Source organism: Mesorhizobium sp. WSM4313 (assembly GCF_002294725.1).
GTDB lineage: Bacteria > Pseudomonadota > Alphaproteobacteria > Rhizobiales > Rhizobiaceae > Mesorhizobium.
Genome location: NZ_NSFT01000013.1, coordinates 1 through 56243, shown reverse-complemented (window position 1 = coordinate 56243; position 56243 = coordinate 1). Strand labels below are relative to the sequence as shown.

General features: G+C 62.0%; 54 protein-coding genes and 1 pseudogene (1 of these 55 running past the window's edge). 37 read left to right on the top strand and 18 right to left on the bottom strand.

The window, feature by feature from the left end:
• The 7 genes from CK219_RS23900 to CK219_RS23870 form a co-directional block, all read left to right on the top strand.
• Nucleotides 1–27 carry the 3' end of a helix-turn-helix domain-containing protein gene (locus CK219_RS23900; protein WP_095769092.1) on the top strand. Its footprint begins 255 nt before the window's first position, so only the last 27 of its 282 coding nucleotides appear in the window; its start codon lies beyond the left edge, outside the window; the stop codon is at nt 25–27.
• A gap of 17 nt (nt 28–44) precedes the next feature.
• The gene (locus tag CK219_RS23895) at nt 45–1100 is read left to right on the top strand and encodes a replication initiator protein A (RefSeq protein ID WP_095769091.1); all 1056 of its coding nucleotides are present in this window, start codon (nt 45–47) and stop codon (nt 1098–1100) included.
• Nucleotides 1097–1588, top strand: a complete 492-nt coding sequence (locus CK219_RS23890) for a DUF2840 domain-containing protein (RefSeq protein ID WP_095769090.1) — start codon at nt 1097–1099, stop codon at nt 1586–1588. Before CK219_RS23895 ends, CK219_RS23890 begins: the two co-directional genes overlap by 4 nt.
• A complete protein-coding gene (locus CK219_RS23885; protein ID WP_095769089.1) occupies nt 1585–2130 on the top strand; it encodes a S26 family signal peptidase in 546 nt (181 codons plus the stop codon). The genes CK219_RS23890 and CK219_RS23885 overlap by 4 nt, the downstream gene beginning before the upstream one ends.
• A gap of 36 nt (nt 2131–2166) precedes the next feature.
• On the top strand, nt 2167–2496 hold the full coding sequence (locus tag CK219_RS23880; protein ID WP_095769088.1) for a DUF736 family protein: 330 nt from the start codon (nt 2167–2169) through the stop codon (nt 2494–2496).
• Between the two features lie 110 nt (nt 2497–2606).
• Entirely contained in the window at nt 2607–3269 is a 663-nt protein-coding gene (locus CK219_RS23875; protein WP_245340607.1) for a lytic transglycosylase domain-containing protein, read from the top strand.
• A 243-nt stretch (nt 3270–3512) separates the two neighbouring features.
• Complete coding sequence (locus CK219_RS23870) at nt 3513–5249, top strand: VirD2 family relaxase/mobilization nuclease (protein ID WP_095769163.1); 1737 nt, start codon at nt 3513–3515, stop codon at nt 5247–5249.
• A gap of 388 nt (nt 5250–5637) precedes the next feature.
• Here CK219_RS23870 and CK219_RS23865 read toward each other — a convergent pair whose 3' ends face one another.
• A complete protein-coding gene (locus CK219_RS23865; RefSeq protein ID WP_095769086.1) occupies nt 5638–6948 on the bottom strand; it encodes a type II toxin-antitoxin system HipA family toxin in 1311 nt (436 codons plus the stop codon).
• The gene (locus CK219_RS23860; protein WP_095769085.1) at nt 6948–7202 is read right to left on the bottom strand and encodes a helix-turn-helix transcriptional regulator; all 255 of its coding nucleotides are present in this window, start codon (nt 7200–7202) and stop codon (nt 6948–6950) included. Before CK219_RS23860 ends, CK219_RS23865 begins: the two co-directional genes overlap by 1 nt.
• 283 nt (nt 7203–7485) lie before the next feature.
• Between CK219_RS23860 and CK219_RS23855 the strand changes: the two genes are divergently transcribed.
• Together CK219_RS23855 and CK219_RS23850 are read left to right on the top strand one after the other, a co-directional pair.
• Nucleotides 7486–9471, top strand: coding sequence for a conjugal transfer protein TraG (locus CK219_RS23855; protein ID WP_095769084.1), 1986 nt, complete (start codon nt 7486–7488; stop codon nt 9469–9471).
• Between the two features lie 5 nt (nt 9472–9476).
• Complete coding sequence (locus tag CK219_RS23850) at nt 9477–9917, top strand: CopG family transcriptional regulator (RefSeq protein ID WP_095769162.1); 441 nt, start codon at nt 9477–9479, stop codon at nt 9915–9917.
• A gap of 91 nt (nt 9918–10008) precedes the next feature.
• On the opposite strand, the gene ehuB is transcribed toward CK219_RS23850, so the two are convergent.
• Entirely contained in the window at nt 10009–10881 is an 873-nt protein-coding gene (ehuB, locus tag CK219_RS23845) for an ectoine/hydroxyectoine ABC transporter substrate-binding protein EhuB (RefSeq protein ID WP_095769083.1), read from the bottom strand.
• 326 nt (nt 10882–11207) lie between these two features.
• Between ehuB and ligD the strand changes: the two genes are divergently transcribed.
• Together ligD and CK219_RS23835 are read left to right on the top strand one after the other, a co-directional pair.
• The gene (gene ligD / locus CK219_RS23840) at nt 11208–13034 is read left to right on the top strand and encodes a DNA ligase D (RefSeq protein ID WP_095769082.1); all 1827 of its coding nucleotides are present in this window, start codon (nt 11208–11210) and stop codon (nt 13032–13034) included.
• A 248-nt stretch (nt 13035–13282) separates the two neighbouring features.
• Nucleotides 13283–13720 carry a hypothetical protein gene (locus CK219_RS23835; protein WP_095769081.1) on the top strand — a complete coding sequence of 146 codons (438 nt, stop codon included), beginning with the start codon at nt 13283–13285 and terminating at the stop codon, nt 13718–13720.
• Nucleotides 13721–13798: 78 nt separating this feature from the next.
• On the opposite strand, the gene CK219_RS23830 is transcribed toward CK219_RS23835, so the two are convergent.
• Nucleotides 13799–14266, bottom strand: coding sequence for an Lrp/AsnC family transcriptional regulator (locus CK219_RS23830; RefSeq protein WP_041002492.1), 468 nt, complete (start codon nt 14264–14266; stop codon nt 13799–13801).
• A gap of 126 nt (nt 14267–14392) precedes the next feature.
• Here CK219_RS23830 and CK219_RS23825 point away from each other — a divergent pair, with 126 nt between their 5' ends.
• From CK219_RS23825 to CK219_RS23815, 3 genes are all read left to right on the top strand, one after another.
• Nucleotides 14393–16774, top strand: coding sequence for a hypothetical protein (locus tag CK219_RS23825; protein ID WP_095769080.1), 2382 nt, complete (start codon nt 14393–14395; stop codon nt 16772–16774).
• Between the two features lie 132 nt (nt 16775–16906).
• The gene (locus CK219_RS23820; protein WP_095769079.1) at nt 16907–17845 is read left to right on the top strand and encodes a kinase; all 939 of its coding nucleotides are present in this window, start codon (nt 16907–16909) and stop codon (nt 17843–17845) included.
• The gene (locus CK219_RS23815) at nt 17839–18912 is read left to right on the top strand and encodes a PLP-dependent cysteine synthase family protein (protein WP_095769078.1); all 1074 of its coding nucleotides are present in this window, start codon (nt 17839–17841) and stop codon (nt 18910–18912) included. Before CK219_RS23820 ends, CK219_RS23815 begins: the two co-directional genes overlap by 7 nt.
• Here the strand turns inward: CK219_RS23815 and CK219_RS32740 are convergent.
• Nucleotides 18907–19668 carry a pyridoxal-phosphate dependent enzyme gene (locus tag CK219_RS32740; protein WP_348628346.1) on the bottom strand — a complete coding sequence of 254 codons (762 nt, stop codon included), beginning with the start codon at nt 19666–19668 and terminating at the stop codon, nt 18907–18909. The two genes, CK219_RS23815 and CK219_RS32740, sit on opposite strands and share 6 nt — an antisense overlap.
• A gap of 38 nt (nt 19669–19706) precedes the next feature.
• Entirely contained in the window at nt 19707–20243 is a 537-nt protein-coding gene (locus CK219_RS32735) for a pyridoxal-phosphate dependent enzyme (protein ID WP_348628345.1), read from the bottom strand.
• A gap of 127 nt (nt 20244–20370) precedes the next feature.
• Between CK219_RS32735 and CK219_RS23805 the strand changes: the two genes are divergently transcribed.
• Together CK219_RS23805 and CK219_RS23800 are read left to right on the top strand one after the other, a co-directional pair.
• On the top strand, nt 20371–20637 hold the full coding sequence (locus CK219_RS23805; protein WP_095769077.1) for a helix-turn-helix transcriptional regulator: 267 nt from the start codon (nt 20371–20373) through the stop codon (nt 20635–20637).
• A 168-nt stretch (nt 20638–20805) separates the two neighbouring features.
• On the top strand, nt 20806–21534 hold the full coding sequence (locus CK219_RS23800; RefSeq protein WP_095769076.1) for a LuxR family transcriptional regulator: 729 nt from the start codon (nt 20806–20808) through the stop codon (nt 21532–21534).
• A 16-nt stretch (nt 21535–21550) separates the two neighbouring features.
• Here CK219_RS23800 and CK219_RS32330 read toward each other — a convergent pair whose 3' ends face one another.
• On the bottom strand, nt 21551–21841 hold the full coding sequence (locus CK219_RS32330) for a hypothetical protein (protein ID WP_245340591.1): 291 nt from the start codon (nt 21839–21841) through the stop codon (nt 21551–21553).
• Between CK219_RS32330 and CK219_RS23795 the strand changes: the two genes are divergently transcribed.
• From CK219_RS23795 to CK219_RS32325, 3 genes are all read left to right on the top strand, one after another.
• Nucleotides 21728–22216, top strand: a complete 489-nt coding sequence (locus CK219_RS23795; RefSeq protein ID WP_348628348.1) for an acyl-homoserine-lactone synthase — start codon at nt 21728–21730, stop codon at nt 22214–22216. The two genes, CK219_RS32330 and CK219_RS23795, sit on opposite strands and share 114 nt — an antisense overlap.
• Nucleotides 22217–22323: 107 nt before the next feature.
• Nucleotides 22324–23022, top strand: coding sequence for a response regulator transcription factor (locus tag CK219_RS23790; RefSeq protein WP_095769075.1), 699 nt, complete (start codon nt 22324–22326; stop codon nt 23020–23022).
• Between the two features lie 110 nt (nt 23023–23132).
• Nucleotides 23133–23348, top strand: coding sequence for a transposase (locus CK219_RS32325; protein WP_245340590.1), 216 nt, complete (start codon nt 23133–23135; stop codon nt 23346–23348).
• 474 nt (nt 23349–23822) lie between these two features.
• On the opposite strand, the gene CK219_RS23780 is transcribed toward CK219_RS32325, so the two are convergent.
• The 3 genes from CK219_RS23780 to CK219_RS23770 are packed head-to-tail and all read right to left on the bottom strand — an operon-like array spanning nt 23823 to nt 25904.
• On the bottom strand, nt 23823–24596 hold the full coding sequence (locus CK219_RS23780) for an amino acid ABC transporter ATP-binding protein (RefSeq protein WP_095769074.1): 774 nt from the start codon (nt 24594–24596) through the stop codon (nt 23823–23825).
• Nucleotides 24596–25255 carry an ectoine/hydroxyectoine ABC transporter permease subunit EhuD gene (ehuD, locus tag CK219_RS23775; RefSeq protein WP_095769073.1) on the bottom strand — a complete coding sequence of 220 codons (660 nt, stop codon included), beginning with the start codon at nt 25253–25255 and terminating at the stop codon, nt 24596–24598. The genes CK219_RS23780 and ehuD overlap by 1 nt, the downstream gene beginning before the upstream one ends.
• Entirely contained in the window at nt 25245–25904 is a 660-nt protein-coding gene (locus CK219_RS23770) for an amino acid ABC transporter permease (RefSeq protein WP_095769072.1), read from the bottom strand. Before CK219_RS23770 ends, ehuD begins: the two co-directional genes overlap by 11 nt.
• Nucleotides 25905–26324: 420 nt before the next feature.
• Between CK219_RS23770 and trbB the strand changes: the two genes are divergently transcribed.
• From trbB to CK219_RS23695, 14 genes are all read left to right on the top strand, one after another.
• A complete protein-coding gene (trbB, locus tag CK219_RS23765) occupies nt 26325–27308 on the top strand; it encodes a P-type conjugative transfer ATPase TrbB (protein ID WP_095769071.1) in 984 nt (327 codons plus the stop codon).
• Nucleotides 27305–27637 (top strand): TrbC/VirB2 family protein, encoded by a 333-nt coding sequence (locus CK219_RS23760; protein ID WP_095769070.1) that lies wholly within the window; start codon nt 27305–27307, stop codon nt 27635–27637. The genes trbB and CK219_RS23760 overlap by 4 nt, the downstream gene beginning before the upstream one ends.
• The gene (locus tag CK219_RS23755) at nt 27637–27918 is read left to right on the top strand and encodes a VirB3 family type IV secretion system protein (RefSeq protein ID WP_095769069.1); all 282 of its coding nucleotides are present in this window, start codon (nt 27637–27639) and stop codon (nt 27916–27918) included. The genes CK219_RS23760 and CK219_RS23755 overlap by 1 nt, the downstream gene beginning before the upstream one ends.
• Nucleotides 27919–27928: 10 nt before the next feature.
• Entirely contained in the window at nt 27929–30379 is a 2451-nt protein-coding gene (gene trbE / locus CK219_RS23750) for a conjugal transfer protein TrbE (RefSeq protein WP_095769068.1), read from the top strand.
• Nucleotides 30376–31128 carry a P-type conjugative transfer protein TrbJ gene (trbJ, locus tag CK219_RS23745; RefSeq protein WP_095769067.1) on the top strand — a complete coding sequence of 251 codons (753 nt, stop codon included), beginning with the start codon at nt 30376–30378 and terminating at the stop codon, nt 31126–31128. Before trbE ends, trbJ begins: the two co-directional genes overlap by 4 nt.
• Nucleotides 31129–31139: 11 nt before the next feature.
• Nucleotides 31140–31466 carry a putative entry exclusion protein TrbK-alt gene (trbK-alt, locus tag CK219_RS23740; RefSeq protein WP_095769066.1) on the top strand — a complete coding sequence of 109 codons (327 nt, stop codon included), beginning with the start codon at nt 31140–31142 and terminating at the stop codon, nt 31464–31466.
• 2 nt (nt 31467–31468) lie between these two features.
• Nucleotides 31469–32830 carry a P-type conjugative transfer protein TrbL gene (gene trbL, locus CK219_RS23735; RefSeq protein WP_095769065.1) on the top strand — a complete coding sequence of 454 codons (1362 nt, stop codon included), beginning with the start codon at nt 31469–31471 and terminating at the stop codon, nt 32828–32830.
• A gap of 3 nt (nt 32831–32833) precedes the next feature.
• The gene (trbF, locus tag CK219_RS23730) at nt 32834–33523 is read left to right on the top strand and encodes a conjugal transfer protein TrbF (protein ID WP_095769064.1); all 690 of its coding nucleotides are present in this window, start codon (nt 32834–32836) and stop codon (nt 33521–33523) included.
• Nucleotides 33520–34536 (top strand): P-type conjugative transfer protein TrbG, encoded by a 1017-nt coding sequence (gene trbG, locus CK219_RS23725; RefSeq protein ID WP_095769063.1) that lies wholly within the window; start codon nt 33520–33522, stop codon nt 34534–34536. Before trbF ends, trbG begins: the two co-directional genes overlap by 4 nt.
• Nucleotides 34533–35669 carry a TrbI/VirB10 family protein gene (locus CK219_RS23720; RefSeq protein WP_095769062.1) on the top strand — a complete coding sequence of 379 codons (1137 nt, stop codon included), beginning with the start codon at nt 34533–34535 and terminating at the stop codon, nt 35667–35669. The genes trbG and CK219_RS23720 overlap by 4 nt, the downstream gene beginning before the upstream one ends.
• Before the next feature lies 1 nt (nt 35670).
• Nucleotides 35671–35892 carry a DUF2274 domain-containing protein gene (locus tag CK219_RS23715; protein ID WP_095769061.1) on the top strand — a complete coding sequence of 74 codons (222 nt, stop codon included), beginning with the start codon at nt 35671–35673 and terminating at the stop codon, nt 35890–35892.
• 811 nt (nt 35893–36703) lie between these two features.
• The gene (locus tag CK219_RS23705; RefSeq protein ID WP_095769059.1) at nt 36704–37660 is read left to right on the top strand and encodes an AraC family transcriptional regulator; all 957 of its coding nucleotides are present in this window, start codon (nt 36704–36706) and stop codon (nt 37658–37660) included.
• 127 nt (nt 37661–37787) lie between these two features.
• Entirely contained in the window at nt 37788–38492 is a 705-nt protein-coding gene (locus CK219_RS23700) for a nitroreductase family protein (RefSeq protein ID WP_245340589.1), read from the top strand.
• Nucleotides 38493–38648: 156 nt separating this feature from the next.
• Nucleotides 38649–39566, top strand: coding sequence for an NADP-dependent oxidoreductase (locus tag CK219_RS23695; protein ID WP_095769058.1), 918 nt, complete (start codon nt 38649–38651; stop codon nt 39564–39566).
• 489 nt (nt 39567–40055) lie between these two features.
• Here the strand turns inward: CK219_RS23695 and CK219_RS23690 are convergent, their stop codons facing one another.
• The 3 genes from CK219_RS23690 to CK219_RS23680 form a co-directional block, all read right to left on the bottom strand.
• Nucleotides 40056–43358: a UvrD-helicase domain-containing protein gene (locus CK219_RS23690; RefSeq protein ID WP_095769057.1), complete on the bottom strand. Its 3303-nt coding sequence runs from the start codon at nt 43356–43358 to the stop codon at nt 40056–40058.
• Nucleotides 43358–45991 carry a PD-(D/E)XK nuclease family protein gene (locus CK219_RS23685; protein ID WP_095769056.1) on the bottom strand — a complete coding sequence of 878 codons (2634 nt, stop codon included), beginning with the start codon at nt 45989–45991 and terminating at the stop codon, nt 43358–43360. Before CK219_RS23685 ends, CK219_RS23690 begins: the two co-directional genes overlap by 1 nt.
• Nucleotides 45992–46257: 266 nt before the next feature.
• Entirely contained in the window at nt 46258–47232 is a 975-nt protein-coding gene (locus tag CK219_RS23680) for an AraC family transcriptional regulator (protein ID WP_348628344.1), read from the bottom strand.
• 15 nt (nt 47233–47247) lie between these two features.
• On the opposite strand from CK219_RS23680, the pseudogene CK219_RS23675 reads away from it, so the two are divergent.
• Nucleotides 47248–47985: pseudogene (locus tag CK219_RS23675) on the top strand (SDR family oxidoreductase); the annotation flags it as partial.
• 404 nt (nt 47986–48389) lie between these two features.
• On the opposite strand, the gene CK219_RS23665 reads toward CK219_RS23675, so the two are convergent.
• Entirely contained in the window at nt 48390–48605 is a 216-nt protein-coding gene (locus tag CK219_RS23665; RefSeq protein ID WP_095769052.1) for a hypothetical protein, read from the bottom strand.
• Nucleotides 48606–49914: 1309 nt separating this feature from the next.
• Here CK219_RS23665 and CK219_RS23660 point away from each other — a divergent pair.
• Nucleotides 49915–51087 carry an acyltransferase gene (locus CK219_RS23660; protein WP_095769160.1) on the top strand — a complete coding sequence of 391 codons (1173 nt, stop codon included), beginning with the start codon at nt 49915–49917 and terminating at the stop codon, nt 51085–51087.
• Nucleotides 51088–51141: 54 nt separating this feature from the next.
• On the opposite strand, the gene CK219_RS23655 is transcribed toward CK219_RS23660, so the two are convergent.
• From CK219_RS23655 to CK219_RS23645, 3 genes are all read right to left on the bottom strand, one after another.
• On the bottom strand, nt 51142–52239 hold the full coding sequence (locus tag CK219_RS23655; RefSeq protein ID WP_141245399.1) for an acyltransferase: 1098 nt from the start codon (nt 52237–52239) through the stop codon (nt 51142–51144).
• 178 nt (nt 52240–52417) lie between these two features.
• Nucleotides 52418–52735, bottom strand: coding sequence for a YMGG-like glycine zipper-containing protein (locus CK219_RS23650; protein WP_095769050.1), 318 nt, complete (start codon nt 52733–52735; stop codon nt 52418–52420).
• 175 nt (nt 52736–52910) lie between these two features.
• On the bottom strand, nt 52911–53096 hold the full coding sequence (locus CK219_RS23645) for a type II toxin-antitoxin system HicB family antitoxin (protein ID WP_245340605.1): 186 nt from the start codon (nt 53094–53096) through the stop codon (nt 52911–52913).
• Between the two features lie 138 nt (nt 53097–53234).
• Here CK219_RS23645 and CK219_RS23640 point away from each other — a divergent pair, with 138 nt between their 5' ends.
• Nucleotides 53235–54800 carry a recombinase family protein gene (locus tag CK219_RS23640; RefSeq protein WP_245340588.1) on the top strand — a complete coding sequence of 522 codons (1566 nt, stop codon included), beginning with the start codon at nt 53235–53237 and terminating at the stop codon, nt 54798–54800.
• A 2-nt stretch (nt 54801–54802) separates the two neighbouring features.
• The gene (locus CK219_RS23635; RefSeq protein WP_245340587.1) at nt 54803–55654 is read left to right on the top strand and encodes a plasmid partitioning protein RepB C-terminal domain-containing protein; all 852 of its coding nucleotides are present in this window, start codon (nt 54803–54805) and stop codon (nt 55652–55654) included.
• 50 nt (nt 55655–55704) lie between these two features.
• Here CK219_RS23635 and CK219_RS23630 read toward each other — a convergent pair.
• The coding region (locus tag CK219_RS23630) for an exodeoxyribonuclease III (RefSeq protein WP_095769047.1) at nt 55705–56243 on the bottom strand (539 nt) is incomplete at its 5' end.

Below are 56243 nucleotides of genomic sequence, written 5' to 3'. Positions count from 1 at the left end.
CCCTATGCCGGGCGCGAAAGGCGCTGAGCTCGCTGATCTCCCCAATGTCGGCACGACCACGCCCACCATTGGAGCGCGAACAGCTCGACCTGTTCCAGGCGCTGCCGGGCGTCGTCGCGCCACGCGATGCGCAGGACCTCATGGCCTATCCCTTCTTCTCCCTCGCCAAATCCAGGCGCATCGCGCCGATCGACTTTCGCGCCGGCGATGTGGCGATCCGTGTCGAAGCGATGCCCGATCACGGCATGGCGACGATCTGGGATGCCGATATCCTGATCTGGGCCGCGAGCCAGATCGTCAGCGCGCGGGACGCCGGATTGCGCACATCCCGCCTGATGGCCGCGACGCCATACGAAATGCTTTCCTTCATCGGCCGCGGTGTCTCGAAGCGAGACTACCTGCGCCTCAAGGCGGCGCTCGATCGCCTGCAGTCGACAAGCGTCGTCACCTCCATCCGCCAACCCGCGGAGGGCAGGCGCCATCGTTTCTCGTGGATCAATGAATGGCAGGAGCGCTGCGGTCGAAACGGCCGCCCGCTCGGCGTCGAATTGATCCTGCCGGATTGGTTCTATCGCGCCGTCATGGACGACGCCCTGATCCTAACTATCGACCGAGCCTATTTCGGGCTGACGGGCGGCCTGGAGCGCTGGCTCTATCGGCTGGTGCGCAAGCATGGCGGGCGCCAGCGCGCCGGCTGGCGTTTCGACATCAGCCATCTGCATCGTAAGTCCGGCAGCCTCTCGCCGCTCAAGCGCTTCGCCTTCGAGCTGCGTGACATCGTGCGGCGCCAACCGCTTCCCGGGTACCTTCTGTTCACGGAGGTGGACGCCAGCGGCCGTGTGCTGCTGGCTTTCGAACCCGCGCCGAGGCCTGTGGACAGCGTCGTGCCATCGGGAACCCGAACCATCGTGCCATCGGGAACCGCATCCTCGTGCTTTCGGGAACCGCGGTCGCGCCTAAGGGACGGGCTCGAAACGGGAAATCGCGCTCCTAACTTAGAGTCTAACTCCCAATCTAACAGTCTTGCGGAGAAGCCGCGGACTGGCGGCGGGGAGCAGAAGCGGAGGTGCGTTGGGCGGCGCGAGGGAGACGGCATATGACGCCGTCTCCTCAATCGACGGCGCGCGGCGGCCTCACCACGGTCGAACTGATCTGGATCGAGAAGCGGATCGAGCATCGCATCCGCTTCGGACGCCCTGCGCATGAAACGATCCTCGACAAGCGGCGCCGCGTCGTCGGATTTGCGCCCGGCAGTGTCTTTGCGTTCGTCCGCTGGGCGGCGAATGACTTTGGCACTGTCGTTTCGCGCATCGACATCGTGCGCGCCGTCTTGCCCGCTGAACCTTTTCAGACGCTGCCTTATATCCGGCCAGGCGCCGAGATCCTGCTCAAGATCGCAAGCTGGGACAAGGTTGAGCGGGTTCTCAAGCTGATCGATGCGATCGAGGCGATCGGCCTCGATCCGTTCGAGGCCGCCCCTGACTATTGGCGTCAGACGCACAACCGTCTGATTGCCGGCGGAACGCCTCGCGCCTATTCGCTCGAGCAGCACCGGGCGTTTCTGTTGCGTAAGCGGGCGACCTCATGAGCCGCGCCGCTTGCATGGCCGTGGCGCTGGTAGCCGTCGCCGCGACGATCGCTCCCGCTTTCGTGGACATGCCGCCGCTGCTGCTATGGAATGCATCGGCCAGCGCACCCCTCGGCCTCTATGCGATCCGGAAAATGGCCGTTCCGGCGGCTGGCGCGCTCGCCGTCGTCCAACCGCCAGAGACCGTCGCTCGATTCGCCGCCGAGCGCGGCTACCTTCCGCTTGGCGTGCCGATGCTGAAGCACATCAAGGGGCTTCCCGGACAGGACGTTTGTCGCGTCGGCCGCGCCATCATCGTCGACGGGACTGCAATGGGCACCGCGCGGGAGCGCGACCGCAAGGGACGCGCGCTGCCTGACTGGCAGGGCTGCCGCACCATCGCCGCCGCCGAAATCTTCGTCATGAACCGGGGTGTCCAGGACAGTCTCGACGGCCGTTACTTCGGCCCGTTCCCGGCGAGCTCGATCGTTGGACGCGCAATGCCGCTTTGGACCGACGAGAGGGGCGATGGCCACTACACCTGGCTCGCTCCCGCGAACTGAAATTCAGCACATCCAACAACAGCAAGGAGATAATCCATGGCCGAGATCGGCGTCTTCCAGGAAACAGAATCCGGTTACTCCGGACGCATTCGAACACTGCTGGTGGACGTCGAGCTGGTGCTTGTCCCGATCAGGACGTCCAACGGCAATGCGCCGGATTTTCGCATCCACATCGGCGATGGCAGCGGACCGGAGGTCGGCGCGGCCTGGAAGGAAACCGGGCAGACGGCTGGCGACTATCTGTCTTGTCGACTGGAGGATCCGCTGTTTGGTCGACGCGTTCGCGCCGGTCTCTTCCGATTGGATGACGGTTCCTGGTCGCTGCGCTGGATCCGGCCGAAATGGCGGCCGGAGGGTGCTCGATGAGTGGGCGACCGGCGCCGAAATATCCGCACGAAAGCCGCCCCGTCAGTTGGTTGCCTGGTCGGAGGCAAGCACGTCGGCTTGTCGCTGGCATGCTGATTTTTTGTCACTCGATGACGGAGGCCGTCGCACAGAGCGCCCCGGGGCCACGCATGCCTGCGGACGATCCATATGCCACCCATATCGCCGAGGCGTCGCATCGTTTTCGCATTCCTCAGCGCTGGATACGCGCGGTCATGCACCTCGAGAGCGCTCGCGACCCACGCGCAGTATCGCGAAAGGGTGCAGTGGGTCTGATGCAGATCATGCCCCAAACCTGGGCCGAGCTGCGCCTTCGTCATCAACTCGGCCGCGACCCCTTTGATCCGCACGACAACATCCTTGCCGGCACCGCCTATCTTCGCGAGCTCTATGATCGATACGGTTCACCGGGTTTTCTCGCCGCCTACAATGCGGGGCCGGAGCGCTACGAAGCGTCCTTGAGGGGCCGCCCGCTGCCGGCCGAAACCCGCGCTTATGTTGCGAAGCTTCGCCCTTTATCGGGCGGCGGTGATGCGCCCGGCACGCTCACCACCAGCCATGACAAGAACGTCACGTGGAAGGCCGCGCCGCTGTTCATAGTGCGGTCCAGGTCCCTGGCCGATTCCAGTCGTTCGTCCGGAGAACACGCTTCTGACGCGGTCTCATCGTCACCGTTGGCGCGCGAACTTTTCGTGGCCGGTCCGCAGCCGCGGCAACTGTTCACTGGGTCGGACCTACGGATACCGCAGCGATGACGAAGTGTCCGTCAGCTCGCGCGCCGGCCCCTCTTTGGACGTCGCAGGCTTTGAGGCGCATAGGCCACGGGGCAACAACCGAAGGATGGCAAGATAAAAGGGCGCACATTGTGCTGCGGTCGGTTGGTTGTATTTGCTGGGTATTTTGCCGCTTCCCGCACATTGCAGCGCCTCAGCGCAATGTGCTGGGAACAGGCAAATCATTGTATTTGCTGTATTTATGGCAAGGTGAGGGCGGGCGCCGTGTCTGATGAGCACGAGTTCCGCATCCGCCCGGGCCGCATTCGCTCGACGCGAGCCCAATCGTCGCGGCCCTTCATCGCCCAGGCGCTTGCGGCAGCGCAAAAGGCTGGCGGCGGCGTGTCGCGCGCAGGCCGGATAGAGACAGGCAGCCGCCGGCAGTTCGGACGCGGCAGGGCAGCGAGCCTTCAAGCCAATCGCTTCCTCACCGGCCGCTCCCGCCTAGCCACGATCAAGACCCGCGTGGTTCGCCATTCGAAACGTACCGCGCCGCTGGCGACCCACCTCAACTATCTGCGCCGCGAGGGGGTCACACGCGACGACGCGAGAGCCCGCATGTTCGGACCGGAGGTCGACGATGCGTCGACCACGGATTTCATAGATCGCTGCAAGGACGACCGGCATCATTTCCGCTTCATCGTCTCTCCCGAGGATGCCGCAGAGTTGGCCGACCTGAAATCCTTCACCCGTGATCTCATGGGTCGCATGCAGAAGGATCTCGGCACGTCACTCGACTGGATCGCGGTCGATCATTGGAACACCGACAATCCGCATGTCCACGTCATCCTGCGTGGCCGGGCCGACGACGGCCAGGACCTGGTGATCTCGCGCGACTACATCAGCCGCGGCATGCGCGATCGCGCCAGCGAGCTCGTCACGCAGGAGCTTGGCCCCCGCTCGGATCTTGAGATCCGCCGGCATGTCGAGCGCCAGGTCGAGGCCGAGCGGTGGACCGGGCTGGACCGCCAGTTGCTCCGCGACGCAGGCGAGGACGGCATCATCGATCTCGCGCCCCGTGCCGATCGCCAGCCTGACGAATTCATCGCGCCAAAGATCGGGCGGCTGCACAGGCTGGAAACGCTTGGCCTCGCCGAGCAACTCGGTCCTGGCCAATGGATCGTCAGCGGCAGAGCCGAGGCGACGCTGCGCCAGATGGGTGAGCGCGCCGATATCATCAAACGCATGCATCGCGCATTCTCGGCCCGCGACATCGAACGCGCGAGCGCCAGCTATGTGCTGGCCGCAGAAAGCATCGGCGAGACGATTAGCGGCCGTCTGATCGAGCGCGGACTGGATGACGAACTGAGCGGCAGTGCCTATGCGGTCATCGATGGCGTCGACGGCCGGTGTCATCACGTCCGGCTCGCCGATCTCGAGGCGGCGGGCGATGGTGCGCCGGGCGCAATCGTCGAACTGCGCACATTCGAGGACGCTCAGGGTCGGCGGCGGCTGGCGCTTGCCGTGCGCTCCGACCTCGACATCGACAGACAGGTGGTTGCGGAGGGGGCGACCTGGCTCGACCGGCAGGCGCTTGCCCGTCCTGCGGCTCTTTCCGATGGCGGCTTCGGCGCCGAGGTGCGCCAGGCGCTTGATCGGCGCGTCGAGCATCTGATCGGACTGGGGCTGGCTGAGCGGCAGCCGGGCGGGACCGTCTTTGCCGGCAACTTGATCGACACCCTGCGCCGAAAGGAACTCGATGCGCTGGGCGGCTGGATCGCGACCCAGACCGGCCGCTCGTTCAACCGTGCGGCAAGTGGCGAATTGGTGTCCGGAACTTACAGCCAGCGCTTTGCGCTTGCGTCTGGCCGTTTCGCGATGATCGACGATGGCCTCGGCTTTCAGCTCGTGCCCTGGACGCCTTCGCTCGAAAAGCACCTTGGCCAGCGTGTCAGCGGCAGCACTCGCGGCGACGGCGGTGTCGGTTGGAGCTTTGCCCGCAAGCGCGGGCTAGGTCTCTAGCAGCTGAACGAATGATCCTGCCATGTCGGCCGCGAAAATTCTTTGGGAGCAGATCTCACGGTTTTCCTGAGCCGTGGTGCTGACGACTTGGACGGCGACACAATCGCGGCAGGAGACTTGGCGTTCGGCGGCACCTCGGGCCGCGCTGGTCGGTCGCGCCGGCCTGCCCGTCCAACTATGCGCCTGCACGCCCGAGCCGGGCGGGGGACCGGCGAACCTAAAGGCCTTCGTCACCGCGCGGGACAGCCTGGCGAAAAGGGGGCGAAGCTGGCCAAGAGATTTCGGAAGATACGATCCGGTGTACCGAGAAGGGGCAGCAGGGGATGTCGATATCGAATGTCCAGGTTGGGTGGCCCTGAATTCTTGTCCGGCCGCCGTCCGGGCTTGATCAGCGTGTCTCGGCGAGGATTGTCGCGCGCCTGATTATCGCCGATCTGACCGACTCGACGAGCTGCGCGGGAAAGTGACGTGGCAGCGAAGAAATCACGGCCTCGGTCCGCCTCTCGGCATTTTCGCAGATGTCTTCGAGGACCTTGCGCATCAGGGAGGTCCCCACGCCGGAAACGTCGGCGGTCTGCATGAAATGGCGGGGCACAATTTCATGTATGGAATAATGCCGGCTCTTGCCGGCAGACATCGCCAGCTTGAATTTCTTGCGGGGGATCTGTCCAGCATCAAGGCTGGGCTGCGCGGTCAGCACGTCGTAGAGCGGCGTCATCCGAAACCGCCCGCCGGCCCCGAGAAAAATGCTGAAGTTCTTGGCGTGGCCGTCGGTCGCGCCAATGAGCCAGAATATTATGCAAGCACGCAAAAACAGGGAGACGTCGTCTTCGGGCCTGTCACTGCCCTTAAGAAGCTCGATGATCGACGGCATGCCGGGACCGCCCTCTGACTGGTACTTGCGTGTCGGCGGGACTGACAGTGCTTGACACATATCTTCTTGTGGAAGGCGCATGAGACGGCCGTCCCTGGCCCACAACCGGTCGAACCGCTCGACGATCAGCGTACGGCGCTCCCCGAAGTCGGCGATCTCAGTTTTGGCGGCGGGAACGCCGAAAGCATCGATCAGCTTAAGGCACAGATATTCGTTCTCAACGCTGTTGGAGAGATCGATGCCATTCGGCAACCTGCCGATCTGCGGTTTCAGGATGTGGGTGGTCGCCGCCGTGCCAACCGGCTTGTACCAGCGTCCGTCCTTGCGTAGCAGCGCCGTCTTTTCCTGGGCGCCGGCGATCGAGATGCGGAAATCCTCATCCTCGCCGAGGCCAAGCGGGGCGACAGCCAGGTTTGCGATCACCCTGGCGATATCCTTTTTGCTGACCGGCTTGCCATCGCTGCTACCAGGACTGCCGGGATCGGCGTCATCAGGCAGGAATTGCAATGCGCCGACGCAGTCATGGCCGAGAGCGGCAAGCATGCTGTAGGCGTCGGTGCCATCCGCCCCGACGCGTTCGGCAATACGCTTGCGGATCGCGTCATTGTCCGGAAGCAGATTGTCGAAGACATTGACTACAGGCGCGCCGATATAGCGGTCCTCCCGCAAGGGAAGCGAAAGCGAAACGGGGAAGGTGCCGTGCCAGTCCAGCCATTCGCGGGCATATTGAAAGTCCACGGCGCCGCTGGATTGCCTGCGCAGCACGCCCACCAGCCGACCGTTCACGAAGACATTGAGCGGCGTGTGAGCCGGTCGCCGCGCCATCAGAACAGGTCCGCGATCTCGGTCGCGCTGCTTTTGCTGCGCGGGCGAACGACAAGTTCAAGGTCGAGGGCGGAGAGTGCAGCCATCAACGTACTGAGCTGCACTGCCGGCTCGCCGGCTTCAAGGCGGGACACGGTCGCCTGACGCAGGTGGATCCGGCTGCCAAGCGTCTCTTGCGTGAGATCGGCTTGCCTGCGGGCCCGACGCAGAATGGCGCCAAGTTGCTTTTCGTTGCGAGCGATCTGGTCGGTCATGATAGTCTCCTGAGCATATATACGCGATCGCGTATGACTTGGCAATATACGTGATCGCGTATAAATCTACCGTATACGCAACTGCGTATAGGGCCCAATCGCGTATGATGTTTGCTGCTCAAATGCGCAATCCAGGAGGACGGCGCCCTCGCTCGCGCCCCGGGCTCTTGGGCTTGCCGATACCCTGTCTTCCTTGCCGACAGTACGACGCGACGCGATCGGCGTGAGCCCGCTGTTGAATCTCGCGCCAACCTTGCTGACCTCTCGCCACAAGGAGAAGCGAATGTCGGGAACGAAAGTCCTTTGGGGCCAGATTGTCGTTGTCTTCCTGATCGTGCTCCTCGCGATCTGGGCCTCGACGCAATGGTCGGCCTGGCAGCTGGGCTATCAGGAACGGCTGGGAGCGCCTTGGTTCGTCATTGGCGGCATGCCAGTCTATTATCCGCCCGCCATCTTCTGGTGGTGGTATTTCTACGACGCCTACGCACCAGCCATCTTCGCGCGCGGCGGTCTGATTGCCGCCTCGGGCGGCTTCATCGCGATCGCCGTAGCGATCGGCATGTCGCTGTGGCGTGCCCGCGAGGCGAGGGAGGTCGCGACCTATGGCTCCGCGCGCTGGGCCGAAAGAAGCGAGGTGCAGGCGGCAGGCCTGCTTGCCCCCGACGGCGTGGTGCTGGGGCGCTATGGAACTCATTATCTGCGCCACGACGGGCCCGAGCATGTGCTTTGCTTTGCGCCGACTCGTTCGGGAAAGGGTGTCGGGCTTGTTGTGCCGTCGCTGCTGACCTGGCCTGGCTCGGCGATCGTCCATGACATCAAGGGCGAGAACTGGGGTCTGACCGCCGGCTTCCGCGCCCGCCACGGCCGGGTTCTGCTGTTTGATCCGACCAATGCAAGATCGGACGCATACAATCCTTTGCTCGAGGTTCGCAGGGGCGAATGGGAAGTCCGCGATGTGCAAAACATCGCCGACATCCTAGTCGACCCCGAGGGCTCGCTCGAACGGCGCAACCATTGGGAAAAGACGAGCCACGCGCTCCTGGTCGGCGCGATCCTGCATGTGCTCTATGCCGGACCGGACAAGACGCTTGCCGGCGTCGCCGCCTTCCTGTCCGATCCGAAGCGGCCGATCGAATCGACCTTGGCCGCGATGATGACGACTCCGCATCTTGGGGAGGGTGGTCCGCACCCGGTCATCGCCAGCGCAGCCCGTGAGTTGTTGAACAAGTCCGACAATGAACGCTCCGGCGTGCTCTCGACCGCCATGTCCTTCCTTGGGCTCTATCGCGATCCGGTGGTGGCGGAGGTGACGCGCGCATGCGGCTGGCGCATCGCCGACCTGGTCGCCGATCCTCGTCCGGCGACGCTCTATCTCGTCGTTCCACCCTCCGACATCAGCCGCACCAAGCCGCTGATCCGTCTCATCCTCAACCAGATCGGCCGCCGTCTGACCGAGGATCTGCAGGCGAGGGCGGATCGGCATCGATTGCTTCTGATGCTGGACGAGTTCCCGGCGCTCGGACGGCTCGACTTCTTCGAATCTGCGCTCGCTTTCATGGCCGGCTATGGGTTGAAAAGCTTCCTGATCGCGCAGTCCCTCAACCAGATCGAGAAGGCCTACGGCCCGAACAACTCCATTCTGGACAACTGTCATGTACGCGTCAGCTTCGCGACCAATGACGAGCGCACCGCCAAGCGCGTCTCGGACGCCCTTGGTACGGCAACCGAGCTGAAGGCGATGAAGAACTATGCCGGTCACCGGCTCTCGCCATGGCTCGGTCATCTCATGGTCTCGCGCTCGGAGACGGCGCGGCCATTGCTGACACCCGGCGAGATCATGCAACTGCCGGCAGGCGACGAGATCGTCATGCTGGCGGGGACGCCGCCGATCCGGGCGAAGAAGGCGCGCTATTTCGAAGACCCGCGGTTGCGGGAGCGCATCATGCCGCCACCGGCTGTCACGGCTCGAACCGAGGCGGCGCGTGACGATTGGACCGCGCTTCCGTTGCCGGCTCCGCCACCGGGTATGGCAGCCGCGAGCGCGGGGGCGAAGGTCCCGGAGGGATCGACAGAGTCCGAATTGCGACGTCAGCCCGAGCTCGATCCGCTTCTCCCAGCTGCGGCGGAGCTGGCGCCCGTCAACGAATTCGAGATCGAAGCGCCTGAGGAGACGGATGATCTTGCCGCGAACAGCGGCCGGATGGCTCGCCTTGTTCGGGGCGTGGCGCGCCAGATCGCGCTCGACCCGGACGACGACATGGAGCTGTGAAGGTCATGACAGCAAGAAAGAAGAAGGTCCAGATTTCCGTCTATCTCGACCCTGCCGTGATGGCCTTGCTGGTCGATTATGCCGCCCGGCGCGATCGCTCGCAGTCGCTCGTCGCTGAGGCGGCGATCGCCTCCTTCCTCTCTCCGGATGCCGACGCGCAACGCGAGGCGGCGATCTCTAAACGTCTCGACCGCATCGATCGCCGGATCGCGCGGTTGGAGCGCGACGTGGGCATCTCGGTTGAAACCCACGCGGTCTTTATCCGCTTCTGGCTTGCCACCACTCCGGCCTTGCCTGAGCCCATGGCCCAGGCAGCGCGGGCCAAGGCAAGCGAGCGCTATGAAGCTTTCGTTTCCGCGCTTGGCAGGCGGCTGGCCAAGGGGCCGGGCTTGCGGCAGGAAATCCCCGAAGACATCGTGCCATCCAGCGATCCTGAGCGGCAGTGATGCGAGGGCCCGCGGGCGAAGGCGCCGCCCGGGCTCGCGCGGCGCCGCCAGGTCCTGTTGATTGCTGGGCGGCTTCCCGTTGCCAATCCGGTCAGTTGGCGGCTCCGCACAACTGCGAGGTCGTCAATCCTGGCGGCACGTTTTCCGTGGGGCCGAATCCGTACTTCGCCATGATGGTGGCAATCGTGCCGTTCGACATGACCTTGGCCAGTCCCTGATTGTAGAGGTTGCGCAGGTCACCATCATCCTTCCTGAACGCGATCGCGACGTAGCTGATCGACTTCTCGTCGGTCGTGAATGGGTTGGCGCGCTCCAGATCGGGGCTCTTTTTGCCGGCCAGCAGCCCGATCGCCGTCGGGGAAGAAAATACCGCGGCGTCGATGCGGCCGGCGCGCAGTGCCGCGATGTTGGTCTCGATGTCGGGAAACTGCAGGATGCGATCCTGAGGGACGCCCTCGGCGATGGCGTTCTGGATGACGTTGCTGCCGCGGCCGCCGCCCATGATCGTGTCGGATTTCTTGGCAAGGTCCGCATAGCTATGGATCGCCTTGGGGTTGCCGGCGAGTACGATCGCCGCGTCGTCCTGCCTCAGGTCGGGAGCGCCGAAGGCGACCTGCTGGCATCGCGGCGGCGTTATCGACAAGCCGGACGCCACGGCATCAAAACGCCCGGCCATCAATCCGGGGATCAACGCGCCGAACTCGGTGACCTCAAAGTCGATCTGCTTGACGCCGAGGTCGGCGAACGCAGCTCTGAGAAGGTCCGGATGCCAGCCGAGCAACTCGCCGGTTCCTTCCTTCTTGTAGCCCCATGGCGCGCGGTTGTGGATGCCGATCACGATCCTGCCCTCTCTCAAGATGCGTTCCTTTGTCGTCTCCGCCGTGGCCGGCAGCACAGATCCGACAATCGCGGCATAGGCGATGCAGGCCAGGCCAATGGCGGCCGATCGGGTTCGAAATTTCATCGTGCAGTCCTCCCGTGAGATTGAGTTGCGCGCAAGGGTTCGGCCCCAGCCCTTCAACGCTACGTTGAGAGCCGCCAACGCGTCAATGTAGATATACAAAATATGTACAAAATATTGCCGACGCGAGGCAACGAGAGGCGGCTCACCGCTGGATTGGCCGTTGAGCGAATAAGGCTCAGCGCACGATCATCGCCTACAAGGTTTCTAAGAGCTTTCAGAGGCGGCAGCCAACCGCGCCGGCGGCGGGGATCATATTCAATTTTGCTAAACTCTTCGGAACCGATTGCTCCGGCCCGGTTTGAATCCCGGTTCAGGAGTCCGAGTGCATGCGTAAATCGACCGGTCACCTCGCCTTCATCGAATTCCAATCACCGACGCTGGTCGAGAACGCTCCTGCCGACACGGACTGGCTGCACGAAATCAAATACGATGGCTACCGGACTGAGCTTATCGTTGAAGGCGGCGCGGCACGTGCCTTCACCCGTCGCGGCTATGACTGGTCGCATCGATACAAACGGATCGTCCACACGGCGGCGAACCTGCCGGTCCGATCCGCGATCATTGACGGAGAAGCAGTGGTTCTCGGCAACACCGGCCTGCCGGATTTCCAAGCTCTCGAGCGGGAGCTTGGAAATCCGAACTCGCCGAAGCTCATGTTCTTTGCGTTCGATCTTTTGTACCTCAACGGCCGCGACCTTCGACAGCAGCCGCTGATTGAGCGCAAAGCTGCTCTGCACCGGCTCCTGCAGGAAACGGCTCCAACGCTGACCTATGTCGAACATCTGGAAATTAGCGGCAAGGACGTGTTCGACCATGCCTGCCGCATGGGCTTAGAGGGGGTGGTCTCAAAGCGGGCTGACTCTCCCTACCGCTCCGGTGTCCAAACCAGCTGGCTCAAGGTGAAATGCGTCAAGAGCGACACGTTCCCGATTGTCGGTTTCGTCGAAAAGCTTGGAGCGCAGCCACGCCGCATTGCTTCCCTGTATATCGGCAGATGGCAGGGCGAGCGGCTGCTCTATGCTGGAAAAGCGCAAAGCGGCTATACGCTGGAGACAGCCCGGCGAGTTCGCGAGCGGCTTGATCCGCTCATCATCAGCAAATCACCTCTCTCGGAGCCAATCAAAAAGCCCAAGGCGACGTGGATCCGGCCGGAGGTGCTGGCGGAGGTGCAATTCAGTGGCGTCACAGACCGGGGCATCTTGCGCGAGGCCGTGTTCAAGGGATTGCGCGAGGATCTCCAGGTGATCCCGGCGAAGCCGCCGTCCCCCTCCAAGCGCAGGTTGGAGGGTCAACATGGCGTTCCTCGCGAGAACATTCTCCAGCTGCTACCCGATGCAGTTTCACCTTCCAGGGAAGAGCTGATGGGCTACTGGCGGCGGGTGGCCGACCGAGCGCTGATCCATCTGGGACGAAGACCACTGAAGCTGGTACGTCATGCGCACGGGGCCACCTTCTATCACAAGGGACCGCTGCCCCCGATACCAGGACCGGTGCACCAGCTACGCGTTCAGAAGCGCGAAGGCGGCGAAGGCGTCCGGGTTTGGGTGGATGATCTCGACGGGCTGCTTGGGTTGGTCGAAATGGATGCCGTCGAGCTACACCCTTGGAATGCTACGGTTGACGGTATCGAGCATGCTGACCAGCTCGTGCTCGACCTCGATCCTAGCGAAGGCGTGCCGTGGGATGCGGTGATCGAGGCGGCGCTGTCGCTACGCAAAATCATGGAAGCGGCTGGGTTGCGGAGCTGGCCGAAGGTCACCGGGGGCAAAGGCATTCACCTGACGGCTCCGCTGTCTCCGGGTGTGACCCACGACAGGGCGCGGCAACTGGCCAAATCGCTCGCCCAGTGCCTCATCGATGCCAAGCCGGAGCGTTACCTCTTGTCAGCCGATCCAGCAGCCCGACGGGGTCGCATCTTCCTCGACTATCTTCGCAACGGGCGCGGCAATACTGCAGTCGGTGCGTTCTCGCCACGAGCGCGGCCCGGCTTTCCTATTGCCCATCCTGTCACATGGACGCAGATCGAGCGGGGGATCCAGCCGGACGCCTTCACCATCGACCATCCATTCAGGGCTGCTGTTCGAAGGCAGCGTAGTGAGAAGCCGCTTAACTTGCGGCGCTCAGTTCATCCTTCTTGGAAGCGAAGGAAGTAACCACGCGGCCCAAATCACTTTAAGACCTCCGCCCACTTCGATGCCGACGTGCGCTTGCGAAAGGCCATCAGAACCGGAGTCCAGCCTTGCACTCAGTAAGCGAGCCTGGGGAGCGCCATCAGGTATGCGTGGCCAAAGCACCAATTTCGTCTAGGCGCAACATCCCAGGATTGCGTGCGTTCTTTAAATTGAAGAGTTGCGGCCGATCTGCCGCATCCTCATGTGCTGACCAGTCGGAGGCCCCCACAATGTCCAAGTTCAAAGATGCCCTTGAGCGGGGAAAGAAAGCTCACCATCGGCAGGACGAGAGAGCGGATGGGAATACCCCAAAGGTGGACTTTGGCGCCCAAGCCAGAGCTTGGCTAACGGAGGTCGTCGTTGCGTCGTTGGAAGCGGCCAAGGCAGAGGTGGCGGGAGAGGTGACCATCGATGTAAACCCCATGCCGCGCCGCGAGGCTAGCGCCATTGCGCCGTCTGTTGAATTCCGAATTTACCGGAACGGAGCAGGCGAGAAAAGCCACGCAAGGGCGTTCAGGGTCAGCGTTTCAATAAGTGGGGAGGCGTCAGTTTCTGCACCCGGCATGGTGGCGGAAGATATAGGAAGCATCGCGGATAAGTCTGACCAAAGATTCCGCCACTTGCTGGCGAAATTGATCGAGGACGCGGCCAGGGACGGCCGATCTTGAGGCGCATCTGCCCTCGATCAGCGCAAGGGCACGCAGACCGGCTGCCGCCGCGATGGGCGTCCCAGAATACTCGCGCGATCATATGGGCAGGACTTCCGAGCGCTTGACCTGGCCCAGGGCGAAACTGCTTTCGATCGAAGCGATATTGTCCAGCCGCGTCAGCTTGTCCTTGATGAACCGCTCATAGGCCTCGAGGTCGCGCACCACGATGCGCATCAGGTAGTCGCGCTGGCCGGTCATCAGATAACAGTCGACCACCTCCGGCCAGCGAAGCACGGCTTGCGAGAACCGGTCGAGATCGTCCTCGCGTTGCCTTTCAAGCTTGATCGATGCGAAAGCGCTGATCGGCAGGCCGAGCTTCTTCTGGTCGACGACCACGGTGTAGCCCTTGATGACGCCGGCGTTCTCCAGGAGCCTGACGCGCCGCGCGCAAGGGGAGGGCGAAAGTCCGACGGCTTCGGCGAGATCGTTCGAAGTCGCCTTGGCGTTCTTCTGCAGCGCGGCGATGATCTTCAGGTCGATTGCGTCAAGCGCCGGATTTGGCATGTTTCCCTCATCGGTGGGCCGCAATTGGCTGGATCAGCCAATATCATCGATCGCTTTGTGCAAGAATAGCCACATTCGGAAGATCGACGCAGGTATCGTTGAGGCGCGATTTCACAAGAGCCGACGATGACGATCCTTTCCGAGGTTGAGCGCAAGGTCCTCTGGCTGGCCGTCTGGATGATCCATCACGCCAATCATCTTCGCGAGTCGACGGACGGCCTCAAGGTCGGCGGCCACCAGGCGTCTTCGGCGTCCGCCTCGACCTTGATGACGGCGCTCTACTTCAAGATCCTGAGGCCGCAGGACCGCGTCGCCGTCAAGCCGCATGCCAGCCCGGTTTTCCATGCCATCCAGTATTTGTTCGGCAAGCAGACGCTCGAGCAGCTGCAGAATTTTCGTGGCTATCGCGGCGCGCAGTCCTATCCGTCCCGAACCAAGGATATCGACGATGTCGATTTCTCGACCGGGTCGGTTGGACTGGGAGTCGCGCAGAGCCTGTTCTCCTCCCTGGTCCAAGATTATGTCAGCGCAAAAGGGTGGAAGACCGATCAGCCGGAAGGCCGGATGGTCGCTCTGCTCGGCGACGCCGAAATGGATGAAGGCAATATCTTCGAGGCGCTTCTCGAGGGCTGGAAGCACGGCCTGCGCAACACCTGGTGGATCGTCGACTACAACAGGCAGAGCCTGGACGCGGTGGTGCGCGAAGGCCTGTGGCAGCGTTTCGAAACCATCTTTCGCAACTTCGGCTGGGATGTGGTGATCCTCAAACACGGGACATTGCAACAGGCCGCCTTCGAGGAGGAGGGCGGCGAAAAGCTGCGGGCCTGGATCGACGCATGTCCCAATCAGCTCTATTCCGCGCTGACCTTCCAGGGCGGCGCTGCATGGCGCAGGCGCCTGCTGGACGATCTCGGCGATCAGGGACCGGTCAGCCGCCTGATCGAGAAGCGCAGCGACGATGAGCTTGCCGTATTGATGGCAAACCTCGGCGGCCACGATCTTGAGACCATCATCGATGCCTTCGAAGAAGCGCGCGGGCATGATCGCCCGACCTGCTTCATCGCCTATACGATCAAGGGCTTCGGCCTGCCGCTCGCCGGCCACAAAGACAACCACGCCGGATTGATGACACCGGCGCAAGTCGAAGCCCTGCGGCAAGGTATGGGAGTGCGCGAGGGCCGCGAATGGGACATGTTCGAGGGCCTCGCCTACGACGAGGCTGCGATACGATCCTTCCTCGCGTCGTCGCCTTTCGCGCAGGCAGCCCCGCGTCGTCACAAAGCCACAGCTATTCCGGTGCCAGCGCGCATCAGCTTCGGCGCTCAGCCGTCCATGTCGACACAACAAGGTTTCGGGCTTTTGATGCACGAGATCGCAAAGTCGGACAGCGATTTTGCAAGCCGTGTCGTCACGACATCCCCCGACGTCACCGTCTCCACCAATCTCGGCGCCTGGGTAAACAAGCGGGGTCTGTTCGCGCGCGGCGATCAGGCGGACATTTTCCGCGAGGAGCGCATCCCCTCCACCTTCAACTGGACGTTTGCGCCGTCCGGACAGCATATCGAGCTGGGCATCTCCGAGATGAACCTTTTCACGATGCTTTCGGCGCTCGGCCTGTCGCACTCGCTCCACGGCGAGCGCCTGCTTCCGGTCGGCACGCTTTACGATCCCTTCATCGAGCGCGGCCTCGATGCGCTCAATTATGCCTGTTACCAGGACGCCCGCTTTATCCTGGCGGCGACTCCCTCCGGCGTGACGCTGGCTCCCGAAGGCGGAGCGCATCAGTCGATCGCCACGCCGCTGATCGGCATGGCGCAGGACGGTCTGGCGACGTTCGAGCCGGCCTATGTCGATGAACTGGCAGTCATCCTGCGTTGGGCATTCGACTATATGCAGCGTAACGGCGAAGCCGAGCCTGACGACCATACCTGGCTGCGTGATCAAACCGGGGGTTCGGTCTACCTGAGGCTCTCGACGCGCTCGATCGAGCAGCCGACACGCCCGATGGAAAGCAAGCTGGCGCGCGACATCGTCGATGGCGCCTACTGGCTGCGCCCGCCCGGCCCGAACGCCGACCTGGTGATAGCTTATTGCGGGGCAGTCGCGCCGGAAGCGGTACAGGCGCTGGGCTTGATGGCCGGCGATCGGCGCGATGTCGGGCTTCTGGCCGTGACCTCGGCCGATCGGCTGAACGCCGGCTGGTCAGCCGCGGCCCGGGCGCGCCAATACGGCCATCCGCGCGCCTCAAGTCATGTCGAGCGCCTTCTGGCCGGCCTTCCGGCTTCCTGCGCCATCGTTACGGTCTTGGACGGGCACCCCGCGACGCTCGCTTGGCTGGGGTCGGTCCATGGCCACCGTACACGCGCTTTGGGCGTCGAGCATTTCGGCCAGACCGGCACGATCGCGGATCTCTACCGGCATTACGGGATCGACGCGCAAGGTATTATGGCCGCGGCTCAAGCGGTTTCGGTTGGCCGGCCGCTGAGGCACCTCGGCTCCGCCGCCTGACGATCGATCCCACATCGCCTCCCGGCTGGCTCGTTCGACAGGAAGCCGTCAATACCGGAATTCCTTGAGGGCGGGTGTCAGCCGTCGGCGCCATCCTCCTCCGCTGCGAGAGAGCGTGGGGGAGAGCTGAAAATGGCTGGCGCCGGCGATTTTATGAGCCGTGAAACGCTGCGGTCTTCGATCGGGACGGGAGCGGCGATAGCGCATCACGGCGAACTCATCCAGGGCGTCTTCAAGGATGATGGCGGGCGCCTTCATCGCGGGCTCGTCACGCTGCCGGTCGCCAGTTTGAGGTCCGAGGCCACCTTTGCCAGAACCGACGGCGATGCGGTCATTGTCCACCCTGATCATAAGGTCAAGGCGTCGTCAGCGGCGCGGCTCACGCTCGATTTCTTGAAGGTAACCGGCGGTGGCGTGCTGACACTTCAAAGCTCGATTCCCGTGGGGCACGGCTACGGCTCATCGACCGCGGACGTCGTCGCTTCCATTCGCGCTGTAGCCGCGGCCCTCAAGGTCCAGTTGCGGCCCTCGAGCATCGGGCGTCTCGCCGTTGCCGCCGAGCGCGCCAGCGACGCGATCGCCTTCGATGAGCATGCGGTCCTGTTCGCGCAACGCGAGGGCACGGTGATCGAGAATTTCCGCGGCTCGCTGCCGCCGCTGCTACTGGTCGGGTTCAAGGCGAATGGCGGCGTCCCGGTCGACACATTGCAGCTGCCGCCGGCGCGTTACGACAGTGCCGAAATCCAGGAATTTGGCGTGCTTCGGGCGCTGGTAGCGCGGGCGGTCTACCTTCAGGATCCGAATCTTCTCGGACGTGCCGCCTCGGCCAGTGCCTTGATCAGTCAACGGCACTTGCCAAAACAGGGTTTCGACGAGATCGCCGAAATCGCCAGGCGAGCCGGGGCGTGCGGGGTGCAAGTCGCCCATAGCGGCTCGCTGTTTGGTCTGATTTTCGATCTTTTCGCATCGAATCTGAAGCGACGGGCAGCTCTCGTCGCACAACAGATAAGACGCGCCGGCTTCAAGGAAGTCGAGGTCCATCTGGTCAATGCGGAGGGCTGGACATGGTAACCCTCGCAGTTGACTATTTCAGGGACCTCGAGACCCCACGCCTTGCTCGCCTGGCGCCAAATTTGGTCGCGGCGGCTTTTCCATTGATGAAGCTGATGCCGGCCCGCTACATTCTGGATCGGGCAGCGTCGAATGGCGAACTCAAGGCAGGCACCCACATCGTCGAGACGACGTCCGGCACGTTCGGCATGGCGGTGGCGCTGCTCGCGGCCGCGCGTGGCTATCGCCTTACCCTCGTCACCGCTTCGACGCTTATCGATGCCAAATACAAAGCCCGACTGGAGCGCATCGGCGCCACGGTCATTGCACTTGACGATCCGCGCGGTGACGGCAATCAGCCTGGCCGGCTTGAGCGCCTGCAGGACATCCTGGCCAAGGAGCCGGACGGCTTCTGGACCCGCCAATACGACAGTCCGGGAAACTGGCTCGCCTATGCGCGGCTGGCTGAACTTTTCATCCGGGCAATGGGAAAGGTTGATTGTCTGGTCGGCTGCGTCGGGACTGGCGGCTCGCTATGCGGCACCGCGTCCTTTCTGCGAACGGTCTTTCCCCATCTGACGGTGTTTGCCGTCGATACCCATTGCAGCATTCTGTTCGGGCAGCCCGTCGGCAAACGCATGCTGCGGGGCCTGGGCAACAGCGTTCTGCCGAAAAACGTCAGGCATGAGCTTGTCGACGAGATTCATTGGGTCGGCGCCTATCCGGCGTATCTGAGCGCGCACCGTTTGCTGCGCGAGCACGGCATCTTCATGGGGCCGACCAGCGGCGCCGCCGCGTTGGTGGCGCAATGGGTTGCAAAGACCCTTCCGGACGCACAGGTCGCGGTCATCATGCCTGACGAAGGCCATCGCCACGCCGAGACCGTCTACAATGACGACTGGCTGGCTACCCTGCCTGGCTGGCCCTGCAAGCAACCGTCTGAGCCGAGGACGCTGACGACAATCGCACCGGCCGCAGAGACGCAATGGACCCGCTTTCTTTGGCTGCGTCGCAGTCTCGACGATGTGCTGAAATCCCAGGCAGCAAGCGCGGTGCCATCGGCTATTGGTGCGGTTGAGAATCTATGAGACGAGATCCAACCCGCTTTTGTCCAGCCAGCGCCAGGCGTCGTCTGTCGTCTGGAAGATCTGATCGTGTTCGTTCGATCCGGTGGACCGATCGAGGTCCTTGAGACCGCTGGCGGTCACAACGGCCACGACGCGGTCTGTGGCTGCGATGATACCTTGAGCCTTCAACGTGGATATTGCGATCAGCGGTGTGACCGACGCCAGTTCGGCAAAGATCCCTTGATCCTGCGCAAGGCGTTCCTGCATCGCGATTAGGCCGTGATTGTCGACGGGGACCGCGTGCCCGCCGGATTCGCGCAGAGCCTTCAGAGCCTGAAAGGTGCTGCGCGGCGTGCCGATCGATACGGCAAGGCTGTCGAAGAGCATCTTGCGTTCACTCAAGGCATCGGCGCCGCTGGAAAGCGCATCCGCCAACGACCCATGCACCTCCGCGGCGACGAGACGGGGCAGCTGCGTGATCGTCCCTTGCGCGTACAACTCGCAAAAGCCCCCCCATACGCCGGACAACGCATCGCCATAGCAGACCGGCAGGACGCACCAGTCCGGCGCCCTGCCATCCGATTGCTCGATGATCTCGTAGGCGATCGTCTTGTAGCCCTCGATGCCGAGTGGATGGCTGCCCACCACCGGACCGTGATAGGGCGAGGCGATGAACCAGTCATAGCGGGCAGCCGCCTGTTCCAACAGGGACCATCGGTCCATTTTGTTGACCAGGGGCAGCACCGTCGCGCCATATTTTCGGATCTGCGCCAGCATCGCCCCGGCAGACCCGGCGAAAGTGGTGACGACGCACTTCAGCCCGGCTCTGGAGCGTAGGCCGCCAGCGAAGCGCCGGCGTTGCCAGAAGACGCGGTCGCGACGGTCGTCGCGCCACGTGCGCGCGCCACGCTAACCGCGACGGTCGAGAAACGGTCCTTATGCGACCATGTCGGGTTTCGGCCTTCGTCCTTGATCGCGAGGTTGGGCACGCCGAGAACCGCGCCGATGCGCGGCGCCGCAAGCAGCGGTGTCAAACCCTCGCCAAGGCTCACTGCATCCGCTGCATTGCAAGGGAGCATATGCGCAAAACGCCATAGCGAGCGCGAGGGGGTGGCGCTCTCCAAGGGATGAGCGGCAGGATCCGCATAAACCGGCCGAAGATTTGCCGGTGCGGTCTCCCGACACCGCGCGCAACCCTTGGAGTCGATGGTGATATCGGCGGGGTAGGAGACACCGCAACGGATGCAGACGAATTCCAGGACCCGGCTTTCTTCCGTTCCGGGTCGGCTAATCTCGCCTAAGGAATGCACGGAACTGTTGTGCGCGAGGTCGCGAAACGGCCGGCTCGGCATGGCTATTCCTGTGTCAGGAAACGATGAATTCGCTGGTTGTTTCAAACAGCCAACAGCACCGCTGTCAATGCGGAATGTGCACTATAGTGTGTCGCACCATAGTGCGCGTCGTAGCATCCGTTGTTTGATGAAACTTCGCGGCGTTTTTGGTCTGAACGTGCAGCGGCTTCGGAGAGAAAGAAAACTTTCTCAGGAGCAGTTGTCTTTCGTTTCGGGCCGCACGCGAGCCTATATCAGCAGCGTCGAGGCCGGTCGGCGCAACGCCACGCTGGATACAGTCGAGATCCTGGCGAAGGCCTTGGATGTCGAGCCGCAAGAGTTGATCGCGGCCGTTCCATCGAACCGGCGAGCAGGCCGCGGGACAAAGCAGACGACGCCAAAGTCAGCGGAATGAAGCGCGATCTTGTTAACGTAGCATTGATCCGGCTTTCAGCTTCTTTATCTTTGCGCCAGCTAATTGACTCCTGAAGTGTACATTCGGCGCAAGTCCCATTGAATATATCGCATCGGTGATCGTAAGTTTCTGGCCGGGATGGGGCCTGACTCTTGTCGAGGTCTGCCGATGGAGATCGATAGTCTTGTCGGGTTGTTTGCAGCAATTTCAAGGATCGATGCCGCGTGCTCGGTGGATGGTATCCTCCAAGAGTTCCGCTCTGCCATCGAGCGTTACGGCCTGCGTTATTTTCTGATCACCGGCCTGCCTGTGCCGCACGACACCGACTGGAAGCGCGAGATCCTCGTCGATGGTTGGCCGCCCGAGTGGTACCTTCGCTACATGTCAGAGGATTACTTTTCGCATGATCCCTGCGTCGCGCAGTGCCGGCATTCGTCGAAGCCATTCCTGTGGCACGAACTTCCGCCGGCAAAGCTTTTTGCGCGCGCAAAGCTGGTGATGGATGAAGCGGCGGACTTCGGAATGGGCCAAGGTCTCTGCGTTCCCGTCCACATGCCGTTGGCGGGCCCAGGCGTCGTAACGGCAGCGGGCGATCGAATTGAAATAGCGCCGAGCGTCGTGCCATTCATCGAGACACTTTGCGTACATACCTTTCGACGCCTGTCAGGGCTGGAAGAATCCGGCCAGAGCGTTGAGGCCGCGCCCTTGACGCCGCGCGAGCGCGAACTCCTGGAGTGGAGTGCCGAAGGCAAATCGAACGAAGACATCGCCTGCATCCTCGGCGTCACAAGGAACACAGTTGAAAGCCATCAGCGCAACATTCGAGGCAAGCTCGATGCAGCCAATGTCTCGCATGCCATCGTCAAAGCTCTGCGACGACAGGAAATCCAGATTTAGCAATACCTGAATACCGTCATACGGGCACGAAGCGTGTTTTCCTACGACCTCCACTTTTGGAGGCGTCATGGTCCGTATTCATCTGGTCACCTGGGAAAACAGGAAGCAGTATAGAAAAGTGCTGGAGCGCTATTTTCGCATCCGGTACGAAATTTACGTCAAGCATAGACGATAGCGCGCCGTCGCCCGGCCCATCAACATCGAGATCGACGCCTTCGACAACGAGCATGCGCTTTATGTTCTGGCGCTCGATACCAACGGCAAGATCGTCGGCGGCTCGCGTCTTGTTCCGACGCTGGAGCCGCATCTGATGAGCGAGGTCTTCCCGGTTCTCGCCGGCGGCACGCCTCCGAGAGCGGCAGATATTTTCGAGTGGACCCGCTTCTTCATCATTCCTTCGCTTCGAACTCAGGGAACTTCTTCTCCAGTCGCCGGCGTCGTGCTGTGCGGCCTTCTCGAAACCGCGCAAAGCCTGGGGATTCGTCAGATCAGCGTGGTGTGCGAAACATTCTGGCCGAAACGCCTGCGTGCGCTTGGCTGGACCCTTTTCGAACTCGGCAACGTGCTCGAGCATCCGGATGGCGACATCGTCGCGCTGCTGATCGATGTCACGCCTGAGGCAATCGAGCAGACTCGCCGCGCTTATGGCATCAGCGGCGTCATACTTGCGGACAAATTCTAGGCTGATTGCTACCTGCAGCTGAAGGTTCGCCCGCCAGGGGATATTGTCATCGCGCCCATTTGCGCGGTAGTCAGCCCTATGATGCACCGAATTCGGTTGACGGACTCATGATGCCGCTGGTCCTGATCTCTTCGAAGGACCCGGATTTCTTTCTGGTTTTCGGGCACATCCTTTCAGTAGCCGGCTTCGAAACCCGCCTGATCACGGCGGACAAGGAGATTGCGCGCGTCATCAAGGCCGAAACGCCGCTTGCCGTTATCCTGGACTGTCAGCAGGGCGACCGCGCAATCGCCAAGCAATGCCTGTCGCTGAAGTCGTCCGAAGCGACAAGGGCAACACCTCTTGCAGGTTTGGTCGCGCCTCGTTCCGGCAAACTGCACCTGGACCTCATCAAGGCAGGCGTCGACGAGATATTTTCGCGGCCGTTTGCGCCCGAGCAGCTTCTGACCTGGCTGCATGGCAAGGCAGGGGTCGCGAAGCTCTCGCGCGAAACCAAGACAGGCGATCTGGTGCAGGGCGATTTCCGGTTGGACCGACAGACCCACCGGACATTCTTCAAGCAAAAAGAAATCGTTATGCCGCCGATCGAATTCAAGCTTTTGCGCAGCCTTCTGGCGCAACCTGGCAAGGTCTTCAGCCGGGAGGAACTGGTTGCGACCGCATGGCCTGAACACGCCGCCGCAACCGATATCCGCGGTGTTGACGTTCATATTGCCAGGTTGCGCAAAAGGCTTCGAGCGTCTGTGGGAAGCGATGTGATCCGGACTGTCCGCTCTGCTGGTTACGCATTCGCGCCGGACTGGTAGTTCGCGCGGCGATTCGGCGCCGATGGCGTATATATTTGACAGATCCAGATGTCCGTTCTGTCCCGCCCCTACTTCCGCAATGAAGCCGCACCTTCGAACGTGTAGAGGGCATGCTGTGGCCCCAGGGTCCGGTCTGCTTCCATTGCGGTTCCATCGAAAAGCACTACGCCTTGAAGGGTGGCCGAACGAAGCCCTCCAAGAAGAACCCGCATGGCGTCGAAATCCGCGGCCTCGACAAATGCTCGGATTGCCGCAAGAAGTTCACCGTCCGCAGCACGGTATGCGAGGAGGCCAAGCTCCCGCTGCACACCTGGCTACAGGCTTGAATGCCATGTGCGCCAGCAAGAAGGGCGTTTCGGCCCATCAACTCCACCGCGCTCTGGAAATCACCTACGAGACGCGATTTCGCAACGCAGATCGCAATGGTCAGGCGGAACAAGCCTAAGCAGCTATTGGATAACGCCCTGTTGAAGTCGCTGCATCAGATCACCGGCCAAGATGCGCCGTTCATCAAGCAGAACACGACAGGGCCGGTCAGCTAAAGGCAAAAGAAAAGCCCGTCGCAGCTAATGAGCGTAAGCGACGGGCTTTCCCGGAGAGTGAAACGGCTACATCCTGCCACCACGGAATCGACCGATAACCGACAGAATGCGGGATCTATAAATTTGTTCCAATTTGAGACGAATGCCGACCTGTCGTACTGCGCTGGGCCCGTCACATATATAATCACCGCGCCGGTCCAATTGGCATGTTGCCGATCGCGCCGCGGTTGCGTGCGCGACTTTCGCGGGTATCAGCTCTCAATGGCTCAGGATGGTGTCCAGAAACAGCCTGGCGCGCGGATGAGCGGCTCTAGAGAAAAAATCACTGGAAGACGCATGCTCGACGATGCGGCCTTGGTCCATGAAAACGATCTCATCCGCGACTTCGCGTGCAAAGCCCATTTCATGCGTCACGCAGACCATGGTCACGCCGGTTTTCGCGAGCGCGATCATCACGTGAAGCACTTCCTTGATCATTTCCGGGTCGAGCGCCGAGGTGGGTTCATCGAACAGCATGATGCGGGGATCTAAGCACAGAGCGCGCGCGATCGCCGCCCGCTGTTGTTGGCCGCCTGACAGCTCAGCCGGATAGGCCCGCGCCTTTTCGGGGATGTGCACCGCCGTCAGATGCCGCATGGCGATCTCGTCGGCCTCGTGCGCCGATTTCAAGAGGACCCGGCGCAGCGCCAGCGTGCAGTTGGCAAGCACGGTGAGGTGCGGGAAGAGGTTGAAACTTTGGAACACCATTCCTGTCAGCCGGCGCGCCATCGCGGCATCGCGATCGCTTTTTCCCAGACTTCTCCCTTCAAACTCTATTGTCCCCTTTTGGAAACGCTCGAGGCCGTTGATGCAGCGAATCAATGTCGACTTGCCGGACCCGGACGGTCCGCAAACGACGACGCGTGCACCTGGCCGTAAGGTCAGATCTATGTTTTTCAAAACGTGCACGGCACCGAACCACTTGTTGAGGCCGTTGATCCGCACAAGCGGGACGGATTGAAGCGCCGAGGGAAGCGGGGGCCGGTCGAGCATCAGCGGCGCCCGCTCGCAAGCAGGAGCTTCTCGATGCGCTTCACTCCATAAGAAATGATAAGCGCCAGGGCGAGAAACAGAACGCCGGCGACGGTCAGCGGCTCCGCGTAGCGATAGGTCTCGGAAGCGATATCGAACGCGCGCCCGAGCATTTCCGGCACGGCCAGTATCGCGAGATAAGGCGTCGCCTTAAGGATCGAAACCAGGTAGTTCCCCAGGGGCGCGGCGATGTTGCGCAGCATTTGGGGTGCGATGACGAAGATGACCGTATCGCGGCGGGTGAGCGACAAGGCTCTGGCTGCTTCCTGCTGGCCCCTCGGAATAGCGTCGATGCCCGCCTTGAACACCTCCGCCAGATAACCGCTGTAATACAGGCTTAGCCCCAATATGCCCACCGTCATGGCGCCAAGCCGGATCCCGTAGAAGGGCATGACGAAATAGAGGAAATAGAGCCAGGCCAAGACCGGCGTCGAGCGGATGAAGTCGATCAGGAACCGCACGGCGAGACCAGGCGCACCGCCCCCGCGGCGGATCATTTCCAAAGTGAAGCCAAGCACCGAAGCGCCGAGGCAACTCAAAACGGTGGCGAGCAGGGTAGTCCCGATCGCGCCGATTATGATCGGGATGGTCGAGAGCGCGAAGCCGAAGTTAAATCCCACGAGGCGCTCCTGTTTCGGGATTGACCCGCGCCTCGAGCCAGCGGCCGGCGAGCGCGATCGGATAACAGACGACGAAGAAGGCCAGCAGCAGCGCCGAATAGATCGCGACCGGGTCGTATTCGGTCTGCGAGATTTCCTTGGCGCGGAAGGTCATGTCCGTCAGCGTGACCAACGAGACGAGGGAAGTCGCCTTGACCAGCTGAATAAGGTTGTTGACGAATGTGGGACTCATGGCGACCAACGCCTGGGGCAGCTCGATCAGAAGCAGGATCGCCGGGCGCGAGAGGCCGAGCGCCATGCCAGCCTCGCGTTGGCCGGCAGGAAGAGATTGGAGCCCGGCCCGCACCGCCTGGCTGGCATAGCCGCCGCTATTGAGGCCGAGCACCAATGCACTGACGGTCATCGCCGATAGAGTGACCCCCATGACCGGCAGAACGTAGTAAAAGACGAAGAGCAGGACGACGACCGCCGAACTGCGCCAGAATTCGATTACCGCCGTGATCAGAAAGCGCGTCAAGCCGGTGGTCAGAAACTGAGCCACGCCGAAGACAAGCGCGAAGGGCACTGCGAAGACCAAGCCATAGGCGGTGACCGCTGCCGTTATGCGCAGCCCTTGCAGGACCCCAAGCCAGATGTCGAGCATGCTCATGACGCTTCGCCGCCCTTTGTCGTCAAGGGGCGCGGCGTTGCGACTGTCGGGGCGCTTCGAGCATATTTGGAAACGCCTGTTTGGCGCCGCAAAACCGAGTCCTCGGGACCGAACCGCATGACAATCCTCCGCGCCGTGGAAAGGGCGATCGCAGCACCGCCAGGCGATCTCATAAACCCGGTGGGAGTCGGGTGTCAATAAACATGTACATACTATTGCGAAAGTTTATATTCTGCCGATCTCGGAACGCCGCGATAGCTCGCCATAAAGCTTCCCCTTCTCGGCGTCGCCGTTCGCCGGTTTTTCCTCGCTACGCTACGACGGCCGTCGAAAGCTGTTGAATCGGGCCGCTCCAGGCCTCTCTTGCTCATCCCAGACCGGGAACTGCTCGACGAGTTCCCGGGCCGAACGGGGACAGGAATGGCTATCTTGCACAACGATGCCGAAGGACGTGCCCGCAGCTCGCGTATGCTGCGCACCGCGCTCGGGCCCGCCATCGCCCGGTTCCTGGACGACCCCGCGATCGTCGAGGTCATGCTGAACCCGGATGGCCGCATCTGGGTGGATCGGCTTTCGGAAGGCCTGGCCGATACGGGGGAAATGCTCGCGCCTGCCGCTGGCGAGCGGATTGTGCGCCTGGTCGCCCACCATGTCGGCGCCGAGGTCCATTCCCGTTCCCCGCGCGTCTCGGCCGAGTTGCCGCAAACCGGCGAGCGTTTCGAAGGCCTGCTGCCGCCGGTGGTCGCCGCGCCGGCCTTCGCGATCCGCAAGCCTGCGGTCGCCGTCTTCACGCTCGATGACTATGTCGCGGCGGGCATCATGACTTCTGGCAACGCCGCTATATTGCGCGCCGCGGTTGCTGGCCGCGCCAATATCCTCGTTGCCGGCGGCACGTCGACAGGCAAGACGACCCTGACCAACGCGCTGCTCGCCGAAGTGGCGAAAGGGACGGACCGGGTCGTCATCATCGAGGACACCCGTGAACTGCAATGCGCGGCCCCCAACCTCGTCGCAATGCGCACCAAGGATGGCGTCGCCACGATTTCCGACCTGGTTCGTTCCTCGCTGCGCCTGCGGCCCGATCGCATTCCGATCGGCGAGGTGCGCGGCGCCGAAGCGCTGGACCTCTTGAAGGCATGGGGCACCGGGCATCCCGGTGGCATCGGCACCCTTCATGCCGGCTCCGGCATTGGCGCTCTGCGCCGACTTGAGCAGCTGATCCAGGAGGCCGTCGTCACTGTCCCGCGTGCGCTGATCGCCGACACGATCGGTCTTGTCGCCGTGCTCGCCGGACGCGGCGCCGCGCGGCGGCTTGTCGAACTGGTCAGGGTCGAGGGTCTGGGCCCCGATGGCGACTATCGCATCGCTGAAGCCACACCGATCAACACAGGAGAAATTTCATGACCCGCCCCGTTTCGCGCTGCCAGGTAAGCCTGGCCGTGCCCAGCGCCGCCATTGCCTTCAACCTCATGCTCGCGCCGGTCGCCTTCGCGTCGGGCTCCTCGATGCCGTGGGAACAGCCGCTCGAGAAGATCCTGCAGTCGGTCGAAGGACCGGTGTCCAAGATCATTGCCGTCATCATCATCATCGTCACCGGCCTGACGCTGGCCTTCGGCGACAGTTCGGGAGGTTTCAGGCGACTGATCCAGATCGTTTTCGGCCTTTCGATCGCCTTCGCGGCGTCGAGCTTTTTCCTTTCGTTCTTCTCGTTCGGCGGCGGAGCGTTGATCTGATGACAACCGGTTTCGAACAGCTCGACGTGGTGCCGGGGTGGACGGCGCCCGTGCACCGGGCGCTCACCGAGCAGATCCTGCTCGGGGGCGCGCCGCGTGCAATCGCGATCCTGAATGGCACGCTGGCCGGCGCTGTCGGTCTTGGGCTGCGGCTCTGGCTGGTTGGCCTTCTCATGTGGGCAATGGGTCATTTTACAGCGGTGTGGGCTGCCAGGCGCGATCCGCTTTTTTTCGACGTCGGCCGCCGGCACCTGCGGCTGCCCGGGCATCTGTCGGTTTGAGGGCGCCGCCATGATGAGCCTTGCCGAATACCGCCGGACTGCTGCTCGCCTTGCCGACTTCCTGCCTTGGGCGGCACTCGTCGCCCCCGGGGTCGTGCTCAACAAGGACGGCAGCTTTCAGCGCACCGCCAGCTTTCGCGGACCAGATCTCGACTCCGCCGTAGCGGCGGAACTTGTCGCAGTGGCAGCGCGCATCAACAATGCCCTTCGTCGTCTCGGCTCGGGCTGGAGCATCTTCGTTGAAGCGCAGCGCCACGAAGCGGCTTCCTATCCCGAAAGCCAGTTTCCCAATGCGGCCTCTGGCCTGCTCGATGCCGAGCGCAAAGCCGACTTCGACGAGGAGGGGGTTCATTTCGTATCGAGCTACTTTCTCACATTCCTGTTCCTGCCGCCGCCCGAGGACGCCACGCGCGTCGAAGGCTGGCTTTATGAGGGCCGCGACCGGTCGCGCGCGGATCCGGGCGAGATGGTCCGCGCCTTTGTCGACCGGACCGAGCGTGTGCTCTCCCTGCTCGACGGGTTCATGCCAGAATGCCACTGGCTCGACGACGGCCAAACGCTGACCTACCTGCATTCGACCATCTCGACCAAGCGCCATCCGGTGCGCGTCCCCGAGACCCCGATCTATCTCGATGCGCTGCTGGCCGACGAGCCGCTCGCCGGCGGGCTCGAACCGCGGCTTGGCGACAAGCATCTTCGCGTGCTCACCATCATCGGCTTCCCGACCGCCACGACACCTGGCCTGCTTGATGAGCTCAACAGGCTGGCCTTCCCGTACCGCTGGTCGACCCGCGCGATCCTGCTCGACAAGGTCGACGCTGTCCGCCTTCTGACCCGGATACGGCGGCAATGGTTCGCCAAGCGAAAGAGCATTGCCTCGATCCTGAAGGAGGTGATGACCAACGAGGCATCGGCACTCCTCGACACCGACGCCGCCAACAAGGCGGCCGACGCCGACACCGCGTTGCAGGAGCTCGGCGCCGACACCGCGGGCATGGCCTATGTCACCGCGACCGTCACGATATGGGATAGCGACCCGCGCATCGCTGACGAGAAACTGCGGCTCGTCGAGAAGGTCATCCAGGGCCGCGACTTCACGGCGATCGTCGAAACCGTCAACGCCGTCGATGCCTGGCTCGGCTCCTTGCCCGGACACGCTTATGCCAATGTCCGCCAGCCGCCGGTTTCGACGCTCAATCTCGCCCACATGATCCCCCTTTCTGCCGTGTGGGCGGGACCGGAACGGGACGAGCATCTGGTCGGTCCTCCCTTGCTTTACGGCAAGACCGAAGGCTCGACCCCGTTCCGGTTGGTTCTTCATGTCGGCGATGTCGGTCACACGCTGGTCGTCGGCCCGACCGGCGCCGGCAAATCGGTGCTGCTGGCGTTGATGGCGCTGCAATTCTGCCGCTACTGCAACGCGCAGATCTTCGCTTTCGACTTCGGCGGCTCGATCCGCGCGGCGACGCTCGCCATGGGCGGCGACTGGCACGATCTCGGGGGTCATCTCACCGAAGGCATGGACGCTTCCGTTTCGCTGCAGCCGCTCGCCCGCGTTCATGACACGTACGAGCGCGCCTGGGCGGCTGACTGGATCGTCGCTATCCTGATGCGCGAGGGCATCCAGATCACGCCGGAGGCAAAGGAGCACATCTGGGCGGCGCTGACCTCGCTCGCCTCGGCCCCGGTCGAGGAACGCACCATGACCGGGCTCAGCGTGCTTCTGCAGGCCAACGACCTGAAACAGGCGCTTCGTCCTTACTGTGTTGGTGGCCCGAACGGGCGGCTGCTCGACGCAGAGGCCGAGCACCTCGGCCAGGCATCAGTGCAGGCGTTCGAAATCGAAGGTCTGGTGGGCACGCCGGCCGCGCCGGCCGTCCTTTCCTATCTGTTTCATCGCATTGGCGACCGGCTCGACGGTCGTCCGACCCTGCTCGTCATCGACGAAGGCTGGCTTGCCCTCGACCACGACGCCTTCGCCGGGCAGTTGCGCGAATGGCTGAAGACGCTCCGCAAGAAGAATGCCAGCGTCGTCTTCGCCACCCAGTCACTCTCCGACATCGACAAATCGGCTATCGCGCCGGCGATCATCGAAAGCTGTCCAACCCGGCTGCTGCTACCCAATGAACGCGCGATCGAGCCGCAAATTACCGCCATTTATCGCCGCTTCGGCTTGAACGACCGCCAGATCGAGATCCTGGCGCGAGCCACGCCCAAGCGCGATTATTACTGCCAGTCCCGTCGCGGCAACCGTCTCTTCGAGCTCGGCCTGTCAGAGGTCGGGCTTGCGCTTTGCGCCGCGGCCTCGAAGAGCGATCAGACCCTGATCGGCAGCATCATCGCCGAGCATGGCCGCGACGGGTTCCTGTCGGCCTGGCTGCGTGCCCGCGACGTGGGCTGGGCCGCCGAGCTCATTCCCAACCTCACCGTTCCCGAACCTGAAAAGGATCCCAAACCATGACTGTTCGTCAAAGCCGCCGGCGCGTCCTCCTTCTGGTCGCGGCGACGCTCGCCACGCCGATCGCGCCGATGATGACTGCGCCAGCCCATGCCCTGATCGTGTTTGACCCATCGAACTATTCCCAGAATGTCCTGACGGCTGCGCGCTCGCTGCAGCAGATCACGAACCAGATCACCTCGCTTCAGAACCAAGCCCAGATGCTGATCAACCAGGCGCGCAACCTGGCCAGCCTGCCTTTGTCCTCGCTGCAGCAATTGCAACAGTCGGTGCAGCGCACGCAACAGCTTCTCGGCGAAGCACAAAACATCGCCTTCGACGTCCAGCAGGTCGACAAGGCATTTCAGCAGCAATACAGCAACGTCTCGCTCTCTTCCTCCGACCAGCAACTCGTCACGGACGCGCGCTCGCGCTGGCAAAACACGGTGGGCGGCCTCCAGGACGCAATGCGCGTCCAGGCGGGCGTGGTCGCAAACATCGAAACCGGCCGCGCGCAGATGTCGGCTTTGGTCGGTGTCAGCCAGTCGGCGACCGGTGCGCTGCAGGCGACGCAAGCTGGCAATCAGTTGCTTGCGCTTCAGGGCCAGCAGCTTGCGGACCTGACCGCCCTGGTGGCCGCCAATGGTCGTGCCCAGGCCCTGACCGAAGCCGAACGTGCCGCGGCGGTCGACCAGGGACGCGAGCAACGGCGCCGCTTCCTGGCGCCTGGCTCCGGCTACCAGGCCGGCTCGGTCCAGATGTTCAACCGCTGAGGTCGATCCCCATGGACGGCAAAACCCTCGCTCGCGTCGTGGCCGTCGTCTTCATCGCCGTCGCCATGACGGCGACGGCGCTCGAGATGAGCCGGAAGGAACCCAAACCGGTGGGGGAGGGTCAGCACACACCGGCGGCCTCGGTCCCGAATTCGCTTCGCGATGGCCTGCGCCGCTGCCAGGCGCTCGGCGAGGCTGCCCTGCGTGATGATGGATGTGCGCGGCTGTGGGCCGAACAGCGTGATCGCTTCCTCGGTCTCGAAAAGCCGTCGGGGAGTTCGATCGTCGAGCCGGCCACTTCGCGGTCGCCGGATGCTGGCCAGCACGAGGCCCACTAGACATGGGCAATACCGGCGTCATTGACCAATTCCTGGCAACCTTCACCCGCTATATCGACAGCGGCTTCGGCCTGCTCGGCGGCGAGGTCGCCTTCGTCGCCACCACGCTGATTGTCATCGACATGACGCTTGCCGCGCTTTTCTGGGGCTGGGGCGCCGATGACGACATCCTTGCGCGGCTCGTCAAGAAGACGCTCTTCGTCGGTGTCTTCGCCTATCTGATTTCCAACTGGAACGGTCTTGCTCGGATCGTCTTCGAGAGTTTCTCCGGTCTTGGCTTCAAGGCGAGTGGAACCGGATTTTCGGCACAGGACCTGCTGCACCCGGGCAAGGTGGCGCAAACCGGTCTTGACGCCGGACGACCGTTGCTTGAGGCGATCTCCGGCTTGATGGGCTACATCTCCTTCTTTGAAAACTTTATCCAGATCGCCTGCCTGCTCTTTGCGTGGGCGCTCGTCCTGCTCGCCTTCTTCATCCTGGCAGTGCAGCTCTTTGTGACGCTGATCGAGTTCAAGCTGGCGACGCTGGCCGGCTTCGTGCTGATCCCCTTCGGCCTCTTCGGCAAGACGGCCTTCATGGCCGAGCGCGTGCTCGGCAACGTCATATCGTCCGGCATTAAGGTTCTGGTGCTTGCCGTAGTCATCGGCATCGGATCGACGCTCTTCGGCGAATTCACCCAAGGCTTCGGCGGCGAGAACCCCACCATCGACCAGGCCATGGCGATCGTGCTGGCGGCGCTGTCGCTGCTTGGCCTCGGGATATTCGGTCCCGGTATCGCCAACGGCCTGGTCGCGAGTGGACCGCAGCTCGGCGCCGGTGCGGCCGTCGGAACCGGCCTTGCGGCCGGCGGCATCGCAGTTGCAGGCTACGGAGCAGCCAGCCTCGCGGCGCGGGGCGGAACAGCCGCATTCGCGGGGGCGGCCTCAACCGTGCGTGGCGGGACCTCACTCGCTGGCGGCGGTTCGGCCGCGTATACGCTTGGCGCCGCCGGCCAGTCTGGCGTGACAGGCATCGCCTCCGGCTTGGGCGGCATTGCGCGCGCTGGCGCTTCAGCGGCAATCTCTCCACTCAAGCGCGCCGCTGCAAACACCGATCAAGCTCTTAAGTCGAACTTTGCCTCTGGCGTCGGTTCGGCCGCTGAAATCACCGGCGGCTCGTCGACCATGGGAACGATTGGCGGCGCCGCGGCGTCAACCGCGTCCGGCGTGGGCAAGCCATCCGGCACTCAAGGACAGCCCGAATGGGCCAGACGCTTGCATCGCTCTCAACGCCTCGCCCACGGCGCCCAGACCGCCGCCCACGCGGTGCGCGCCGGTGACAGCCATGGGGGCGGAGCCTCGATTTCTCTTTCTGAAGGCGAATGACCCATGAACATCTTTAGGCGCCCCGCCGTCCATTACGGCAAGAGCCCTCGACCGGAAACTCCCTATCAAAAGGCGGCGCAGATCTGGGATGAACGCATCGGCTCCGCACGCGTGCAGGCACGCAACTGGCGCGCCATGGCGTTCGGGTCGCTCATCCTGTCGGCGGGGCTCGCCACCTCACTGGTCTGGCAGTCGGGCCGCGGCACCGTCGTGCCCTGGGTCGTGCAGGTCGATAAGCTGGGCCAGGCTCAAGCGATCGAGCCCGCAACCCCCGACTATAAGCCGACCGATGCGCAGATCGCGTGGCATCTCGCCCGCTTTATCGAGCAGGTACGCTCCATCCCCGCTGACCCGATCATCCTGCGCCAGGACTGGCTGCGCGCCTATGATTGGACCACCGACCTGGGTGCTGCGGCGCTCAACGACTACGCTCGCGCTGCGGATCCTTTCTCCAAGGTCGGCAAGCAGCAGGTCGCGGTCGATATTTCGTCGGTCATCAGAGCCTCGCCGGGCTCCTTTCGTGTCGCTTGGATCGAGCACCACTACGAAAACGGTCAGCTTTCAGGCAGCGAGCGCTGGACCGCGATCCTGACGATCGTGACGCAGATGCCAAGCGACGCCGAACGGCTTCGCGCCAATCCGCTCGGTATTTACGTCAACGCCATCAACTGGTCGCGGGAGATGAGCCAATGAGCCCGACATCGTGTCTTGTTGCCGGCACGACTTTCCCAAGATATCTGCTATCGGCCATGCTGGTGTCGGGGACGACGCTGCTTGCGGGTTGCGCCACGCCTGCGAAGAAGCCGCCGAAGATCAGCTACGATACCTATGTTCCGCCCTTGCCGCCGGCTCCGGCCGCCGCGACCGACCAACGGCCGAAACCTCTTCGCGTGCCACCAGGTTGGGCGCCGGCGAGAGGCGGCGCCATCGGAGATACGCCGGCCGCCCGCGTCGAGAACGCAAACGCCGCGGCGCGCGTGGAACCGCGCCGTCAGGGCTACTACAACGCAATTCAGATCTACCCATGGAGCGAAGGAGCGCTCTACCAGGTCTACGCCTCACCTGGCCAGATAACGGACATCGCGCTTGAGCCGGGCGAGAGCCTGACCGGAGACGGTCCGATCGCGGCAGGTGATACCGCGCGCTGGATCATCGGCGACACCGAAAGCGGGTCCGGCATTGCCCGACGCGTCCACGTCCTGGTGAAACCCTCGCGGGCGGACATCACAACGAACCTTATCATCGCCACGGACCGGCGCAGCTATATGCTTGAGCTACGCTCAGGCGCAAAGCCCTACATGCCCGCCGTTGCGTGGTCCTATCCGGCTCTGAAAGCGGGCTTGCTGCAGACGATCCCCGCAACGCCGGTCATACCGGACGTTACGGCGCGAAACTATCGCTACGGCCTCACCGGCGACAGCCCGCCCTGGAAGCCGGTGAGCGCCTATGACGATGGCCGCAGGGTATATATCGAGTTTCCGCGCGGCATCGTGCAAGGCGAGATGCCGCCGATTTTCGTCATCGGTCCGGACGGCGAGGCTGAAATCACCAACAGCCGCGTCCATCAAAACATCCTCATCGTCGACCGCGTTTTTGGCGCGGCCGAACTGCGTCTTGGCGCCGGCAAGCGGCAGCAGACGGTCAGGATCGTGCGCGTCGATAGAAGAACGGATGGGTTGCCGACAAGGGGAGCGCTGCAGCCATGAACGAGAAGAATATGGCCGTCGAACCCATGCGGCTTCGCGCCGACCCGCCGCGTGTGACGCGTCTGTCGCGCAAGATGCTCGCAGGCATCGGCTTCGTCGCCTCGCTCGGTGTCGGCGGTGCGCTGATTTACGCTCTGCAGGACGCCAATACATTCAGGCAAGGCGAGGAACTCTACCCTACCTCCAATCGGCCGCCCGCCGACGGACTGGCAAGACTGCCGCGGGACTATGCCGGTCCGATTCTTGGCCTGCCGCTGCCCGGCGATCTCGGCAGGCCGATCCTTGATGCTCAGAACAAGGGGCAGGCCGTCGTGCCCCCCTCAATCGCGAGCCCTGCGGTTGACGAAGCCGAGCAGCGCCGACGAGCCGAAGAGGAAGCGGCCAGAACCTCGCGCGTCTTCTTCCAGACAGCGCAAGGAGATTCCAAGACCGCCGAAGCGTCCGCCCCTCCTGTTAGCGATCCTGCCAGTCAGTACGCTCAGCCAAATGCGCAGGATCGCCAGCTTTCCTTCCTGTCCACCGCCGCTGACCGGCGTACAGTGGCCCCGGATCACATCACGCCTCCCGCGTCACCCTATGTGCTTCAAGCCGGTGCCGTGATCCCGGCCGCGCTCATTACGGGTATCCGGTCGGACCTTCCCGGGCAGATCAGCGCTCAGGTGACCGAAAATGTCTATGACAGCCTCACCGGCCGCTCGCTGCTTATCCCGCAAGGCACTCGTATTGTTGGGCAGTACGATAGCGGAATTGGTTCCGGGCAGCGCCGCGTGCTGCTTGTCTGGAACAGGCTGATCTTTCCCGACGGACGCTCCATGGTGCTGGAGCGGCAACCTGGCGCGGACGCACAGGGCTATGCCGGCCTAGAGGACGACGTCGATTATCACTGGGGCGAGTTGTTCAAGGCCGCGGCGTTGTCGACCATTCTGAGCGTTGGCGCGCAGGCCGGTTCTTCTGATCAAGACAGCGATATCGTGCGGGCTCTGCGCAGCGGCGCTTCGGATAGCGTCAGCCAGGTAGGCCAGCAGGTCGTTCAGCGGCAACTCGCTATCGCCCCGACGCTCACGATCCGGCCCGGGTTTCCCGTTCGCGTCCTCGTCACCCGCGACCTTGCCCTTGAACGATACGGAGATTGACATGGCCAAGTTGAAACTCGCAACGATCGGTGACGACAAGCCAGTGAAGATTACGGTGGAACTGCCGGCTCCCCTGCATCGCGATTTGGTGAAATACGCAGAGATCCTTGGGCGGGAGACCGGGCAGCCATCTGCCGATCCATCGCGCCTGATCGTCCCGATGCTTGAACGGTTCGTCGCAACGGATCGCGGTTTTGCGAAAGCAAAGAAGGAGAAGGCTTAGACAAGGTTGTCCCGTGGCCGGGGCAAGCTAGGAAAACACGCTCATATGCTGCCGTCGCGCACGGCACATCGGTCGGAATCCGGCCATGAGATTGGAAAATCTGTTCAGCTTGTCTTGAAACCGGCTGATCTTCGCGAGCACTGACGTATTAGATGTCGCTTTCGAAGCGGTGCAATATATATTTGGCAGTTCGAAAAGGTGGCGAAGAGATCGACGTCGAGGTTCGCGGCCCCATCGCCCTCGACAACCAACCGCTGATGATCGAGGCTGCTCTCCAGGGCTGCGGGCTGGCCCATGTCTGGACAATCCTTAGATTTCTTACTTGGCTCTTCGTCGGTCCTGGGCCAGGCACGGCTATTGCGATAGCAAAGCGTCAATCCCGGCAAAATGGTTCGAACAAGGTTTTGGCGTACTACAAACCTGCCTGCGCTTAGTGAATGACAGCTCTTGGGAGTGTAACAGGAGAGCCGGTACGGCAGAAATGGGGCCGCTTGCTCAATGGCAGTTACTCGCCGAGAAAGCCCGGAACCGGACCGGACCGTCAGCAACCGGTCCGACACCTATCGGGCGGCAATGCGCCTCATTTCCGTCATTCAAGTCAGCTTGGCTATTTCCTGAAAGCTGTCGATCAGTTGAGCGGCGACCCTGCCAACATAGCCGGACGTTATTGTGGCGTCTGATGCACGCCCCTTGTTCCAATCGTCGCTCGCTCACTGGCCCGATACGGAGCCAGGTGTGGAACGTGGCCGATCGGTAGAACCAATGCACAATTGCGATAAGATGTTTCACCGTTTCCGGTTTTCGGGGCCCAATGTCTGAAGTGGACTGGCTTAGCCATCTCCTGCAAATCATCGCGATAACCGGCCAGCTCGAGGTCCGCTGCGCCTATGGTGCGCCGTGGCGTATCGCCTGGGACCGAGCGGCGGCGAACGAGATCCCATATCATGTCATAGTCAGGGGCCGGGCCATTCTTGAGGACCCGGAGTCGAAAACGGCGAGGGAGCTGGTGAGCGGAGATATCGTATTGCTCCCCCACGGTGCGCCGCATGTGCTGCACGACGGTAGCGGGCAAACACCAATCCGGACGCACGAAAGCCTAGGCTCTGCCGGATGGATGCTGAGCGAGAACGATAGCCAGGGCGAGCAACTGGACCTGCTGTGTGGGCGATTTTTCGTCGCGTCGCCCCATGATCGGCTGATCCGCGGCTACCTGCCCACAAATCTGGTGGCGCGGGCAACGGACGGCCATGCGGAAGAAGGCATCGGGTCCGCTTCCAACCAACTTGCCGGTCTTGTCGGACTGATGCGAATGGAGTCAGCCGGCGACCGAGCCGGAGGACGCGCCATTCTCAACGCGCTTTCGTCGGCCCTGTTCACATTGGTCCTGCGGGCGGCGAGCCAATCGGGGAAAGCCCCGGAGGGCTTATTGGCCTTGGCGGGCCACCCGCGCCTTGCTCCAGCCATGGCCGCGATGTTCGCCAATCCGGCACGGCCTTGGAAACTGCCCGAATTGGCTGATTTGTGCGGCATGTCACGCGCCACGTTCATGCGCCAGTTTCAGGACAAATTGGGTCGCTCCGCCCTCGACTTTGTGACCGATCTGCGCATGAGCCTGGCCGCCAACGAGCTCAGGAAACCGGCAATCAGCACAGAGGCTGTAGCCGAGACCGTTGGTTATCAATCGGTTTCGGCCTTCCGGCGTGTCTTTGCGGAAAGGATGGGGATGACGCCCGGTGAGTGGCGGCGACTGGCGCGCAAGGGCGAGTAAGACGCGGCCCAGGATCTGAAGGCGCGGTTTGATCCTTTCGAGCATCATATTGAGTTAATTCAGACTCGAAATTATCATATCTGCCCGTAAATTGGCTTCCGCAATCACTTGATAAGGGAGCCATCCAATGAACTGCATCATCACCGCCACCCGACCCGCAACCCGCGTAGCTGCCGAGATCTTCGGTGAGACCGGGAAGAGCGAAAACGCGCTCGGAACGAACGCCGTCATCGAAACCATCCTGAGCCGCAGCGCCGCCAAGTACTACGACCCTGCCGCCATCCTGAGCGACGACCAGATCCGCGACCTGGTGCGCATCGGCACGTCCGCGCCAACCTCCTTCCACTTGCAGAACTGGCGCTTCATCGCCGTACGCTCGCCTGAAGCCAAGGCACGGCTGCGTCCGATCGCCTGGAATCAGCCCGCGATCACCGACGCCGCGGTGACCTTCATCATCATCGGCCAGCTTGCCGATGCCAGCACCGTCCCCGACCGTCTGGCGCCGGTGGTGGAAGCCGGCATCATGCCGGCGCACCTTGTGCCGGAATGGGAAATCCCCGCTCGCGGTCTGTATGACAACCAGCCGCAGCGCCAGCGCGACGAAGCCGTGCGCTCCGCGACCTTCGGCGCCGCAGCGATCATCTACGCGGCCCGTTCGCTGGGCCTGGGTTCCACGCCCATGATCGGCTTCGACGACGAGGCCGTGCACAGCGAGTTCGGCCTGGCCGAAGACGAAGTGCCCGTCATGCTGCTGACCGTCGGCCCGGAGCGAGCCGGCAACTGGCCGCAGAAGCCGCGCATGCCTGTGGCCGATGTGCTCGACTTTGCATGATTCACCGTAGCGCAGTCTCGTCGGCACCACACTGCAATTCAACGTCAAGGTCGTCGCGGAAGGCGTCGAGCAGACGGCCAACTGCGTGAGCGATGGAAAGGATATTCCACGCCTACAACTTACCTCGAACCAACAATCACGAAGGAGACACGTCCCATGAAAGCAATCGTTGTTACGGACCAGGCGGCAGGATCCGCCGGAATGAAGCTGGTGGAGCGGCCCGAGCCGCGGGCGGCGATAAACGACGTCGTCGTTCAGGTTCACGCGGCGGGTTTCGTCAACACCGAACTGGAGTGGCCTTCGACCTGGGCCGATCGGGCCTTCCGTGATCGGACGCCGTCGATCCTCGGCCACGAATTGGCCGGTGTGGTCACCGCCCTAGGCTACGGCACCACCGGACTTTCGATCGGCCAACGGGTGTTCGGCCTGTCGGACTGGCATCGCGACGGCACACTCGCCGAGTATGTCGCTATGGAAGCACGCAACCTTGCGCCGCTGCCCGGCGATGTCGACTTCACGGTCGGCGCGAGCCTGCCGATCTCGGGCCTGACCGGATGGCAGGGCCTGTTCCAGCATGGCCGCCTTCAGGCGGGACAGAGCGTGCTTGCCCATGGCGCGGCCGGCGCCGTCGGTTCGGTCGTGACGCAGCTTGCACGCGAAGCCGGCGCCTATGTGATCGGCACCGGACGCGCAGCCGACCGCCAGAAGGCGCTCGACTTCGGTGCGAATGAATTCGTCGACCTCGGGAACGATACTCTGGAGGACGTCGGTGTCGTCGATCTAGTGTTCGATGTCATCGGCGGCGATATCCAGAAGCGGTCCGCAGCCCTGATCCGGGCTGGAGGAACGCTGGTGACAGTCGTCGGGCCGACGGATGTTCGACCCGCCCACGGCTTGACGATCGACTTCGTCGTCGAGGCTGATCGCACCCAATTATCGGAGTTAATTCAGCGAGTCAGGGACGGACGGCTGCGCACGAACATCGGCAAGGTCTCGTCCCTCGAAAATGCCATCGCCACCTTCAACTCAATTGAGCGGCGGGCGGGGAAGACCGTCATTCGCGTCCATCCGTGAGGTCTCCTAGGAGAGAGCCCGGCTCCTCTCTCCTCGATATCTCTACGCGTCCCAGCGGGCCGCGCGCCGAGCGATATGACGACGCGATTACGACTGGGCCTTCCAAGATGGGCTGCGCGTAGCCCACCAGAAAACCGAGCGCATGGCGGGGTCACGGCCGAACGGCAGCTTGCATCTCTTGGATCCAAGCCGGATAGTCCGGTAACGACCCCAAATTGCCCGTCCGAAAGGCGCCCACATTCGGTGCCGGCGGGCCGAACCGGTTCACATCAGTTGACATCCAAGCGAGTCGGCAGAGCGCCAGCCTCTTTCCGAAATGTGCGGGCCTGCACAGGCACTTTCCACCTACCGCCAATACAGACACAAAACGAGGCAGGCTTAAGCCTGACTTTTCGTCGCGTGACGTGCTTGGATTGCGCGACCATGGCTCATGCGGTTTGTTCGCCCGGCTTTCGGTTAGCGAACATTACGGTGCGTGGCTGGTAAACTTCAATTCGCGTGTAGGACGGGCACGATTTCACCAGTAGTCATAAACACAATCGCGCCCCGTGGCGCGGAGATTGCCTGTAGGTAGCCCTGCAATTGCTGGACATACGCAACGCGGTGCAGCCTTGTGTCGCGATCGCTCTTCCAGTCCAGAACCTCCAGCACTTTGCCACCCTCGATTGCGATCGCATCGACTCGGCCAGCGAGAAGATTACCGGGCGTTATCTCGCCCCAGACAGACAATTCAGGCACAAGCACGGGCAAGAGTCGCTGCACATAAGGCAGCCGATAGGTCTGCAACGCGGTTGCTGCGAGTTCGCTTGGAACCGGGAGAGATCCCTCCTCGGACTCGATGGTAAGAAGTTCGTTGAGAAGATGTTCAGCGCGTGCAGCGACGTCATCCTGGGGCGATAGTTCGCCCGTCAGAAGTTCCTCCATTAGCTTGTGAAGGGCCAGCCCGCGAGTCCTGCCGGCGCCTATGGGCTCGACATGTTCGAACACGCCGCTCGATTCGCTCGCCAAGGCCGGCAGGAGGATTTCGGCACGGTCCGCATCGTGGGCACTGGGATTGGTCCAGCGCAGTGAGGGCGAGGCTGCCTTAACGATCGCGGCTTGCCGTGCGAAAATATCCGCATCTTGAGGCAACGCGACGGCGTCGAAACTGGTCGGCGTTCGCGGCTCCAACTGGTTGAACTGCAATTCCTCAAGCAGATCGAATCTCAGGTTGAGCAGCTTCGACCATGCGCCTGGCTTGGCCGAGGAAAGATTGGGAACGACCAGCAGATCGCGGGCACGCGTAGAGGCGACATACCACATCCGTTGATGTTCCAGCGTCTGACGCTGCGCTTGCTCCTCGCGAGCAAGCTTGAGCGCCGAGGAACAGACACCGCCGATGATCCAGTGCAGCGTGTTGTCGGATTGACGATGGACGAACCGCTCGGAGGGTCTTGCGCGCGTGCCCATGTTGATGGGGATCACCACCGGCCACTCAAGGCCTTTGGCGCTGTGAATGGTCACAATCTCGACCGCGTCTTTCGACGCGTCGATCCGGCCCTCCTGCCGCGAGGCTCGACGATCCCAATCGAGCTGCAGATGACGGACGAAGGACCGGAGCCCCCGGACGTCAAATGGCCGCGCGAGTTCAACAATGCGATCAAGATTGGCGAGAGAGCGCGCGGCACGGTTGTTGCCGCTGCGCGCGGACAATGCGACGCGCAGTTGAAGCTGCTCGATGGCCTCGGCCAACAAAATTCGCGGTGTCGTGACGTTCACCCTTGCTCGGAGTTTTTGCAGGATCTCGAGGATTGATCTGGCGACGGGATGGGACACCAGAGCCGGCGGTGTTGTGATGTCAAAGAGGCCAGTCGGTGCAGCGGCAGGTCCGGCCTGATGGACCTCTTCGGCGATGTCGAGCAGCTCTTCATCGGTTAGACCCACCGTGGGTCCACGCATGAAAGCACCGAAGGCAAGCCGGTCGCGCGAATCCGCAAGCGTGCGCAGCAGCGCTAGAACGTCCTGGGTCTCTTGCTGGAGTAACAGCGTCTTGCCAGCTTGCGACGCGACAGCAAGCCCGAGCGCCTCCAGTGCCCGTTCATAGCGCCAAAGGTCGGTGCCGGTTGGCGCAAGCAGGGCAATGTCGCCCGCTTCAAGTAGGCGGCGCCTGCCATCGTGCTCGTCTTCGATCTCGATTGCACCGACCAGTTTGGAACATATCCGCGCAACGATCGCCGCCTCGTCGTCGCGCTGCTCGGGCATACTCGCCGATCGACCGTCGCCAATGGTCACATGGGACGCGGAAGGCAGTCCATGGATGGCGCCTTTGCGCGTTGCGCTGAGTGCGCCATAACTTGGCTGACCGTCAGCATCAAGGACGGGTTGGAACGCGGCGTTCACGTACTCAATGATGCCTGGCTGGCAGCGAAAGTTGGCCCCGATATGGACAACGCGGTCGTCCCCTAGGCGTGCAATCGTCCGCTTCGCCTGATTGTAGCTGTCGATGTCGGCACCACGAAAGGCGTAGATGGATTGCTTGGGGTCGCCGACCACGAACAGCGCCCCGTCGCGAAGGTCGGCATTCTGCCAGTGATCGGGCATGGCGCGCGCCGCGATCGAAAACAGGATGCTGGCCTGGATCGGGTCGGTATCCTGAAATTCATCGACGAGGATATGCGAAAAGCGTCGACCGACTGCCTCGCGCACGGCATCGTTTTTGGTCACAAGGGCTTGGGCACGCTGCAGGAGGTCGTCGAAGTCGAGGACGGCCGCCTCGCCCTTGCGCTCGACATAGAGGTCGGTGACGGGATCGAGCGCACGTGACATCTGATCGACCATGGCATCGCCGATCTGTCCGAGGAGCTCTGCGAATTGCGTCTCACAGTTATTGGAATGCGCCTCAGCCTGCTGAGCAAGTTCTGGTCCTTTGTCCTTGCCATAGGCTGATTTCCAATAGCCGAGATTGCGCTGTTTTTTGAAAGCGAACTCGTTCCATTTCATCGAGGCAGTACGCGGCGGGTCGGCAAGTTCCCATAGCCGAGCAAAGGTGGGCTCCTTCTCGAAGCAACTCTCGTAGAATGCGGCGAGGGTTTCGAATTCTGCGACCAAGGCCCTGGTGCGGCCTTCTTTAGGATAGTCTTCTTGCCAGCGTCGGAACGCACGGACGCTCTCGACAAAATCGATATCCTTGCGCAGCGAGAAGTCGATCGAAGCGGTGCCGGCCCCTGGATGCTCCAGCTTGAGCTTGGCAAGGTCGAAGCTATCCTTGACGACCTTCAACGGTTCGAACTTGGAGAGGACCGCCACCGGATCCTCGCCCTCCCTGGTTTGTATTGAGAGACGCTCGAACAGCCATTTGGAGATGACGCTCTCGAACATCGCGTCGGCCGCAGGCCCATCCATCATTCGCGAACCGGGATCTAGTCCCGTTTCGACGGAATAGGCCATGATAATCTGCTGACACAGCGCGTGAATGGTGCACGCGGTTAGCTCGTCGAGGGCATCAATTGCCGACTTGAGGCTGCTCTTTTCTTCGTCGAGCAGCTCAAGGGTTACAGCGTCGCGCAAGACCTTCGGGATTTCTCCTCCCAGCAGTTGGGTTGCGTATTCGCGAATGCGCAGCGACAGCTCGCTGGCAGCCAGTTCGGTAAACGTAATCGCGGCGATGCTGCGCGGCGGCTCACCGTACAACATTAGCATGACGACGCGGCCGGCAATAAGTGACGTTTTGCCGGTGCCCGCTGCCGCTTCGACCAGCAGTGTCCTGTCGAGTTCCGTGAGAACGCGACGGCGCTCAAGGGCGTCGCTCAGCATCACAGCTCCCTCCAAAAGGGCGCAAGCTTGTGCTGTCCGGCGTTGAAACCTTCATCCTTGCGCCCCTGGTAACGATCAAGCGCCGCAGGCAGCGCGATCCTGAGTTGGTTGTAGTCTGCGAACGCATCTGGTCCCGGATGGGCGATCCCAGCTCTGAGCCCTTCGACAGCGATGTCGATGAAGCGTAGCAGCTTCTCTTCCGCTTGTTCGAGCACATCGCCTTCAAGGCGCGCCGGAGGTTCCATGGTGTCGAGGTAGACCAGGCGGGAGATGATCGCACTCACCTCGGGGATGAGCTGCTTGATCGCAACGGCGTAGAGTACGCGCTGAACTTCCGCTCCGCCGGCGAGGACGACGCCGCGCAGATCGCGCGGCGTTTTTCCGGTCTTGTAGTCGGACATCCGGACACCACGGCGGTCCGGCTTCACGTCGACACGGTCAATGCGGCCTTTCAGCGGGATCCCGAAACGACCGATCAAAACCTGTTGGTTTTCATGCCAGGGAACGGAATTCTTTGCCTGCGACTCAGGCGTGCCGAACGGCACCTCGCTAAAGCTTTGCGTACCAGGACCGAAGCGGTCATCAACAGTCAGTCCGCGGCGGGCCCGTCGCCGCGCCTCGTCGATCGTGTCCAACCAAAGCAACCTCGGCGGCACTGCCCGGGTTAGCGGCCAGTCCTCCGCGATGCTTTTGACCGCGGCCTCAAGCGCGCTATCAATTTCTTCTGGCGTTGCGCTGACAACACTGGGCATACGATCGACCGCGAGGCGCAGCAATTCATGGACGAGCTCACCGAAGGTCATCGCATCGAGTTGCAGCGGCTGAACCGCAAGCTCAGGCGCGGTCATCCCTAACACTCTTAGCCAGACATAGCCCAATGGATCACGCAAAAGCCGCCGGAGCGAGGTAGCGGATTGCGGCAAGCTCAGAGCGCGCAGAATGGCCGGATGGTGCTCTCGGAACCCGCCGTCATGTGGCGTTGTCTCAAGCCTGCGCGTCCAGTCCGCCCAGCAAGAAATAACGCTTTGTATGCGCGGCAAGGCGAGCGCATCATCGGTACGAGCCAGTAGACGATCACCTTCGCTAAACGCATGCTCCGGCGTTCGCGTCCGCGAAAGCAGACGCTCGGCAACCCGATGCTGTAGCAATCCGCTTTTGGCAAGGAACGCGCCTTCCGCCGATCGCCTGCTGCGCGACAGCGTAACCTTCGAATTTGGGTGGCCGGTCAAGATCTCAAAGGTCAGCCGATCGTGCTCGAGCCGGGGCAGGTCCACCAACTCACGCTCGTTAAGCACATGCTCGGGCAGTAGCGGGTCCGCATTGTCGCCACGCGGCCAGCTTCTGCTCGAAAGCCCAAGCAGACGCATATACTTTCGTGGCGCTCCAACCAGGTCCGCCGCCCGTCCCCAGACCACATTGTTGGCAGGGTCACTCTCGTCTGCAATGCGCAAGGACGTCAGGGTCATCTCCATTGCTGCGGCCGGCGCCAAACGAAGCGCCTCCTGCCAGAGCCCAAGGCTGCTGCCGCGCAGGAGCGACTTTCCGAGTTTGACCGCAGCTTTTGCGCCGCCGACTAGGTCGTAGAGCACTGGCATTACGATCGTTGCGATTGGGGTTCCCTCGTAATGCGAGAGTGTCTCTAGACTGCGCGCCCAGTGCTCCGGCTCGAAAAGTCCCGCCTCGGTGGGGATTCCTTTCATCCAATCAGCCGGAAGCGCCTCCGATAGGTACGGTGATAGCAGCGACAGACGACGAATACGATCCTGCGACAAGCCGTTGATCATAACATCGGCGAGCGCCGCGCAGGTCTGGCCGGCGCGCGTGCTCAGGGCTGAAACGCCGCCAGCGAAATGGATCGGGAGATCAGCGTCCGCCGCCAGCACCAGCATGTGATCATCCCACACGCTCAAGTCAGCACTTGCGATCGCGATGTCACTGGCTTGCGTTACACCATCGCTCAACAACGCACGCGCCCAGCGAAGCGCTTCAACCACCTCCGCGCGAGGGTCGGCGCAAACCTCACAGATCAGATGTTCAGGAGACTGCAGAGGCGTCGCCAGAATCTTACCAGGAAACCAGGTTCGATCGCGCGTGGCCGGCGCGTCCCACGTAACTTCGACTACCGAGCTGAGCGCTTCGATGAGCGGTCGCCAGAGCGGGTCGACGGAAACAAGCCGGTGGAGATGGAGAGGGCCGACGACAGCGCGCGCATGAACGATGCGCGCAAGCGCTCGATCGCGCAGGTCCCCGGGCAACAGCGCGCCGATTGGAAGATGCTGGCGCAGAAAGCTTTCGATGTGACCAAGGTCGCGCAGCCGGGCGCTCGGATTGAGCGGACCGCCAAGGCGAATGTCAGCGGTCCATACCCGATCCAGACTAGCGAGGACGGCCCTCGCCATGCCAGGTCTTGCCTTGACCATTTCGAGTTCTTCAAAAGTGGTCTCTGCGAGTGCTTGTGCGACGATTGGCACGAGGGTTGCGTGATCGGCTGGACGGCTGAAACCACCCGCGAGGCGAGCAGCCAGCAGCGGGAAAGTGGTGACGTCGAGGCCGTGGTCACCCGCTTGAGCGGCTGCAACACGCTGCATGCGAAAGGCTAAAGTGCCCTCGACGACGACGGTGTGACGTTCCATGGTGACAAGGACATTTGTTGCAGAGCTGCAAGCCGGACTTCCGACGGTGGTTCCGGCGCATCCTAGATCAGGGACTCTGAACTGCAAGGCTGCCGCGTACAAAAGCAGTGACAACCTCTATTGTTGCCTGGCAACGCGGTTGCGGGATCGTTCTCGGCAGCAAGCTTACATTTCGGAGCGGCAGTTGGTTGGCCGTTCCGTCAAACAGCGGACCTGCAGCTTGCGGCCCCCCACTGGCACAGCTATAAACACCTGATTTCGCCGCTTCACGCACCGCGGGCGTATTGCGCTGGCGGCGCCCCCATGCACCGCGAGAAGGCTGAGCTGAAGGCACTCGTCGAGCCATATCCGGTCTTCGCCGCAATCTGCGCGATGCTGTGCTGCCGCGATCTAAGCATGTGCTTGGCCAGCGTCATCCTCCAGCTTTGCAGGTATTCCATTGGCGCCATGCCCACCACTCGGTTGAATCGAGTGAAGAAGGCCGAGCGGGACAGCCCCGCCTCACGTGCCAGCTCGGCCACACTCCATGCGCGATCTGGCGCCGCGTGGATGGCGCGCAGCGGGCCGGTCAACCGGTCGTCCGCCAGCCCGCGCAGCAGGCCTGGCGTGGCACTCGTCTCGGTCGCAGAACGCAGAGCTTCGATCAGTAGCACCTGCAGCAGATGTTCCAGAACAACGTCGCGTGCCGGGCGATCCGCTCTCGCCTCGTCCCGCACCAGTCGCGCCAGGTCGCCAAGACGCTGCTCGCCCCGCACCATGGCCATATCGGGAAGCAGCGACACCAGCAGCTCCGCATCCGGGGCGCCGAAGCTGCAATACCCGATGAGCTGCTGCACCTCGACAGGGGCATTCTCTGGCCCGATCCGCACTGTTCCGTCCGGACGGATCAAAGGGCGGCTTTCCAGCCCAGGCGGCGGTTCGGGATCGGCGCTCGACATGGAAAAGCTCTGCACCGCCGGCACCAGCACGAAATCGCCTTGGCAAAGGTTCATCGGCGGCTTGCCGTCCACCTCGAGACGCGCCTGACCGGCAAGGAGCAGACAATAGTAGACCTGTCCAACCTCGGTCCGCCGTACGCGCCAGGGGCCGGAAGCGTCCACCAGCTTCGAAAAGGGCGCGCGCGGACGCAAAAGGGCGATCACTTCGGAAAGCGGATCCGACATTTCGGACTTTCGATAAACAATCAAGGACATGCGATTATAGAAAGTTCGCTCCGCAAGGTCGATATCCAAAGCATCCAACAAAGGAGACACCCCATGAGTACCGTGATGATCACCGGATGCTCCTCTGGCTTCGGTCTGGAGACCGCGCGCCACTTCATCGACAAGGGCTGGTCGGTCGTCGCCACGATGCGCAGCCCGCGCGAGGATGTCTTGCCCGCCTCCGATCGACTGCGCATCCTGCAACTCGACGTGACCGAGCGCGATGCGATCGGCCGCGCGGTCGAGGCAGCAGGTCCGATCGATGCGCTCGTAAACAATGCGGGCATCGGCTGGATGGGACCGCTGGAGGGCACGCCGGAAGAGATAATCCGCGAAATTTTTGAGACCAACACTTTCGGCACGATCGAGATGGTCCGCGCCGTGCTGCCGCAGTTCCGGCAACGCGGAGCGGGGACGATCGTCAACGTTTCTTCCAGCACAACGCTGAAGGCGCTGCCACTGCTACCGATTTACACGGCCAGCAAGGCTGCGGTGAATGCCTTTACCGAATGCCTCGCGCTGGAGCTCGAGCCCTTCGGCATCCGCACGCGGCTGGTCCTGCCCGGCCAAGCTCCAGGGACCGGTTTCGGGGCCAACGCACGCGGCAAGATGGCAGAAGCGGGGGGCATTCCCGAAGCCTATGGCCCCATTGCCAAGCAGGTCTTTGCCGCTCACGCGGCGGCGGCGAACGCGAAGATCACCGAGCCGGCGGACGTGATTGCGGCCATTTGGCGGGCAGTGACCAAGCCGGACTGTCCCTTGCGCCAGCCCGCAGGCGCCGATGCCATGGCCTTCGACTCGCTCCAGAGAGAAATTTGTCGACCGGCCAATTCGGCGGAACGGACGAGCGAGATTGCCGTTCTCTCATGCCAATCAGGAGCGCTCAATGTTCAACCCATGGGTCGATCTCTCTCTTTCCATACTGGAGGCGCAGCAAGTGATCTGGCTTCGAGGTATGCGAATTGTCAACGGCGGCAAAGCGGCTGAACGCGAAGCTAAGTTGATGATCAGTGAAAAAATCGAGGCTGCCGGCCGCGCAACTGTGATGCTCGCGATGGGCGCATCAGCAGACAAGCTCCCAAGTTACTACGGGGGGAAGATTAGGGCGAATAGAAAGCGGCTGTCGCGGACGCCCGCTTGACCTAGCAGCTTGCGCCGCACCATGCAGTCGATTTTGCTATCTGAGGAGCGGCTGTTCACCCAAAGCGGCGCAGGTTCTCGCGCGACCAGGCTTCGATGGTGTCCATGAGGTCAAACTCATCCACCATCCCGCTCTGGAAGAGATAGACCAGTTTGGCGGCGACGTTCTGCGCATCACCCGAGTCCAGTTGATGTCCCTCCTGCTTGCACAGGTGGTGCAGAACGCGAGTGAGCATTTCGAGGTCGGACGATTCTAGGATTTCGGTGTGCATCTCAGCGCCTCGTCATTGGCGAGAGTGCTATTTGCTCCCAGCGTCCGTGCGCCATGACAAACCGGACGACACACGATCTCTAGGCCTTCCAGGGGCGGTCCGCATTCGCATTTGAGGTTTGCGCAAACAACATGGGCTTTTTGAACGCGCAGGAACATTTATTTAGGTGAAAAGTTGGACCGGGAGACTAGAGAATATCTCAGAGTGCCTGGGTAGGCCGTTGTTCTTTTTCGATATTCACGATGGATCCGACGTGACCAGAGATGAATCGGGCATCGACTGTTCATCCCTGGCAGAGGTGAGCAGGGCAAGGCAGTCGACCGGACATCGCCCGGGAGGGTGTGAGACACTTAAAGAAAATCAATGGTTTAGCGGATGGTTAGCCAATCCATATCCTTCGTACTCTCTCGTATGGTCTGGCGAACCGAACACAAAGAACACAGATTGAGCTCGGCCTACCTGCACTGCAAAGATGACGCATTGCAAGTACGTTGGTTGCGGGACGCCCAGCAACCGAAACCGACATTCGCTGGTCGTCAGAGTTTGATCGGCCATGGACTCCGAGATGGCGCAGATACCCGGGAGTCGGCACCGCTTTCAGAATTGTGATTTTCGGCAGACCACCGCCAAACCGAGTGCTTACCGCGTTATCGCCGCATTCCGAGCTTCACCAAATGTCATCCGGTAGCCTCCAGGGAACGGCCTCCCAAATGAATGTCCGAGATGACCGAATTGGGGCCGTGAGCAGATCGGCAGCTTTCTGGCGTCCAATTGGTAAATCAGCCATTCAGCTCACGACGCCTTGCTGTTATTGGAATGGACACGATAAACGGCTCGATCGAGCCTTTTGCCGTATGTGGGCAGACTGCCGGCGAAGCGGAAAATTCGCGACAGCGGCAAAGTGTTACTCGCCCTCCGTCTGACCCGAAGTGCCGGAGCCCCAGCATTCCTGCCGTCATGCGGCAAGAGAAGAAGCCGAACGTTCTGCTGCGGACGCCTCGGCCGACTCTTTTCTCAGTTGATACAAAAAATCCACCTTTCCCATTCGGCCCGGGCAGGCCGTTCGAAAATTCTGCTCGGAGGCCGGGATTAACCCCGCTTTTGCGTGGGCCAAACCATCAGCGGATAGTCTTCGTCGTTGCTGAGTCGCGCCATATGGTCGACGGAACCGGACTCGTGCGTCGCGGAGCTACGCAACCTGCGCGGTCGCTATCTGCTGGATGTTGGTCGGAAGTGACCGCAACAAGGTTTCAGATGATGACCATCGCGGGTTGACATTCGCGCCTCGCTCGCCATGCTGCATTGCAGCATGAACAATAGCCTTGCCGAGTCATCGCGCATCGAATGCCTGGATGGCCTTCGCGCCACCGCCGCGCTGTGGGTGCTGGTCGGTCATTGCCTGCTGTTGACCGGCTGGCATATTCCGGTGCTTGGCGACCCTGCGCTCGGCGTCGATCTCTTCATCATGCTGTCCGGCTTCCTAATGGTGTTTCACTATCAGTTGCGCCAGGCCAAGGAGCCTTGGCAACGGCCTGAGACCTGGCTGAAATTCTGGGCGAGGCGTTATTTTCGCATCGCGCCGCTGTTCTACGTCATGCTGTTCTTCGCACTGGCGCTCGGGCCCGATCTCTATGACTCACGGACGGTCATCGATGCCTTCCTGCAGCGCGCGCCACAGGCGCCCGAGCGCTTTCTCGACGGCAGCCTGAAGAACATCCTCGCCCACCTGACATTCCTGTTCGGCCTTTCTCCGAATCTCGCCTACCGCACGCCGCTGCCAGACTGGAGTCTGGGACTGGAAATGCAGTTCTACGCAGTCTTCCCGGCGCTGATGCTTTTGGTGCGCCGCTTCGACTGGATATGGAGCGCCCTAGTCGTGACGGCCCTCGGCGGCCTGGCGGTGGCGCTCCTCAAGTCGATGTCGGTCTATTTCCCGATGCCGTCTTTCCTGCCGCTGAAGATCCAGGTATTTCTTTGCGGCATGCTGCTGGCGGGCGTCCTGGCACAAAGCCAACCGAGGCCACTGCTGCATCTGGCCCTGGCCATGGCGCTTGCTGCGATTCCCTTTGGCGACGGCTACGGGCTTTCGAAATTCCTGATACGCGAAGCGCTGGTGCTGGGCTTCTTTGCCCTCGTGCTTTATCGGATGCTGCCTGGCAAGGCGGGCACCGTGGCGCGGAAAGTCGCCGTCGCATTGGGCGGAGGCATCTTTCATGTGCTCGGCGAACTGTCCTACAGCATCTATCTGATCCATCTTCTCACTCTGCAGCCCGTGGCGGGCTTCGTGATTACCCGTTATGGCGACGGCCTCGGCGCGCCGCTGCGCTTCGCCATCGTGCTGGCGATCGTGCTGCCGTCGGTCATCCTTCTCTCCTTCGTCACCTACAGGGTCATCGAGATGCCCGGCCAGCAACTCGGCCGGGCGGTGCTGAGCCGGTTCGCGCGGAAGAAGCCGGCGCTTAAGCCAAGTCCCGCCGAGTAGCATCAGCACCGACTAGCGCGTGTCCGATCGCAAGCCATGCCGGCAGGCCTTCGGCTAGAACTGCGTCACCTCTTCGCGTGTGCGCCGCAGCGAAAGCAGATGCCGCAGCAGGGTGCGGGCATTCTTGTCGTAGACATAGTGCGCGAATGTCGAAACCGCGATGACGAGGATGGATGTCACCACGATGAACGTCAGGCCGTGCTGGTTCCACGGAGTTCCGGTGGCGAACTCGTCCAGGACGTTCACCATCCAGGTCAGCGGCGTGTGGAGCGCATAGATGGCGTAGGAGATGTTGCCGGAGAACAGGGCGATTGCGCGCCAGAAGCCCGAGAGCCGCAAGCGGGAAGCCGTCAGAACAAGCCAGGGCCAGACCAGCACTATCATCGCCAGATCGTACAATTGCGCATTTGTGGCGGGACGGAAGATCATCAGCCCGGCGCAAAGCGCCAGGAGAAACGGCATGTAGAGATTGCCGTCCCGGCTTTCCCCGGGCGCGTATCGCCGCAGATAAACGCCGAGGAAGAAGGAAAAGGCGATCCGGACGGGACCAGCGATTGTGCTGTGCCAATGGGCGCCGCCGCCGATCATCATGCCGTCCCAGGCCATCAGCGCCAGCGCCACGAAGGCAAGGCCGGAAATAGCGATGAGCAAGCGGCCGGTAAGCCTCAAGGCCAGCGCGGCGAAAAAAGCGTTCGCGACCAGTTCGTAGAAAAGCGACCAAGCCGGACCGTTAAGCGGAAAAAGCACGCTTGGAACGATCGAAAGCGTCGGCGGCGTCGGCAGGAAAAGCAGGGAAAAGGCAAGGCTCGCAAACAAATCCAGCCGCGAATACGAGCCTAGCCCGTGCATCGCGATGGACACGCCCACGCCGGCCATGGCGATACCTATGGCGGCGAAATATAACGGGTAGAGCCTGACGATGCGGGTTTCCGCGAATTCCCGGAAAGACATCCCTTTTCGGAACTTCTCGTCATAGGCGTGGGCAATCACGAAGCCGCTCAGCAGAAAGAACAAGTCGACTGCGAGGAAACCCGACGGCGCCAGGTCAAAGTGCTGCGCCGTCAGCTCGCGAAAATGTCCAAGCATCACCAGAACAGCGGCGATGCCACGCAAACCGTGAAGCGCGTCGAAGTGGGTCGTCTCCGGTCTCAAACCGATCTCCGGTCATCCCGAACCCGCCAAAGTCGCCCAAATCAATCTACGCATTGATTGCTGCGTCGCACAAGAACCTTTTGCGGCGCACGCTAGTGGTATGCGTCCCCCGGAAACGGGAGGGTACCTTCTCCCCGTCACGAAGTCCGTTAACGGGGAGAAGGAAAACCCGACAGGATCAATAATTGCCGTTGTAGTAGCGGTCGTCGCAGGGCGCGGTGTAGATGCGCCCGTAGCGGTCCTGATAGCGGCAGAGCTGCTCGCCACGGCGCTGCGGTGTGGTGGCTGAGCCGACCACGGCGCCGAGAAGTGCGCCGCTCGCGGCACCAATCACCGTGCTTTTGGTGTTGCCGCCGATCGCCTGACCGACCAGCGCGCCGCCGGCGCCTCCGATCAACGCGCCGGTGGTGGCCCGCTGCTGGCCTTCGGTCTGTGTCTCGCAGCCGGCAAGAGCCGCGGTCATCAGCACCGCCAGAATAGCCTTCTTGATGATCATCACTAGAACTCCTCTGAAGCCCCGGGTGACTGACAGGCTGGGGCGAACAGAGCCCGAGTGCGGTCGCATTGCGGCGGAACGGCGGCAGAGCCCGCTCACGAAGTGAATCACGGTTTCCCGCCGGTTGAACGCCATGGTTGCCAAACCGAAAAGGGAGCTCTCTCGCAGCAAGCCTTCAGCGAGTCCTCAATGGGACCATGATGGTTGTGAGTTCCCGATTGACGGGGTCTGCTACTACCTGCTTAAGCGAGGTAGGTGCTGGGACGGCCTCGCCATCGTCAATCAGACCTTCAACGTGGAAAGCGAGAGCCCGTTCGGCTAATTCGCGCGCCTCTTCGAGACTTGCGCCGGCGGTGACGATCCCGGGAAGTCAGGAAAGGACACGCCGTAATCGCTGGCGTCCCCTTTGTGGATCATCCCGACGTATTGGCGCATTCCGTTCCCTTGCCGCACGGTCATCGACCGCTAGTTTAAGGCACCAGCACGACGGTGCAAGGCGATGGACAAGTCAGCAACGGCTCTCGCCGGCCCCCTTGGGAGGCCAAGGATTCGTGCGGCCGAGTATCTGCGCATGTCCACAGAGAGGCAGATTTACTCGATCGACAACCAGAGAGATGCAATCCGCAATTATGCGAACGTCATGGGTTACGACATTGTTGCAACCTATGAAGATCCCGGGCGAAGTGGCCTCAGCCTCGTGGGGCGCCCAGGCCTGCGGCGGCTGTTGGAAGATGTGGAAAGCCGGCGAGCCGAGTTTGAAACCGTCGTTGTCTATGACGTGAGCCGGTGGGGGCGGTTCCAGAACACCGACGAAAGCGCCACTTATGAGTACCGATGCCAGATGGCCGGCGTGCGGATCGAGTTCTGCGCCGAGCTGTTCGTCAACGATGGCAGCATCGGCTCCGACGTCCTGAAGGCAATCAAACGCAGCATGGCCGCGGAGTACAGCCGCATGCTGTCGAACAGGGTCTTCGTCGGTCAAAGCCGAATAGTCGCGCTGGGTTTCAGCGGCGGTGGCCCCGCCGGCTATGGCTTCAGGCGCCTTCTTGTCGACGGTGCCGGAAATCCTAAGGCAATGCTTCATCGCAACGAGCGAAAAGGGCTGGCCAGCGACCGAGTGATTCTGGTCCCGGGGCCAAGAAGCGAGATCTCGACCGTAAGATGGATCTTCAATCAATTCGTGAAAAAGGGAAAAACGGAAGCCGAAATTGCGGCTGCATTAAACGCTCGCGGCCTGCTCACTGAACGCGGACGACCATGGACCAAAGCTTGCGTTGGCACGATACTGGCCAGCGAAAAATATATCGGCAACAATGTCTGGAACCGAATATCCCATAGGCTTCTGCACGACCGGGTAAGAAATCCGCCAAGCGCATTTGTTCGCGCCGACAATGTCATCGAGCCGCTCGTGACCCGGGCGCTGTTCGATCGCGCCCAAGCTATCAAGCGGGCGCGCGCCTACCTCAAACCCGATGAGGAACTGCTGGCCGACCTGACCAAGCTCCTGAAAGAGCGGGGGAAGCTGTCGAGCCCGATCATTGACGCCGCCCCCGGCTGTCATTCAGCCGGCATTTACTGGCACCGATTTGGAAGCATGAAGGCCGCCTACCAGTTGATTGGATACGACGGGTCGGCGAATTATCTCAAACTCGATATCAGCAACCGGCTCAAACAGATTCGGCAGCAAGTCGTCGAAGACTTGATGTCCAACATTGACAAGGTCGGTGGTTCGGCGCTGTACGATCCCAAAACGAAGCTTTTGCGCGTCAATGAAGAATTCTCCGTCGCGATATGGATCGCGCGCTATCGGATTATCGTCACCGGCTACCCACGCTGGATATTTTGGAACCGAGGCCTCGTCGGGCCAGATGTGACGATTCTGATAAGAATGAAGCCCGACCATCAAACCGTTCGTGACTTCCTCGTTGCGCCCGTTCATGAAGCGCAATCCGCCCCTCGCATGCTCAACGCAAACAACGGCGTGCGCCTTGATGCCTTCCTCTTCGCCTCGCTCGATCCGGTGGTGGAGATGGCGAGGCGACAGTCGATTTCGGCAATTCCGTGAAAATGACCAAGGCCGAACTGCGTCGCTTCGTGGAGAACAACCGACACGCCATTCGTCTGACTGACAAATTGCAGGCACCTCTGAATCCATTGCGTGGTCCGGCGTTCTTGCAGACCTACAAGCGCGAGTTGGACCATATGCAGGCTTTCATCAGAGAAGCCGACGCAGCGCAGCACCAACTTGAAAGCGTCGTCACCGCCACCGGTCAGATCCTAACCAACGCTCCGTTCCGCGCTTTGCTGCAGGCGCATGATCTCGCGACGCTGCCTTGGATCCTGACGCAATTTTCGACAAACGGACCCAAATCCCATCCTGAGGAACAGCAAGGCCCGTTTAGTTTCCCGGCCGAGCCGCAGCTTGTCGGGGGTGTCTGTCTCGAAGCTTTTGACCTCCTGAACGATTTTGGTGCCCCCTTGAAGATTTTCCCGATGTTGCGAGAGGTTGTGCCCAGCCGGCAGGTTGAAATCGTGCGTCTCATGCTAGCCTTGGACCGCGTGCAATTTCGAGTGGTGAGAGTTTTGATCGCGCTGACACCACGATCGCAACTCGCCGATCCCTTCGCTCGCCGAAAGGAATATGAGGGCATTTCCTCATCGCAATTGGCTGCCATGGAAACTGACCTGGCCAAGGTCAGCCATGAATATCTAAGCGCCGAAAGCACACATGGCGCAACGGCGCTCAACCTGATCACCGTTACGAGTTATTTTGACAGACTGCTGAACAACCCGAAGCTGGTGCGGTTTCTGGCGCGCAATTTTGCCGGCCACCTTGAGGTCTACCAAAGATTGCTCGACTTTCGCGAATGTCATTTTCAGAAACGCACACCGCCCGTTGGAACAAGTGAGCGGATTTGAGGAATTCTTCTCCGGACTTGGGCAGCCTTTTGATCTTGGCCCAAAGCGCCTTATCCGCCTACATCGATCCAGGCGGGTGCGTGATCGCTCGGCTTTTCCCATCCACGGGTCTCGACGTCGACACCCGGGGCCAGAATGCTCTCCGCAAGGGACGGGCTTACAAGCAGATGATCCATTCGCAGGCCGGAGCTTCGATCGTATCCGCCTCGGTAGGAGAAGTTCCAGTAGGTGTAGATGCCCTTGCCAGGGTGGATTAGTCGCATGGCATCGACCCACCCTAGGCTCAGCATGCGGGCATAGGCCTCCCTGCTTTCCGGAAAGAAGACGGCGTCACCCAACCACCGCCGAGGCACTACGGCATCGATCTCAGTCGGGACGACGTTGAAGTCACCACAAAGCACCGTGCGCTCGCCCAAGAGCGATTTGCTGTAGTCGACAAGACGCTCGAACCAGCGCAGCTTATAATCGAATTTCGGGCCCGGCGCCGGATTGCCGTTCGGGAGGTAGATGCAACCGACGACCAGGCCGTCGATTTCAGCCTCCAGATATCGGCTGTGCGTGTCGTCGGGATCGCCAGGCAAGCCCCGGC

Excerpts from the sequence above, each read along its gene's own strand:
- CK219_RS23895 (WP_095769091.1), top strand. The coding sequence starts at position 45 with ATGTCGGCACGACCACGCCCACCATTGGAGCGCGAACAGCTCGACCTG.
- CK219_RS23890 (WP_095769090.1), top strand. The coding sequence starts at position 1,097 with ATGACGCCGTCTCCTCAATCGACGGCGCGCGGCGGCCTCACCACGGTC.
- CK219_RS23885 (WP_095769089.1), top strand. The coding sequence starts at position 1,585 with ATGAGCCGCGCCGCTTGCATGGCCGTGGCGCTGGTAGCCGTCGCCGCG.
- CK219_RS23880 (WP_095769088.1), top strand. The coding sequence starts at position 2,167 with ATGGCCGAGATCGGCGTCTTCCAGGAAACAGAATCCGGTTACTCCGGA.
- CK219_RS23875 (WP_245340607.1), top strand. The coding sequence starts at position 2,607 with ATGACGGAGGCCGTCGCACAGAGCGCCCCGGGGCCACGCATGCCTGCG.
- CK219_RS23865 (WP_095769086.1), bottom strand. The coding sequence starts at position 6,948 with ATGGCGCGGCGACCGGCTCACACGCCGCTCAATGTCTTCGTGAACGGT.
- CK219_RS23860 (WP_095769085.1), bottom strand. The coding sequence starts at position 7,202 with ATGACCGACCAGATCGCTCGCAACGAAAAGCAACTTGGCGCCATTCTG.
- CK219_RS23855 (WP_095769084.1), top strand. The coding sequence starts at position 7,486 with ATGTCGGGAACGAAAGTCCTTTGGGGCCAGATTGTCGTTGTCTTCCTG.
- CK219_RS23850 (WP_095769162.1), top strand. The coding sequence starts at position 9,477 with ATGACAGCAAGAAAGAAGAAGGTCCAGATTTCCGTCTATCTCGACCCT.
- ehuB (WP_095769083.1), bottom strand. The coding sequence starts at position 10,881 with ATGAAATTTCGAACCCGATCGGCCGCCATTGGCCTGGCCTGCATCGCC.
- ligD (WP_095769082.1), top strand. The coding sequence starts at position 11,208 with ATGCGTAAATCGACCGGTCACCTCGCCTTCATCGAATTCCAATCACCG.
- CK219_RS23835 (WP_095769081.1), top strand. The coding sequence starts at position 13,283 with ATGTCCAAGTTCAAAGATGCCCTTGAGCGGGGAAAGAAAGCTCACCAT.
- CK219_RS23830 (WP_041002492.1), bottom strand. The coding sequence starts at position 14,266 with ATGCCAAATCCGGCGCTTGACGCAATCGACCTGAAGATCATCGCCGCG.
- CK219_RS23825 (WP_095769080.1), top strand. The coding sequence starts at position 14,393 with ATGACGATCCTTTCCGAGGTTGAGCGCAAGGTCCTCTGGCTGGCCGTC.
- CK219_RS23820 (WP_095769079.1), top strand. The coding sequence starts at position 16,907 with ATGGCTGGCGCCGGCGATTTTATGAGCCGTGAAACGCTGCGGTCTTCG.
- CK219_RS23815 (WP_095769078.1), top strand. The coding sequence starts at position 17,839 with ATGGTAACCCTCGCAGTTGACTATTTCAGGGACCTCGAGACCCCACGC.
- CK219_RS32740 (WP_348628346.1), bottom strand. The coding sequence starts at position 19,668 with ATGCTGGCGCAGATCCGAAAATATGGCGCGACGGTGCTGCCCCTGGTC.
- CK219_RS32735 (WP_348628345.1), bottom strand. The coding sequence starts at position 20,243 with ATGCCGAGCCGGCCGTTTCGCGACCTCGCGCACAACAGTTCCGTGCAT.
- CK219_RS23805 (WP_095769077.1), top strand. The coding sequence starts at position 20,371 with ATGAAACTTCGCGGCGTTTTTGGTCTGAACGTGCAGCGGCTTCGGAGA.
- CK219_RS23800 (WP_095769076.1), top strand. The coding sequence starts at position 20,806 with ATGGAGATCGATAGTCTTGTCGGGTTGTTTGCAGCAATTTCAAGGATC.
- CK219_RS32330 (WP_245340591.1), bottom strand. The coding sequence starts at position 21,841 with ATGCGGCTCCAGCGTCGGAACAAGACGCGAGCCGCCGACGATCTTGCC.
- CK219_RS23790 (WP_095769075.1), top strand. The coding sequence starts at position 22,324 with ATGATGCCGCTGGTCCTGATCTCTTCGAAGGACCCGGATTTCTTTCTG.
- CK219_RS32325 (WP_245340590.1), top strand. The coding sequence starts at position 23,133 with ATGCTGTGGCCCCAGGGTCCGGTCTGCTTCCATTGCGGTTCCATCGAA.
- CK219_RS23780 (WP_095769074.1), bottom strand. The coding sequence starts at position 24,596 with ATGCTCGACCGGCCCCCGCTTCCCTCGGCGCTTCAATCCGTCCCGCTT.
- CK219_RS23770 (WP_095769072.1), bottom strand. The coding sequence starts at position 25,904 with ATGAGCATGCTCGACATCTGGCTTGGGGTCCTGCAAGGGCTGCGCATA.
- trbB (WP_095769071.1), top strand. The coding sequence starts at position 26,325 with ATGGCTATCTTGCACAACGATGCCGAAGGACGTGCCCGCAGCTCGCGT.
- CK219_RS23760 (WP_095769070.1), top strand. The coding sequence starts at position 27,305 with ATGACCCGCCCCGTTTCGCGCTGCCAGGTAAGCCTGGCCGTGCCCAGC.
- CK219_RS23755 (WP_095769069.1), top strand. The coding sequence starts at position 27,637 with ATGACAACCGGTTTCGAACAGCTCGACGTGGTGCCGGGGTGGACGGCG.
- trbE (WP_095769068.1), top strand. The coding sequence starts at position 27,929 with ATGATGAGCCTTGCCGAATACCGCCGGACTGCTGCTCGCCTTGCCGAC.
- trbJ (WP_095769067.1), top strand. The coding sequence starts at position 30,376 with ATGACTGTTCGTCAAAGCCGCCGGCGCGTCCTCCTTCTGGTCGCGGCG.
- trbK-alt (WP_095769066.1), top strand. The coding sequence starts at position 31,140 with ATGGACGGCAAAACCCTCGCTCGCGTCGTGGCCGTCGTCTTCATCGCC.
- trbL (WP_095769065.1), top strand. The coding sequence starts at position 31,469 with ATGGGCAATACCGGCGTCATTGACCAATTCCTGGCAACCTTCACCCGC.
- trbF (WP_095769064.1), top strand. The coding sequence starts at position 32,834 with ATGAACATCTTTAGGCGCCCCGCCGTCCATTACGGCAAGAGCCCTCGA.
- trbG (WP_095769063.1), top strand. The coding sequence starts at position 33,520 with ATGAGCCCGACATCGTGTCTTGTTGCCGGCACGACTTTCCCAAGATAT.
- CK219_RS23720 (WP_095769062.1), top strand. The coding sequence starts at position 34,533 with ATGAACGAGAAGAATATGGCCGTCGAACCCATGCGGCTTCGCGCCGAC.
- CK219_RS23715 (WP_095769061.1), top strand. The coding sequence starts at position 35,671 with ATGGCCAAGTTGAAACTCGCAACGATCGGTGACGACAAGCCAGTGAAG.
- CK219_RS23705 (WP_095769059.1), top strand. The coding sequence starts at position 36,704 with ATGTCTGAAGTGGACTGGCTTAGCCATCTCCTGCAAATCATCGCGATA.
- CK219_RS23700 (WP_245340589.1), top strand. The coding sequence starts at position 37,788 with ATGAACTGCATCATCACCGCCACCCGACCCGCAACCCGCGTAGCTGCC.
- CK219_RS23695 (WP_095769058.1), top strand. The coding sequence starts at position 38,649 with ATGAAAGCAATCGTTGTTACGGACCAGGCGGCAGGATCCGCCGGAATG.
- CK219_RS23690 (WP_095769057.1), bottom strand. The coding sequence starts at position 43,358 with ATGCTGAGCGACGCCCTTGAGCGCCGTCGCGTTCTCACGGAACTCGAC.
- CK219_RS23685 (WP_095769056.1), bottom strand. The coding sequence starts at position 45,991 with ATGGAACGTCACACCGTCGTCGTCGAGGGCACTTTAGCCTTTCGCATG.
- CK219_RS23665 (WP_095769052.1), bottom strand. The coding sequence starts at position 48,605 with ATGCACACCGAAATCCTAGAATCGTCCGACCTCGAAATGCTCACTCGC.
- CK219_RS23660 (WP_095769160.1), top strand. The coding sequence starts at position 49,915 with ATGAACAATAGCCTTGCCGAGTCATCGCGCATCGAATGCCTGGATGGC.
- CK219_RS23650 (WP_095769050.1), bottom strand. The coding sequence starts at position 52,735 with ATGATCATCAAGAAGGCTATTCTGGCGGTGCTGATGACCGCGGCTCTT.
- CK219_RS23640 (WP_245340588.1), top strand. The coding sequence starts at position 53,235 with ATGGACAAGTCAGCAACGGCTCTCGCCGGCCCCCTTGGGAGGCCAAGG.
- CK219_RS23635 (WP_245340587.1), top strand. The coding sequence starts at position 54,803 with ATGACCAAGGCCGAACTGCGTCGCTTCGTGGAGAACAACCGACACGCC.